Annotated in this window: 39 protein-coding genes, 10 tRNA genes and 3 pseudogenes; 35 read left to right on the top strand and 17 right to left on the bottom strand. The window is 46.0% G+C overall.

All coding sequences use genetic code 11. The features are described 5' to 3' along the window. Positions 1–14 precede the first annotated feature (14 nt). Both NE536_RS18130 and NE536_RS18125 read right to left on the bottom strand, forming a co-directional pair. Positions 15–91: transfer RNA gene (locus NE536_RS18130), tRNA-Met, on the bottom strand. Between the two features lie 41 nt (positions 92–132). Further along, positions 133–209, bottom strand: a tRNA-Met gene (locus NE536_RS18125). Positions 210–466: 257 nt separating this feature from the next. Here NE536_RS18125 and rlmKL point away from each other — a divergent pair. The 5 genes from rlmKL to rmf all read left to right on the top strand — a co-directional run bounded on the left by rlmKL (position 467) and on the right by rmf (position 6,998). Further along, positions 467–2,596 (top strand): bifunctional 23S rRNA (guanine(2069)-N(7))-methyltransferase RlmK/23S rRNA (guanine(2445)-N(2))-methyltransferase RlmL, encoded by a 2,130-nt coding sequence (rlmKL, locus tag NE536_RS18120; protein WP_259541595.1) that lies wholly within the window; start codon positions 467–469, stop codon positions 2,594–2,596. Continuing rightward, a complete protein-coding gene (locus tag NE536_RS18115) occupies positions 2,589–2,843 on the top strand; it encodes a glutaredoxin family protein (RefSeq protein ID WP_261273545.1) in 255 nt (84 codons plus the stop codon). The genes rlmKL and NE536_RS18115 overlap by 8 nt, the downstream gene beginning before the upstream one ends. 1 nt (position 2,844) lies before the next feature. Further along, positions 2,845–4,770, top strand: coding sequence for an ABC transporter ATP-binding protein (locus tag NE536_RS18110; protein WP_006082076.1), 1,926 nt, complete (start codon positions 2,845–2,847; stop codon positions 4,768–4,770). 28 nt (positions 4,771–4,798) lie between these two features. Next, a complete protein-coding gene (locus tag NE536_RS18105; RefSeq protein WP_261273544.1) occupies positions 4,799–6,634 on the top strand; it encodes a DUF3466 family protein in 1,836 nt (611 codons plus the stop codon). A 187-nt stretch (positions 6,635–6,821) separates the two neighbouring features. After that, positions 6,822–6,998 carry a ribosome modulation factor gene (gene rmf / locus NE536_RS18100; protein ID WP_006082074.1) on the top strand — a complete coding sequence of 59 codons (177 nt, stop codon included), beginning with the start codon at positions 6,822–6,824 and terminating at the stop codon, positions 6,996–6,998. 123 nt (positions 6,999–7,121) lie between these two features. On the opposite strand, the gene fabA is transcribed toward rmf, so the two are convergent. Then, complete coding sequence (gene fabA / locus NE536_RS18095; RefSeq protein WP_006082073.1) at positions 7,122–7,637, bottom strand: bifunctional 3-hydroxydecanoyl-ACP dehydratase/trans-2-decenoyl-ACP isomerase; 516 nt, start codon at positions 7,635–7,637, stop codon at positions 7,122–7,124. Positions 7,638–7,711: 74 nt separating this feature from the next. After that, a complete protein-coding gene (locus tag NE536_RS18090) occupies positions 7,712–9,445 on the bottom strand; it encodes an AAA family ATPase (protein ID WP_261273543.1) in 1,734 nt (577 codons plus the stop codon). A gap of 221 nt (positions 9,446–9,666) precedes the next feature. On the opposite strand from NE536_RS18090, the gene NE536_RS18085 reads away from it, so the two are divergent. The 11 genes from NE536_RS18085 to NE536_RS18035 all read left to right on the top strand — a co-directional run bounded on the left by NE536_RS18085 (position 9,667) and on the right by NE536_RS18035 (position 17,317). Further along, positions 9,667–9,757, top strand: a tRNA-Ser gene (locus NE536_RS18085). A 552-nt stretch (positions 9,758–10,309) separates the two neighbouring features. After that, on the top strand, positions 10,310–12,307 hold the full coding sequence (locus NE536_RS18080) for a methyl-accepting chemotaxis protein (protein WP_261273542.1): 1,998 nt from the start codon (positions 10,310–10,312) through the stop codon (positions 12,305–12,307). 190 nt (positions 12,308–12,497) lie between these two features. After that, a tRNA-Ser gene (locus NE536_RS18075) sits at positions 12,498–12,588 on the top strand. Between the two features lie 299 nt (positions 12,589–12,887). Next, positions 12,888–12,978, top strand: a tRNA-Ser gene (locus NE536_RS18070). 388 nt (positions 12,979–13,366) lie between these two features. Further along, a complete protein-coding gene (gene uvrY, locus NE536_RS18065) occupies positions 13,367–14,011 on the top strand; it encodes a UvrY/SirA/GacA family response regulator transcription factor (RefSeq protein ID WP_006082070.1) in 645 nt (214 codons plus the stop codon). A gap of 103 nt (positions 14,012–14,114) precedes the next feature. Next, the gene (gene uvrC / locus NE536_RS18060) at positions 14,115–15,944 is read left to right on the top strand and encodes an excinuclease ABC subunit UvrC (RefSeq protein WP_261273546.1); all 1,830 of its coding nucleotides are present in this window, start codon (positions 14,115–14,117) and stop codon (positions 15,942–15,944) included. 47 nt (positions 15,945–15,991) lie between these two features. Continuing rightward, positions 15,992–16,540 (top strand): CDP-diacylglycerol--glycerol-3-phosphate 3-phosphatidyltransferase, encoded by a 549-nt coding sequence (gene pgsA / locus NE536_RS18055; RefSeq protein ID WP_006082068.1) that lies wholly within the window; start codon positions 15,992–15,994, stop codon positions 16,538–16,540. A gap of 220 nt (positions 16,541–16,760) precedes the next feature. Continuing rightward, positions 16,761–16,836 (top strand) — tRNA-Gly (locus tag NE536_RS18050). Between the two features lie 44 nt (positions 16,837–16,880). Next, positions 16,881–16,954 (top strand) — tRNA-Cys (locus tag NE536_RS18045). Positions 16,955–17,003: 49 nt separating this feature from the next. Beyond that, positions 17,004–17,090 (top strand) — tRNA-Leu (locus NE536_RS18040). A gap of 140 nt (positions 17,091–17,230) precedes the next feature. Continuing rightward, a tRNA-Leu gene (locus NE536_RS18035) sits at positions 17,231–17,317 on the top strand. 541 nt (positions 17,318–17,858) lie between these two features. Here the strand turns inward: NE536_RS18035 and NE536_RS18030 are convergent. Further along, positions 17,859–19,454, bottom strand: a complete 1,596-nt coding sequence (locus NE536_RS18030; protein WP_425347539.1) for a glucan biosynthesis protein G — start codon at positions 19,452–19,454, stop codon at positions 17,859–17,861. 511 nt (positions 19,455–19,965) lie between these two features. Further along, positions 19,966–20,679, bottom strand: a complete 714-nt coding sequence (gene pepE / locus NE536_RS18025; protein WP_012587434.1) for a dipeptidase PepE — start codon at positions 20,677–20,679, stop codon at positions 19,966–19,968. Positions 20,680–20,965: 286 nt separating this feature from the next. Here pepE and htpX point away from each other — a divergent pair, with 286 nt between their 5' ends. Continuing rightward, complete coding sequence (gene htpX, locus NE536_RS18020) at positions 20,966–21,829, top strand: protease HtpX (RefSeq protein ID WP_006082065.1); 864 nt, start codon at positions 20,966–20,968, stop codon at positions 21,827–21,829. 95 nt (positions 21,830–21,924) lie between these two features. Here the strand turns inward: htpX and NE536_RS18015 are convergent, their stop codons facing one another. Beyond that, positions 21,925–22,842 carry a LysR family transcriptional regulator ArgP gene (locus NE536_RS18015; RefSeq protein WP_261273540.1) on the bottom strand — a complete coding sequence of 306 codons (918 nt, stop codon included), beginning with the start codon at positions 22,840–22,842 and terminating at the stop codon, positions 21,925–21,927. A gap of 125 nt (positions 22,843–22,967) precedes the next feature. Here NE536_RS18015 and NE536_RS18010 point away from each other — a divergent pair, with 125 nt between their 5' ends. Then, entirely contained in the window at positions 22,968–23,585 is a 618-nt protein-coding gene (locus NE536_RS18010; protein WP_006082063.1) for a LysE/ArgO family amino acid transporter, read from the top strand. Between the two features lie 245 nt (positions 23,586–23,830). On the opposite strand, the gene bcp is transcribed toward NE536_RS18010, so the two are convergent. After that, complete coding sequence (gene bcp, locus NE536_RS18005) at positions 23,831–24,298, bottom strand: thioredoxin-dependent thiol peroxidase (protein WP_006086208.1); 468 nt, start codon at positions 24,296–24,298, stop codon at positions 23,831–23,833. Positions 24,299–24,301: 3 nt separating this feature from the next. Next, positions 24,302–24,853 carry a glycine cleavage system transcriptional repressor gene (locus tag NE536_RS18000; RefSeq protein WP_006082061.1) on the bottom strand — a complete coding sequence of 184 codons (552 nt, stop codon included), beginning with the start codon at positions 24,851–24,853 and terminating at the stop codon, positions 24,302–24,304. Between the two features lie 172 nt (positions 24,854–25,025). Between NE536_RS18000 and dapA the strand changes: the two genes are divergently transcribed. The 10 genes from dapA (at position 25,026) to nadE (ending at position 39,248) form a co-directional block, all read left to right on the top strand. After that, on the top strand, positions 25,026–25,910 hold the full coding sequence (gene dapA / locus NE536_RS17995) for a 4-hydroxy-tetrahydrodipicolinate synthase (protein WP_261273539.1): 885 nt from the start codon (positions 25,026–25,028) through the stop codon (positions 25,908–25,910). 3 nt (positions 25,911–25,913) lie between these two features. After that, positions 25,914–27,011 (top strand): outer membrane protein assembly factor BamC, encoded by a 1,098-nt coding sequence (gene bamC / locus NE536_RS17990; protein WP_220590492.1) that lies wholly within the window; start codon positions 25,914–25,916, stop codon positions 27,009–27,011. A 385-nt stretch (positions 27,012–27,396) separates the two neighbouring features. Next, the gene (locus tag NE536_RS17985) at positions 27,397–28,479 is read left to right on the top strand and encodes an efflux RND transporter periplasmic adaptor subunit (RefSeq protein ID WP_261273538.1); all 1,083 of its coding nucleotides are present in this window, start codon (positions 27,397–27,399) and stop codon (positions 28,477–28,479) included. Further along, complete coding sequence (locus tag NE536_RS17980) at positions 28,476–31,571, top strand: efflux RND transporter permease subunit (RefSeq protein WP_261273537.1); 3,096 nt, start codon at positions 28,476–28,478, stop codon at positions 31,569–31,571. Before NE536_RS17985 ends, NE536_RS17980 begins: the two co-directional genes overlap by 4 nt. Before the next feature lie 192 nt (positions 31,572–31,763). Next, entirely contained in the window at positions 31,764–33,677 is a 1,914-nt protein-coding gene (gene htpG / locus NE536_RS17975; protein ID WP_107947962.1) for a molecular chaperone HtpG, read from the top strand. Between the two features lie 306 nt (positions 33,678–33,983). Further along, positions 33,984–34,847: a co-chaperone YbbN gene (locus NE536_RS17970; protein WP_261273536.1), complete on the top strand. Its 864-nt coding sequence runs from the start codon at positions 33,984–33,986 to the stop codon at positions 34,845–34,847. A gap of 140 nt (positions 34,848–34,987) precedes the next feature. Further along, entirely contained in the window at positions 34,988–35,632 is a 645-nt protein-coding gene (gene adk, locus NE536_RS17965; RefSeq protein WP_006082054.1) for an adenylate kinase, read from the top strand. Positions 35,633–35,743: 111 nt separating this feature from the next. Then, a complete protein-coding gene (gene hemH, locus NE536_RS17960; protein WP_261273535.1) occupies positions 35,744–36,748 on the top strand; it encodes a ferrochelatase in 1,005 nt (334 codons plus the stop codon). Positions 36,749–36,911: 163 nt separating this feature from the next. Then, entirely contained in the window at positions 36,912–38,216 is a 1,305-nt protein-coding gene (locus NE536_RS17955) for an inosine/guanosine kinase (protein ID WP_261273534.1), read from the top strand. Between the two features lie 201 nt (positions 38,217–38,417). Then, positions 38,418–39,248 (top strand): ammonia-dependent NAD(+) synthetase, encoded by an 831-nt coding sequence (gene nadE, locus NE536_RS17950; protein ID WP_261273533.1) that lies wholly within the window; start codon positions 38,418–38,420, stop codon positions 39,246–39,248. A 261-nt stretch (positions 39,249–39,509) separates the two neighbouring features. On the opposite strand, the gene NE536_RS17945 is transcribed toward nadE, so the two are convergent. Further along, the gene (locus tag NE536_RS17945; RefSeq protein WP_259212572.1) at positions 39,510–39,992 is read right to left on the bottom strand and encodes a DUF6942 family protein; all 483 of its coding nucleotides are present in this window, start codon (positions 39,990–39,992) and stop codon (positions 39,510–39,512) included. A gap of 260 nt (positions 39,993–40,252) precedes the next feature. On the opposite strand from NE536_RS17945, the gene NE536_RS17940 reads away from it, so the two are divergent. Next, on the top strand, positions 40,253–41,731 hold the full coding sequence (locus NE536_RS17940; RefSeq protein WP_261273532.1) for an alpha/beta hydrolase: 1,479 nt from the start codon (positions 40,253–40,255) through the stop codon (positions 41,729–41,731). 237 nt (positions 41,732–41,968) lie between these two features. Here the strand turns inward: NE536_RS17940 and NE536_RS17935 are convergent. Beyond that, positions 41,969–44,148 (bottom strand): annotated as a pseudogene (locus NE536_RS17935) (sensor domain-containing diguanylate cyclase). Between the two features lie 483 nt (positions 44,149–44,631). On the opposite strand from NE536_RS17935, the gene NE536_RS17930 reads away from it, so the two are divergent. Then, positions 44,632–44,708 (top strand) — tRNA-Pro (locus NE536_RS17930). 163 nt (positions 44,709–44,871) lie between these two features. Here NE536_RS17930 and NE536_RS17925 read toward each other — a convergent pair. From NE536_RS17925 to NE536_RS17900, 6 genes and pseudogenes are all read right to left on the bottom strand, one after another. Further along, on the bottom strand, positions 44,872–46,056 hold the full coding sequence (locus NE536_RS17925) for a site-specific integrase (protein WP_261273531.1): 1,185 nt from the start codon (positions 46,054–46,056) through the stop codon (positions 44,872–44,874). A 5-nt stretch (positions 46,057–46,061) separates the two neighbouring features. Next, positions 46,062–46,283 (bottom strand): hypothetical protein, encoded by a 222-nt coding sequence (locus NE536_RS17920; RefSeq protein ID WP_012089465.1) that lies wholly within the window; start codon positions 46,281–46,283, stop codon positions 46,062–46,064. Positions 46,284–46,416: 133 nt separating this feature from the next. Next, on the bottom strand, positions 46,417–46,749 hold the full coding sequence (locus NE536_RS17915; protein ID WP_261273530.1) for a hypothetical protein: 333 nt from the start codon (positions 46,747–46,749) through the stop codon (positions 46,417–46,419). Beyond that, positions 46,746–46,976 (bottom strand): hypothetical protein, encoded by a 231-nt coding sequence (locus NE536_RS17910; RefSeq protein WP_261273529.1) that lies wholly within the window; start codon positions 46,974–46,976, stop codon positions 46,746–46,748. The genes NE536_RS17915 and NE536_RS17910 overlap by 4 nt, the downstream gene beginning before the upstream one ends. Next, a pseudogene (locus NE536_RS17905) lies at positions 46,973–47,251 on the bottom strand (hypothetical protein). Before NE536_RS17905 ends, NE536_RS17910 begins: the two are co-directional and overlap by 4 nt. Further along, the gene (locus tag NE536_RS17900; protein WP_261273528.1) at positions 47,252–47,545 is read right to left on the bottom strand and encodes a hypothetical protein; all 294 of its coding nucleotides are present in this window, start codon (positions 47,543–47,545) and stop codon (positions 47,252–47,254) included. It abuts the pseudogene before it with no gap. Between the two features lie 189 nt (positions 47,546–47,734). Here NE536_RS17900 and NE536_RS17895 point away from each other — a divergent pair. From NE536_RS17895 to NE536_RS17875, 5 genes and pseudogenes are all read left to right on the top strand, one after another. Then, positions 47,735–48,550, top strand: a pseudogene (locus NE536_RS17895) (tyrosine-type recombinase/integrase); the annotation flags it as partial. 48 nt (positions 48,551–48,598) lie between these two features. After that, complete coding sequence (locus NE536_RS17890) at positions 48,599–48,814, top strand: helix-turn-helix transcriptional regulator (protein ID WP_220592831.1); 216 nt, start codon at positions 48,599–48,601, stop codon at positions 48,812–48,814. After that, the gene (locus NE536_RS17885; protein WP_261273527.1) at positions 48,804–49,163 is read left to right on the top strand and encodes a hypothetical protein; all 360 of its coding nucleotides are present in this window, start codon (positions 48,804–48,806) and stop codon (positions 49,161–49,163) included. The genes NE536_RS17890 and NE536_RS17885 overlap by 11 nt, the downstream gene beginning before the upstream one ends. Before the next feature lie 763 nt (positions 49,164–49,926). Further along, positions 49,927–51,126, top strand: a complete 1,200-nt coding sequence (locus NE536_RS17880) for a hypothetical protein (RefSeq protein ID WP_261273526.1) — start codon at positions 49,927–49,929, stop codon at positions 51,124–51,126. Positions 51,127–51,203: 77 nt separating this feature from the next. Beyond that, entirely contained in the window at positions 51,204–52,049 is an 846-nt protein-coding gene (locus NE536_RS17875; RefSeq protein WP_261273525.1) for a hypothetical protein, read from the top strand. Positions 52,050–52,150: the final 101 nt, after the last annotated feature.

The following is a 52,150-nucleotide window of genomic DNA, read 5'->3' as shown; positions in this document are numbered from 1 at the left end:
CACTAGTAAGAAAGTGGTTGCGGGAGCCGGATTTGAACCGACGACCTTCGGGTTATGAGCCCGACGAGCTACCATGCTGCTCCATCCCGCGTCCGATATCTATCTGTTTTACTTTACTATTTTGCTTTAAATTGGTTGCGGGAGCAGGATTTGAACCTACGACCTTCGGGTTATGAGCCCGACGAGCTACCATGCTGCTCCATCCCGCGTCCGTCTTCAAAGCGGGGCAGACTATAACGGCAGTGCCCTTGCAATGCAAGGACGAAGATTGAAAAAGGTGGTGAACGCTTAAATATAAAGCGGGATGGGCGGCATTCATACGATTTACGTATAAGTTGGGGATTTTTCGTCGATTATCTTAGGCCAAGACAGTGACTAAATGGGGCTTTGGCTAATAACTGTTTATCTTTTATGTATCCGAGCAGGTATAATGTCGCTTTGATTTTGACTGCGTACTGATTATCCCATGCTTAATTTTTTTGCCGCCGCCCCTAAGGGCTTTGAATATAGCTTAGCCCAAGAGCTGACAGAATTTGGTGCGACTGAAGTAAAAGAGAGTGTTGCTGGTGTGTATTTCACTGCCTCTTTAGCTTTAGCGTATCGCATCACTTTATGGACACGTTTAGCCAGCCGCATTGTGTTGGTTATCTATAAAGGAAGCTGCGAGTCGGCAGAACAACTCTATAATGCAGCCTATTGTGTCGATTGGCCGGCACACTTTTCCAATAAAAGCACTTTTAGTATCGATTTCCATGGTACGGGTGGTTTTCTTAATAATACCCAGTTTGGCGCCTTGAAGATTAAGGATGCGATTGTCGATCGTTTCCGTGACGATGATATTGAGCGTCCGAATGTATCTCGCGTTGATGCTGAATTTAAAGTCGATGCGCATTTCCGTAATGGCGTGATCACGATTGCGATGAACTTCTCGGGTCCATCGCTTCATCAACGTGGCTATCGTTCGACCACAGGTGAAGCGCCATTGAAGGAAAACTTAGCCGCTAACATGCTCGTACGCAGTGGCTGGCAAGCGGCGCCTTCAACCTTGCTCGATCCTTTCTGTGGTAGCGGTACAGTGCTGATTGAAGCGGCGTTAATGGCAGCCGATATTGCCCCTGGTCTGCAACGTAGCCGTTTTGGTTTTGAACATTGGCGTCGCCATGATAAAGCCGTGTGGCAAGAAATCGTTGAAGAAGCGAAAGCGCGTGCTTCATTAGGCGTGAAACGTTGCGAGATTAAATTCTACGGTTCTGATATCGATTCGCGCTTAGTCGCGTTGGCGAAACGTAATGCCGAAAATGCCGGTGTACTGGAGTTAATCGAGTTTCAAGTTGCGGATGCTTTAACGATAGCGCCGCCTGCGGAAAGCGGCTATTTGATCACTAACCCACCTTATGGTGAGCGTTTAGGCAATGTGTCTGAGTTATTGCAGCTTTACTATCAGCTGGGCGACAAGTTTAAGAAAGAGTTTGGCGGCTGGAAAGTGGCCATGCTGTGTAGTGATATCGAACTGGTGTCATCGCTAAAGCTTAAAGCCGATAAACAAATGAAGATGTTTAACGGCGCGCTTGAATGTGCTTTTAACATCTATACCTTACATGCCAACAGTACTCGCCGTGATACGCCAGTGCTGCCAGATGGCGTCGACATTGCCGATATCGCTCCAGCTTTTGCTAACCGCATTAAGAAGAATGCCAAGTTATTAGAGAAATGGGCGAAGAAAGAAGGCATCGATAGCTATCGTATTTACGATGCCGACATTCCTGAATATAACGTCGCAGTAGATAAGTATTTAGATTACGTGATTATTCAAGAGTATATGGCGCCAGCGACCATACCTGAAGCCGTGACTAAGCGTCGTTTAAGTGATGTGTTATTAGCACTGCCATCGGCCATTGGCATCAATCCTAACAAGATGATCATGAAGACCCGTGAGCGTCAAAAGGGCACGAGTCAATATCAAAAGCTGGATGAGCGCAAGTTAGAGCTTATCACTACCGAATATGGCGCTAAGTTCAAGTTGAACTTAACCGGTTATTTGGATACAGGTTTATTCCTCGATCACAGATTGACACGTCGTTTAGTTGGTCAAAAGTCTAAAGGTCGCCGCGTACTGAACTTGTTCTCTTACACAGGTTCAGCTTCTGTGCATGCAGCGCTTGGCGGTGCTAAGTCGGTAACGACGGTAGATATGTCCAATACCTATATCGCTTGGGCGAAGGACAACTTTGCGCTCAATGGCCTGCAAGGTAAGCAGTATGAGTTTGTTCAATCTGACTGCATGCAGTGGATTAGGGATTGTAATGAACAGTACGATCTGATCTTTATCGATCCGCCGACCTTCTCAAACTCTAAGCGCATGGAAGATTCGTTTGATGTGCAACGGGATCATGTGAATTTACTGGCATCCTTAGTGAAACTGCTCAGCCCAACGGGAGAGCTAGTGTTCTCTAACAATAAACGTAAGTTTAAGATGGACATAGAGACGCTGACAAAGATGAACATTAATGTGACGAACATTGATGACATGACTTTGCCTATGGACTACAAACGTAATCCACATATCCATAATACCTGGCTTATCACCCATGCCTGAGTTGACTCAAGCAGAGCGGGATAACAGGCCTTATCTGCTATATCACACAGATGGCTGCCATCTGTGTGAACTGGCCGCGGCGTTACTGGACGCGGCCGACATTGGCTATCGGGCCATAGATATATGTGACGATGAATACCTCGCGCAGCGTTATGGCGTATCGATCCCTGTGCTTAAAGCCTGGGATGATAGAGAATTACATTGGCCATTTAACGCAACGCAATTACAAGAGTTTACAGGAGCTTAGTTTGAGTCTGGTTCGTATCAATAGTGGCTCTTTAGCCTATGGTTACACTCCGTTGTTACAAAAAGCGGATTTTACTATTCAACGCGGCGAGCGCGTGTGTATTGTTGGCCGTAATGGTGCCGGCAAGTCGAGTTTATTAAAAGTGTTATCCGGCGATGTGCTGCTGGATGAAGGCGAGTTCAATATTGCCGGTAATGTGAGTGTTAGTCGTTTACAGCAAGACCCGCCAAAAGCTGAGCAAGGAACGGTATACGCGTATATCGCGGCAGGATTAAAGGAAGTGGGTGAGGCGCTTGAGCGTTATCATCAACTGTCCCACGATGTCGCCCATGCCGATCCAGAACAAATGGATCGTATGTTAAATGAGATGCAAGGTCTGCAAGAAACCTTAGATCACTATAATGGTTGGCAGCTCGATTCTCGCATTCAACAAAACTGCGAGTTGTTAGGCCTCGACCCTGACAAATCGTTGAGCGAGTTATCCGGTGGTTGGCAGCGTAAAGTGGCGTTAGCCAGAGCACTGGTCAGCGAGCCAGATCTGTTGTTACTTGATGAACCGACCAACCATTTAGACATAGACACGATTGAATGGCTTGAAAAATTTTTACTTGATTATCAAGGTGCTATCGTGTTTATCAGTCACGATAGGGGCTTTATTGCCCGTATGGCGACGCGGATTGTCGATTTAGACCGTGGTGTTGTGACCTCATGGCCGGGCAACTATCAAATGTATCTTGATGGTAAGCAAGAATGGCTGCGCGTTGAAGCTGAGAAAAATGCCTTGTTTGACAAGCGTCTCGCCGATGAAGAAGTGTGGATCCGTCAAGGCGTTAAAGCCAGACGTACCCGTAATGAAGGCAGAGTGCGCGCACTTAAAGCGCTTCGTGATGAGCGCAGTGAACGTTTGAATCGTCAAGGCAACGCTAAGATGGCGGTATCGGATACCGAACGTTCTGGTAAGTTAGTATTTGATGTTCAAGATCTTAACTTCAATCTGCCCGATAAAAATCTGGTGAAAAACTTTAATACCACAGTGATCCGCGGTGACCGCATTGCGCTGATTGGCCCGAACGGCTGTGGTAAATCGACCTTGATCAAACTATTAATCGAGAAGCTGCAACCGCAATCGGGCGAAATTAAAGTCGGCACTAAGCTCGAAATAGCTTATTTTGACCAATATCGCGAAGCCTTAGATCCTGAACAAACGGTTGAAGATAACGTTGGTGAAGGTAAAAAAACTATCACGATTAATGGTCAAGACCGCCACATATTAAGTTATTTGCAAGACTTTTTGTTCTCGCCTATGCGCGCCAGAACACCAGTGAAAGCGCTGTCGGGTGGTGAGAAGAACCGTCTATTACTGGCTAAGCTATTAATTCGCCCTGCAAACTTAATCATACTCGACGAACCGACCAACGATCTTGATATTGAGACTCTAGAATTGTTAGAGTCGCTGCTAACTGAATATCAAGGCACACTTTTGTTGGTGAGCCATGATAGGGCATTTATCGATAATACCGTCACCAGTAGTTGGTGGTATGCGGGTAATGGCCATTGGAGCGAGTATGTTGGTGGTTATCAAGACGCAGTGAATCAGGGGGCAAAGTTTTATTCTGAGGAACCTAGTTCGCAAAAGGCGGTCGAAGCTCCAGCGGTTGAAACGAAAGCCGTTGAAGTTAAGGCTGCGGAACCTGCGAAAGCGGTAAAAAAACTGTCGTATAAGTTACAGCGTGAGTTAGAGTCGTTACCCACTGTGATGGAGCAATTAGAGGCCGATATTCTCGCATTGCAGACCACCATTGGACATTCAGACTTTTATAGTCAGGCGCAGGATAAAGTCAATCAGGTATTGAGCCAGTTGGCGGATAAAGAAAAGCAATTGGAAGTTTGCTTCGAGCGATGGGAAGAGCTTGAGTCACTGAAGTAAACCAATAATAAAAATGGGAATAGAATTAATGAAGTTACAGTTGGATAAAGCCCTTTCCTTGGTTGCCTTAGGTGTCCTTGGTGTATTAAACAGTGCCCATGCTGCACCTGTCTATGAAATCGTTAACCTTGATGATTATGATCTGCCGCTCTCTGACAGCTTCCAAGGTGCCCGTAATGGTTATGCCTTAGGCGTTAATGCTAACGACGAGTTGGTCGGTATCATCAAAGGTAAGAAAAAACTTAGTACATCTGATGTGGAAGGCGGAGTTATTGATGTCGAAGATGGTATAGCCAAAGAGGAAACTATTACCTATTCAATTACTTCGGCGATTATTGCCAATAACTTTGCTTTTATCGCAGCACAAAATGGTGCTTATGGCGCATGGAAGCCAACTTTTGACAGTATCAATGGTACTACACCACCGAGTGATACTTCGATTGTCAACTCAGTCGATACTTTTTACTACGGTATTAATGATGCGGGCGTGAAAGTAGGTAGTATGACTGCGCCTGAAAAGAAAACAGAGAATACAGCCACTGCAGATGTAGCCGATGATTATTGGTATTACCGCGACTACGAGTTCCGCGGTGTTGCGAAATCCGGCAATATTGAAATTCCACTGGAACCGCCTTTTACGAAATATGTAAAAGATGATAAAACGGTTGAGTTAGGCGGATGGTCTGCGGCAACAGCCATTAATAACAATAATTTAGTAGCGGGTTATGCCAGTATTGATATCAGTAAATATGGTAGCGATCGTGTCAATTATTGTTTAGGAACGGATAATACCTTGCCGTTGGATATTTGTGTGCAACGTGAGCAATATCCGAACTCTACGGGGACACGTAATATTCAATATCAGACTCGTGGCTATGTATGGCAAATCGAGAATGATGTAGCCACAGGCACTGAGTTGCCTCTAGGTTTAACGCCTAAAGCTGATAATACCTTGACTTTTACTGCTCAAGCGCTCGGTTTGAATGATAACGGTGTCGTTGTTGGTCGTTCACACGTTTATCGTAATAATGATACAGATAAGCTGCGTCAAGATGCAGCCTATTGGTCTAAGGACTTCGAAGGGAACTATCAATACCATTGGATCCCTATGGGAGATTCAATTTCAAGTTCTATCGCCTATGATATTAATGACAGTGGGATTCTTGTTGGTAGTTATCGTAGTTATATCCAAGGCTATTTACGTGATAAGTTTTTCGTATTTGATACCAATACGCCGGAAGTTGCCTATGTGACTCCGAATGATTTTGGCTCAACGGCAACGGATCTTTCAAGTAAGCCAAAAGATATTAACAATAAAGGCCAAGTTGTTGGTTATATTGAAACGACTTACGACAAAGAAAAGCCCCGTCCTAAGGCTGGTTTCTTGTATGAGAAATCAACAGGTGAATTCAGCAATCTTAATAACCTGTTAACTTGCGAGTCTAAGGGTTATGAAAAGGGCGCGGATGGTAATTGGAGCCGTCATAAGGTTGAATTTACTGATGGCACAGGTAAGTTGTTGACTTATAACAGTGATATTCTCGTTGTTGAAGCGACTAGCATTAATGAAGATGGCACCATAGTGGGTACTGCCTTTATTCGTAAACCTTCGTTTCAGTTAGATTCTAAGGGTAATATTATTGTTGGTGAAAATGGAATGCCGTTATTTGAACTCAGTGGTAATGGTAATCCAGTTACAGCCTATGTTCCGCGTATGGTCGTGTTAAAACCGGCCTCTAGCGGTGAAGCTTGTACTGTAGTTGATGAAAACACTGATAATAGTAATTATGAACGTCAAGGTGCAGCAACCCTAGCTTGGTTATTTGCCTTGCCATTAGTGTGGTTCCGTCGTCGAATTCGTTAAATTTTAAGCTTCAATTCAGACTTAAAAAATCGAGGCAAAATGCCTCGATTTTTTTTAATCATGATCTCAATAGTTTAATAAATAGTCGATAAAATGGACGATTTTTTGATTGATCTTGGCGTCAAAAAGCACTATTCCTATGTGTGAAGCTTTTGCTTCTATTTTATGTAGAACAGAGGACGCTTGCATGAAAAGACAAAAACGAGATCGTTTAGACAGAGCTTTTTCAAAAGGATTCCAAGCTGGGGTTGGTGGACGCTCTAAGGAGCTCTGTCCATATGCAAATCTTGATTCGCGATCGCAGTGGTTAGGTGGTTGGCGTGAAGGTGTAGATGGCCGAGTTAATGGGCTATTTAATAAATAATTGAGTTTTACCTCACTAATTAAATAGCCCAGAATAAGTAAAGTAATGCAGCATATTGCCCTCAGATGAGGGCATTTTTATATCTGCAGTACTTATATCTTCAGTGTTTTGGAGTAAGGCGGATTAGAATGTAGAGGTATCGCTAAAGACACCGACTTTAAGATCGGTTGCACTGTAGATCTGACGGCCATCCACTTCAAGAATTGCATCGGCAATGCCCATTACCAGTTTACGGTGAATAGTACGCTTGATATTGAGCTTGTAAGTGACTTTCTTCGCGCCAGGTAATACTTGGCCCGTAAACTTCACTTCACCGACACCTAGTGCACGCCCTTTACCTTCAGCGCCTTCCCAGCCTAAATAGAAGCCAACGAGCTGCCACATGGCATCTAGGCCTAAACAGCCTGGCATCACAGGATCGGTTATGAAGTGGCAGTCGAAAAACCATAAGTCTGGATTAATATCGAGTTCAGCGACAATTTCACCTTTGCCAAACTCACCGCCATTATCATTGATAGTGACGATTCTATCCATCATCAGCATGTTATCGACAGGTAGACGAGGTGAGTTTGGACCAAATAATTTCCCATGGCCACAGGCGATGAGTTCTTCTTTATTGAAACTGTTTGCTTTATTCATTGTTTTACTACTCCAGCAATAAGAGCCGCCAAGATTAGCGAACACGTGTAAGCTAAACAACTCCGATCAGCTAATTAGCGGCGAAAAAATCCCAATTTTGCGAGCAATCTTGTGATTAGACCGATTTCCTCCTCTCCATTTCCTGCGAGCTTATCTAATCGTTCCTGTACGAGGCCGTATAATGAATCATGAGGGAAATCATTATCTTCATCGGCAACACCCGCGGGCATTTGCATTAATAGCTCTACAGCCTGATCCATATGCTCAATGGCATAGATATGAAACAGTCCTTTGCCTACAGCTGTAATTACTTTGGGATTAAGATTTAGCTGTAGCACGTTCGACTTGGGCATAATAACGCCTTGTTCTCCGGTAAGTCCGCGGCGCTCACACAGATTAAAAAAGCCTTCAATCTTCTCGTTGATACCGCCAATCGCTTGCACATTACCAAATTGATCCAATGCGCCGGTAATCGCCAGTGATTGAATAATGGGCTGCTCGGCAATCGCCGACATCAAACAACAGTACTCTGCGAGTGATGCACTATCGCCATCAATTTCTTGATAGGATTGCTCGAAAACGATATTGGCGTTCAGATGTAAAGGTGCGTCTCGTCCAAAGATACGGTATAAACAGGCTGAAAGGATCATCATGCCTTTGGCATGTATATTCCCGCCAAGTTCAGATTTTCTTTCAATATCGGCTACTTCACCATCACCGTAGTGAACCGATGCCGTGATCCGCGCAGGTTCACCATAGCTATAATCGATAGCATCAATCACAGTTAAGCCATTGATTTGGCCAACCATAGCACCCGAAGTTGGCAGATTTATGAAATTGTCATCGAAGCTTTGGCCTGAATATTCTTCCGAACTGTTATGCCGATAGTTGGCTTGGGTTAACGCGTGCTCAATACTGCTTGCATTGATACTTGGTTTACCACGGTAGGCTTTTGCTTGCACCATGAGTTGGGCAAACTCGAGCATAGACAAACTGAGACGACGTTGATGTTCGGTTAACCGTGCACTATAACGAAAGAGTGGCGCTAAGCTGGATTGTTCAAGCGTGACATCCACGCTTTGGGCAACCGCTTGCAGCCATGTGACGTATTGTGACTCTTTATAACGCACCAAGTCGATTTCGCTGGCGAGTTCAGCTAGTAGTGTAAAGTGACGTTGAAATTGCCAATCCTCTGTTCTGACTTGGCTATAAATCATCCCAGCACCAACGAGGACAATCTTACAGTTCAGTGGAATAGGACTTAGGCTGCTGCTAATTTGATATTCTTTATGGGTAAGGATTTGCATCACTAATTCCCATAAACCTTCACGTTTCCACAGTGACTCGGCGCAAATAAATACATAATGGCATTGGGCAAGGGCGCCAGCTTTATACTGACTCGTTGTCCCAGTTTGCACCATACGGCCAACTAAATCAGCGCGGCGAATATTACCACTAAGGTAGCAATAGTGAGTGGTTTTCTCGGCAATACTTCCTTGATTTTCCAGTGGCTTATCGGACTGCCACTGAAATGTTACCGCCTTATCAATCGGACGTGTCGCCACTAAATACGCAGGGGATAGAGGTGCTAGGCTATCGATACAAGCTTTGATGATTAACTGGCGGTCAATACTCGGGAAATCGGCTAAATATAAGTGTTGATCGACAATAGCTTGGTGGAGTTTAAACGCATCCACAGTGCGCTTTTGCCCTAAGAGTAATGCGCTTAGATTAGCATCCGTTTCAGAAAGGGTTGGCAGGCTAAATTCAGGTGCGAGTGAAGACGTGGGTATCAAGAGTGAATTCATATAAGCATTTACCGTGAAAAGTTACAGTGATTTTACCATACCAAGACGACAAGTCTCTCACTGTATAGGTGTTTTTACGTCTGTTTGCCCGATTATTCGTTAAAACGGGTGATGTATTTGCCGTAAAAAACACCTGAGTGGATATAAGTTGAGCATTTGATTCAAGAATTAAAAATTGAGGTTTACAAGCTAGCGGTATGCTTATATTATTTTCGGCGTTCGGAGGGGTGGCAGAGTGGTTTAATGCACCGGTCTTGAAAACCGGCGTGGGTTTATAGCCCACCCAGGGTTCAAATCCCTGCTCCTCCGCCATATTTAGTCAAAAAGCCGCTAAGCAATTAGCGGCCTTTTGCATTTATATAGTTTGAACCCTTGGGTTCCTGATTTTAAGCGCAGCTCCTGCGCCATATTCACGAGAAAGGCCATCAGTAATGATGGCTTTTTTGTTTGTGTGATTTGAACCAAGGTTCCTCATTCTAAGCGCAGCTCCTGCGCCATATTCACGAGATAGTCTATCAGCAATGGTGGCCTTTTTTGTTTGTATGATTTGAACCAAGGTTCCTCATTCTAAGCGCAGCTCCTGCGCCATATTCAGGAGCTAGGCTATCAGCAATGGTGGCCTTTTTTGTTTGTGCAATTTGAATCCCATGTTTTCATTCAAAGCTGCGTTACTGTGGCTGATTAGCGGCATTTTAGTCCGCTCTTTCTATTTATGGTCTACACTCAAATCCGTGGCCAACTTAATGGTTTTTATGGCCTTTAAAATTTGCACTAGGATGGTGCGACGTATGATTCTCGACAATCTTGGGTCATACGGCCGAGCAATTCTCCCATCTGGGTGACTTATTTTAAGTAGAGAAAGCTATGTGGTTACCAACACGTATTTCGCAGCGCCTCACTATGGGCAGCATAGTGCTGCTTTTACTGACCGGACTTGCTGTTTTTGGTGTGATGTCACTTAGGGGGCAACCTCGAGTAGTGGCGGCGAGTCAAGAGTTAATCGAGCAAACCGGTAGCAGTATCGTGAGGCAACTCGCGCTCAAGCTTGCAAGCATTGAGGGCATTACCTTAAGCCTTGCACATCTCGCAGAAGTGTTACCCCACGAGCAAGCTCTTTACCTTAATTCCTTACCCAATCTAATTGATAATAATGGCGATCTCACTATCGCTGGCGGCGGGATTTGGCCTGAGCCTGATAAATTTGTCGCTGGAAGTACCCGCCATAGTTTTTTCTGGGCCCGTGGTAGCGATAATTTGCTGGCTTATTCCGATGACTATAATGCGCAATCTGGCCCTGGCTATCACAATGATCCTTGGTATACAGGGGCACGCACGAGTTCAGTATCCCAGTGCCTATGGTCTGAAGCCTATCAGGATACCGTGACGAAAGTGGCGATGGTGACATGCAGTGTGCCATATCGTCTGACGGGGACATTTGCCGGGGTCGCAACAATAGATTTGAAACTTGATGATTTAGCAAAATTTCTAACAGAACATGGCAATGTAACTGACGGCTATGCTTTTGCTTTAGATCAAGCGGGTAATATCTTGCATTTTCCTGAAGCGAATAAGTCCGACACTATGCTGCGCTTTACCGATCTCGTCGGGCAGTTACCTTGGCTTACCCCCGTTGAAGCTGCGCTTAAACAAACCTCAATTAATAACGTTATTTCAGTGAGTTTAGATAAGGATGGAAGACTCAATCAGGCGAGCGAGGTAAGCCTTTTTGTGATGCCTGATACCGGATGGGTGATTGGTCTTGTAACGCCAAAGACTCGAGTCACAGGGCTTGCCCGTGAGCTGACCTTTGATATTTTGTTGTTTTTATTGCCCTTGCTCGCCATTTTACTTTATTTGGCTTGGTTGTCGGGGAAAAAACTGTTGGCGCAACTTGAGGAAACCACAGATCAAATTGCTTCCCTTGGGAGCGGTAATTTGGGCGCCAATGTCGAGCTGCAAATTCAGCGGGATGATGAAATTGGCGCTTTGCGTCGAGCTGTAAATACCTATGCGGGTACACTGAGGGCAATGCTAGATTTGATCACCCAAGAGGCGAAGAAAGTTCAGTTTGAGGCAACGCAATTAAGTGGTCTCAGCCATAGGTTAGCCCAACGTGCAGAACAGCAGCGTCTTGAGAGTGCGCAACTCGCCGCGGCGATAACACAAATGTCGTCAAGCGCGATGGAAGTGGCGAATAACACTAACGATTGTGCTGCAACGGCGCAATCCTCTTTAATTGTGGTGCGGGAAGGGCAAACCCGAGTGTCATCCAGCAATGCCTCGATTGAGGCATTAGCGGGGGAGATCGCCAATGCGACCAAGGTGATATCCCAGTTGGCTCAAGATAGCCAGAAAGTGGGCGCCGTATTGGATGTGATCAAGGCGATTTCAGAGCAAACTAATCTGTTAGCGTTAAATGCGGCAATAGAAGCGGCAAGGGCGGGGGAACAGGGTCGCGGCTTTGCGGTTGTTGCCGATGAAGTGCGAACTCTTGCTGGTCGTACTCAAGATTCCGCCAATGAAATCAGTACCATGATTAATGCTTTGCAATCAGCATCTCGGCTTGCGGTACAAGCGATGCAAACGGGCGAGTCCCGCACTGTCCACGCAGTTGCTGAGGCTGAGGGAGCGGCCAGTTCTCTATCGAGTACTGTACAAAGTTTCGATGATATTTCGCAGCGAGCCCAGCAAATTGCTTTAGCTGCTCAGCAACAAAGCCAAGTGACTCAGGAGATCAATGAGTTGGCGGTGAGGATTAATAGCATTAGTGAAGATAACTCACTTGATGCGACCGCACTCGATGCGTTAAGCCTTGAAATGCAGAAACTATCCGACCGTTTAATCAATATTAATCGAGCTTAAGTCTAATATCCTGATAAAAAGTTATGTAGTGGATCGCCTTGTTAGTGGCGCTTTAACTGACCGGAAATTCAAAGCATAAGTCGAATTATGCGATTTTTTAAGCAAATTGGATGTAGATTGACCATGTGGATTGCTATTTTAAATTAAGAGTTTACAGCGGAGTAGGAGATAGCTATTATCTCGCTCGTTCGGAGGGGTGGCAGAGTGGTTTAATGCACCGGTCTTGAAAACCGGCGTGGGTTTATAGCCCACCCAGGGTTCAAATCCCTGCTCCTCCGCCATATTTTACGAGAAAGGCCATCAGTAACGATGGCCTTTTTTGTTTGTGCAATTTGAACCAAGGTTCCTCATTCTAAGTTCAGCTCCTCCGCTATATTCACGAAACAGGCCATCAGTAATGATGGCCTTTTTTGTTCGTGCAATTTGAACCAAGGTTTCTCACTCTCAGCCACAAGTTTTCTGTTTTTACTTTGAAACACGTTTTTTAATCAAAAATTGAATTTGAAATAACCAATTAACACGATTAAGTATAAATTTAAGTTTACAGTGGCAGTAGAGATCGCTATTATCTCGCTCGTTCGGAGGGGTGGCAGAGTGGTTTAATGCACCGGTCTTGAAAACCGGCGTGGGTTTATAGCCCACCCAGGGTTCAAATCCCTGCTCCTCCGCCATATTTAGTTAAAATGCCGCTAAGCAATTAGCGGCATTTTGCATTTACATCGTTTGAACCCTTGGGTTGCTGATTTGAAGCGCAGCTCCTACGCTATATTCACGAAACAGGCCATCAGTAATGATGGCCTTTTTTGTTTGTGCTGTACTACCGATCCAACAAGCATTTAGGCTGATAGCGCTTTGTGTATTGCTTCGTTTTTAAACGCTTTTTATTGGTATGCTATTCTGGAACCCTTTCTTTAAATATCATCTAGTTAACAATGTTGAATTTATGCTTTGCTAAATGGGGTTGTTGGGCTAAATTAGCCTTATGAACTCGTTATCCGTCTGCTGTGTTGCTTTGTTTAACGCGCGGATCGAGCTGTAAATTGTAAAAGGTGGGTTAAGTTGATTTCGATATATTTGGTTGACGATCATGAGCTTGTGAGAACTGGGATCCGCCGCATCTTGGAAGATGAACGTGGGATCAAAGTGGTGGGCGAAGCCCCTGATGGTGAGACTGCGGTGCAGTGGGCTCGCCAGAACGAAGCCGATGTGATCTTAATGGACATGAATATGCCTGGGATGGGCGGACTGGAGGCCACTCGAAAAATTCTGCGTTATCAACCCCATGCTAAAATTATTGTGTTGACTGTGCACACGGAAGATCCATTCCCGAGCAAGGTCATGCAGGCTGGCGCTTCGGGTTATTTGACGAAAGGGGCGACGCCGCCGGAAGTATTGCAGGCGATACGTCAGGTGTCTCGCGGCCAGCGTTATTTATCCCCTGAAATTGCCCAACAGATGGCGCTGAGTCAGTTTAATCCCGCCGATGAAAACCCGTTTAAGTCTCTGTCTGAACGTGAGTTACAAATCATGTTGATGATCACCAACGGCGAGAAGGTAAACGATATTTCTGAGCAGTTGAACTTAAGCCCTAAAACCGTTAACAGCTACCGTTACCGCCTATTTGCCAAACTGGGGATCAGTGGTGATGTCGAGCTAACGCGGTTAGCTATTCGCTATAAGATGTTGGATGCTGGCCATTTTTAATAGTAAGTGAATTTCGTTGGTCGATGGCTTGAGTCGTGTGAGTTCGTGGGTTAAATGTTGCCATGTTGTCTGTGTTAACTCTGCAAAACTGTGGGTGTAAATGATGTCGAATGAATTTAACGCCCAAAGTTTTTTACGTACGGTTTCATCCTCCGCTGGGGTTTATCGCATGTATGACGTCAAGAATGACGTCATTTATGTGGGTAAAGCCAAAGATCTCAAAAAACGGCTTACCTCGTATTTTCGTAAAAACCTCGCTAATGTTAAGACCCAAGCCTTAGTCTCGCATATTCACCATATTGATGTGACGCTGACCCACAGCGAAACCGATGCGCTGTTGCTTGAGAATGATTACATCAAGCAATACATGCCAAAATACAATGTGTTATTGCGTGATGACAAATCTTATCCTTACATACTGTTAAGCCAGCACGAACACCCAAGGCTCGCTTATCATCGTGGTCCGCAGCGGGAAAAAGGCCACTATTTTGGCCCTTATCCTAACGGCGGCGCCGTGCGTGAAAGCCTGCATTTAATGCAGAAGCTGTTTCCAATTCGTCAATGTGACGACCTTTACTACAAGTCTCGCTCACGCCCTTGTTTGCAATATCAACTTTCCCGTTGTAGCGCGCCCTGTGTGGGAAAAGTCAGCAACGCTGATTACGATGAGCAAGTGAAACTCGCCAGCCTGTTTTTAAAGGGCAAAGATCAGCAAGTGATCAGCGCCTTGGTTGACAAAATGGAGCTTGCAGCCGAGCGACAAGCCTATGAGCAAGCTGCACGATTTCGCGATCAGATCATGGCGCTGCGTAAAGTCGCCGAACAACAGGAAGTATCGAATAATAAAGGCGATATGGATGTCATCGGTGTGCATTATTCGTCGGGCATCGCCTGTTTCCATTTGCTGTTTATCCGCGAGGGTAAAATCTTTGGCAGTCGCAGCTATTATCCTTCCGTACCCGCCCAAACCGATATGGACGAAGTGCTGCGCTCTTTCATCCTGCAGTTTTATTTAAATGCGGATATTCAACGCACGATCCCAAAGGAAGTGGTGATTAGCCACAACTTTGAAGAATTACATGAACTTGAAGCGGCGGTTTCTGAGGCATTAGATAAAAAGTTTTCGATTAAGACCAATGTACGCGCCGACAGGGCAAGCTTCTTACGGTTAGCAGTGACCAATGCGACGAATGCCGTAGTTACGCGCTTGTCCCATAAAAATACGGTCGAACAGCGTTTTGTGTTACTCGAAGAAATCCTTGAATTGAGTGGGCCTATCCAGCGGATGGAATGTTTCGATATCAGTCATACCATGGGGGAGAGCACAGTTGCCTCCTGTGTGGTGTTTAATCGAGAAGGGCCGCATAAAGGCGAATATCGTCGTTATAACATCGAGGGTATTACGCCGGGCGATGATTACGCGGCGATGAAGCAAGCGGTCAGCCGACGTTTCGATAAGATTGAAGCAGGCGGTAAAATCCCTGACATTCTGTTTATCGATGGTGGACTCGGGCAGTTGCGTATTGCCCAAAAGATAGTGGATGAAAAGTTTGTTCATTTGGATAAAGCGCCGCAGCTTATTGGGGTGGCGAAAGGTGAGGGCCGTAAACCTGGGCTTGAAACCTTGATCTTAGGGGATACTGAAACCAGCTTTTCCCTCGAAGGGGACTCGCCAGCACTGCACCTTATCCAACATATTCGTGATGAATCCCATCGATTTGCAATCACTGGTCACCGTAACCGTCGCCAGAAAACCCGTAATACTTCAACACTGGAATCGATCCCTGGTATTGGTCCTAAACGTCGTAAAGCTTTGTTACAGCATTTAGGAGGCTTGCAGGAAGTGAAAGGGGCAAGTGTGGCGGAATTAGTCAAAGTACCAGGGATCAGCATAGAAATGGCACAAACCATTCATGATGCATTGCGAGGGTGATAAAATTAAGGCAAGATTGGCGCTGCTTTTGACTAACTGGTTTGATCATGCCGTTTAACTTACCTATAGCATTAACTCTTTTCAGGCTTTTTTTACTGCCCATTTTCGTGGTGCTGTTTTATTTACCCTATGACTGGACCCCTTTTGTTGCCGCATTTACCTTTTGGCTCGCGGCGTTAACGGATGCATTAGATGGTTATGCTGCCCGTAAATTGAAGCAATTAACCCGTTTTGGTGCTTTCCTCGATCCAGTCGCTGACAAGTTGATGGTGATAACAGCCTTAGTGCTGTTAGTCGATCAATACGCCAATATCTGGCTGACTATGCCAGCACTATTTATGATAGGCCGCGAGATTGTCATTTCAGCGTTGAGAGAATGGATGGCTGAAATTGGTAAACGTGGTACTGTCGCCGTGTCTTGGATTGGTAAATATAAGACTGCCGCGCAAATGGTGGCGATTATTGGCCTAATTTGGCAATACAATCCTTTAATGACCAATGCTGCGTTTGTGCTGTTATATATCGCTGCAGTATTAACTTTTTGGTCAATGATGAGTTACATTTTAGCCGCTTGGAAAGATCTGACTGCTGAATAGTGCAATAAAAAATCAAAGAGATTATTTAGTGTGCAAGCAGTAAGTTATCGATAAAACAGCGGTTGACACTGGGTGGTAAATCGGTAGAATGCCACCCCGTAGACAAGAGACGATGTGAAAACAAAATCTTAACGCTACTGAATATTGAAATGTGATATTCTCTCAGTTGATAAGGTTAAATACGATACCTTGTTGATTTGAGTCAATAGTAAAACACAATGCGACATTAGCTCAGTTGGTAGAGCGATACCTTGCCAAGGTATAGGTCATCGGTTCGAACCCGATATGTCGCTCCAATATTCTTGAAGTCTAATTTTGGTTAATCAGAGTTAGCAACTATGGCGCGATGGCAGAATGGCTATGCTGCGGATTGCAAATCCGTCGATCTCGGTTCGACTCCGGGTCGCGCCTCCATAGATTAACGTATTAATGACACGATTCCCGTCGTTAATATAAAGAGTTTGCCCGAGTGGTGGAATCGGTAGACACAAGGGATTTAAAATCCCTCGCTGGTAACAGCGTGCCAGTTCAAGTCTGGCCTCGGGTACCATTTTTTTTGATGATAATGGTAAAGATAAAATCCTAAGCTTCAATAGGTTTTTATTAAAGATTTGATTGTTGTATTAAGCGTTAGCTACATAGAGTTAATAATATTTATGACATGATTCCCGTCATTGATATTCAGAGTTTGCCCGAGTGGTGGAATCGGTAGACACAAGGGATTTAAAATCCCTCGCTGGTAACAGCGTGCCAGTTCAAGTCTGGCCTCGGGTACCAAAAAAGAAAAAGCCTCAACGAAAGTTGAGGTTTTTTTGCATCTGGATTCCCACATTTAGTCAGTATTGTTCGCGAGAGGTTTAAGGCCAAGCTTGACTGACACGCTGGGTGTGCCGTTTCCGATATAAGAGATTATCTCAATGTGTTGAACTAATCTCGCTTGCTTTAGTTAGCAGGACTTCTTGCTGCGGGCTAGTCATGGGGCGGAGTGCTGAAAACCATTGCATCACGTAACAGCGGTACGTTTCAAGCTGATAGCATCAGCTTGAAGCAAGCCAGTAGCTATGCTGATTTAACTCTTCTTGTGCAGAGAAGTCAGAGCGATAAGGCGTGAGATTATTTCGGCTGAAACGCAGGTCGTTAGTTTTTTGCCTTGGTTTAACCTATTTATGCTTGAGATAAACCTAGGAATAGAAAACCTATCGATAAAATCCTAGGCATAAAAAAGCGCCAGTAAAGACTGACGCTTTTATTAACCCTACCTTTGTATTAACGCTATAGGGTCGGTTTATGCTCGCTAAGCAAGGGAACTAATTAAGGTCTATTGCCAATCGTCGCTATTCCAGCGGTATAACCAAGTCGCAGCTAGGGGTTTATCGTCTTTCTTAAGCTGTAATCTCAGTTCGGCTACATTGGTGCTTTCTGGTTCGAAGCTGACAAATACCCGTGCACCATTGATGTCAGGGTGGGCAACAATCCGACTAGACAGGATTTTGCCTTTGCTGATACTGGCATCGATACTAATCTTATCAATATCTTGTGGCTTGATATTACTAAAGTCGACGAGTAACTCTTTACCCTTGCTGAGCACTTGTCCCTTCGAACTGCGGACCACCCGCGCTTTTGACGCGATCGAAGGGCTGTCGTTTGACGCTGTCATACGATAGGAATATTTATAGGGTTGATCTTTTTTCAGGCCGCCTTGCGGCTCCCAATAGGCAACTATGTTGTCGTTGGTTTCAGCACTCGATGGGATTTCAATCAACACCAGCTGGCCCTTGCCCCAATCATTAAGTGGCTCAATCCACGCAGAAGGGCGAAGTTGGTAGTTTGCACTCAGATCTTGATAGTCTTCGAATTTACGGTGGCGCTGGATCAGACCAAAACCTTTAATATCTTCATCGGCAAAGGCGCTGACTTGCAGTTTGTTGGGATTATTTAGGGGGCGCCATAGACGCTCGCCATTACCGCGATCGATTTGCAGACCGTCGGAGTTGTGTACTTCTGGGCGGTAATCGGGTTTATCCGAGTTATCTAATCCACCAAATAGGAACATAGAGGTCAGCGGTGCAAGGCCAACATGTTGAATATCTTTGCGTGGGAACAGGGTTACATCCACTTCGACACGTGATGGTGCGCCAGGATAAATACCAAAACGATATGCCCCCGTGACACTTTGGCTGTCGAGCAGGGCATGCACCACAATCGCCGTTTGGTATTTGGATGGTCGTTCAACCCAAAAACGCTTAAACAATGGATATTCTTCGCCTTTAGGCTGGGCGACATCTATCGCTAAACCGCGATTCGACAGGCCATAGGTTTGCCCTTTAGACAGAACGCGAAAATAGCTTGCGCCTTGAAACATGATGAATTCATCTTTTACTTCATCGTCATTGATGGGGTAATGCAAACGCACGCCAGCATATTGACCCAATTGGGTGATGAGTTTTTCGATGGCGTCACTGGGCACATCGAACGAGGCTTCAGTGAGCTCAATCGGTATCGCTTTGCTGTTTTCGACCACGTCGATGTCGACGAGGTTTTTATAGAGAAAACCAGGAGCAAAAAGCTGTACCGAAAATTTAGTGGGTGTACCGCCCCAAATCGCGGCATTTTCTTGATAATTGATTTTGCCATAGGTGGCAAAATCAAGATCGATCAACTCTTTAGGCGCTTTCTTGGCTTCTTTAAATGGTTTTTGCGACAGTTGTTGCGCGAGTTCGACCACAGTATCGTGGGTAAAATTTTTAGATTTTTTTTCTGGGACAGGCGCAGGTGCTGCGGTTGTCTCTGCCGCTGCGGCATTGACGTTATTTATGCCGACGACGTAGACGATGGCGGTCAAGATGAAAAAAGGTAGTTTTTTGAGTAATGCCGGATAACCGGTAGGGTAATTCATCGTATGATTCATTCGCAAAATGGAAACTCCTTACTAAAATGACGCTGATTCATAGGCACAATATATGCTTCAGTCTATCTAATCCCTAAATATTAATAACTTGTCTGCTACAAAATCCTCAGTTGTGGGATCTGACTCGCTGAGGTGAGCGGTAATTTTACCTGTGTAGCAGGATATTTGTAACATAAATTATGATTAGTGCTATTTAGGTGCTGCTCTGGATACTTTGCTGCATGGTTTAGCCATTAATAACAGAATTGCGAATGTGCTCGGCGGTAGTAATTGCTCAGTGGTAATAAATAGCTTAGTGGTAATAAAGAGTGTGGTGAAAACGCGCTTGGCTAAGTTAACTTAGCACTGATTCAATCGAGTGGCGTTGTTACAGAGCCGTGGCAGCGTAAATGTTAGGATTTGAAAAAAACAGATAAGCGTATTAGGGCTCAAGCTATAGGAAGTAATAACTTAGGCTCACCGTTTTTCCTGTGAGCCTATTTAGATGCGCTATGCGGTTGCTAGCTTGTTGAGTAAGTTAGGCCTTGAGTAAGTGCGACAGATCGCTGCCCACAGGGATAGGGATTTCTTGCTGTTCTCCGCAGAACAAATACGCCGGTTGGTCACCTAAGAGTGAGAGTTTGTCTCCCTGACGCCACAGGGCTGAGCCTTCAACTATGCCGACCACTGGGGTTAATGGGTCGACCTTAGTGAATTCTAATAACCGCTGGGCACGGGTTTCACCGTTGTGGCCCGGTGCTTGGTAATTGGAATAATGCGGATTGAGCTGGAACGGCACTAAGTTTAATGCCTTGAACGATGGCGGCTCGATGATGGGCATATCATTCGTGGTGCGAATGCTCAGTCCCGATACGTTAGAACCCGCACTCCAGCCGATATAAGGTTTGCCAAGGGCAACTTGTTCACCAATTAGCGTAACCAGATCATAGCGATATAGTTGGTGCAACAAATGAAAAGTGTTACCGCCGCCGATTAAAATCCCGTCGGCATCTTTTATCGCTTGTTGAGGATCGGGATGCTGATGAATGCCACTGATATCGAGTTCAAGCTCACTTAATCCTGTCACTACAGACGCTAAATAAGTGTCATAACTCATGCTGACGCCAGCATAGGGGATAAAAATCCATTTTTGCGCGTTGGTGGTAAGCGGTTTAATAAAAGGGATCGCGTGGGCAAGATAAGGTGTATCACCGACACGAGAGCTGCTCAGTAGTAGGGCATTGATTGTCATTTTGTATCCTGAAATCTCGGAGTGTGCAGGCATGTTAACAAAGATTAATCCCGATAAACATAGAGAAATAAAGCAGAATTGCGCTGTAGCGCCGATAGCCGCTAGATTTAAGTTTCGATTAATATAGTGACCCTAGACTCTCGAACCATGAAAGACAGTGCCTTTATACGAGAAAGATAACCTAATTTAAAAACTCTTTTCTTTTACCACTTGAATTTCGATGATTTGGACATATTATGTCTTTGAACAAAGTTAAATGGCACATTCTTGCCCTAAAGGAGCTGAAATGAAGCGTATATTTTTATTGATTGCGACTAACCTAGCTGTGTTGCTAGTAGCCTCAATTGTAATGTCTATTCTAGGCGTGAACACGTCTACTATGGGTGGACTGCTGGTGTTCGCTGCCATTTTTGGATTCGGTGGGGCCTTTATCAGCTTAGCCATTTCAAAATGGATGGCGAAAAAGACCATGGGTTGTGAAGTGATCACCACCCCACGTGACAGTACCGAACGTTGGTTAGTGGAGACGGTTGCCCGTCAAGCTAAGCAAGCGGGGATTAAAATGCCAGAAGTGGCGATTTATCAATCACCCGACATGAACGCGTTCGCTACAGGCCCAAGTAAAGACAACTCGTTAGTGGCTGTGAGTACGGGTCTGTTATATGGCATGAGCCAAGATGAAATCGAAGGCGTATTGGCCCACGAAGTGAGCCACGTTGCTAACGGTGACATGGTGACCTTGACACTGATCCAAGGTGTGGTGAACACCTTCGTGATCTTCGCGGCCCGTGTGGTTGCTGGCATTATTAACAACTTTGTGTCGAGCAATGATGAAGAAGGCGAAGGTTTAGGCATGTTTGCTTACATGGCCGTGGTTTTCGTGCTGGATATGCTATTCGGTATCTTGGCTTCAATCATCGTCGCTTACTTCTCACGTATTCGTGAGTACAAAGCCGATGAAGGCGCGGCCCGTTTAGCGGGTAAAGGCAAGATGATTGCTGCGCTTGAGCGTTTACGCCAAGGTCCAGAAAGCACGGCAATGCCTGCACAAATGTCTGCCTTTGGTATTAACGGCAAACGTTCAATGGCGGAAATGATGATGAGTCATCCTCCATTAGAAAAACGTATTGCAGCGTTAAGAGCAAGCTAATAAAGAGTGAGTTAGGTTTAAGTTTTAAGACTCACTTGAGATTAGATCTATGACTCTCAATATCGGGCTCAAACTTTGGTTTGAGCCCGATTTTTTTATGCCTGCAGCAAATTGTGTTGCGCGGTTGCCGCAAGGGCGCGATAGACCAGTGTCGTTTGCTTCGCCTTAATATTCCAATGCTGCCAAAAGAGTGGCACGCGCATGCGTCGCTCTGGCGTGAGCTCAATCAGTATCCCTTGATCGATTAACGGCTTAGCTTGCAGATGACCGACGAGTCCATAACCTAAGCTTAAGTTAATCGCTTCTAAAAAACTTTCTGAAGAGGGGATTGTATGTTGCCACCATTGCCCTGGCGTCATATTGAAATATTGGGCGAGAAACTTCTCGTGCAGCTTATCTTTGGTGGAGAACACCACTGCTGGCGCCTTTGCTAACTGGGCTTGGCTAATGCCGTAAAATGGCTGAGTGTCGCTCGGCTCACCAAAATAGCGCGCGGCAAATTCGGGCGTGGCCACACACAAATATTCCATCGTCCCTAAAAACTCACTGCTGCAACCCGCCATCGGCACTTCGGTTGTGGTGACGCAGCCGACCGCTTCACCGTTTTTCAATAGATGATGGGTGTAAGACTCGTCATCGACGATCAATTCCAATAACCAAGCGTGGCGACTGAACATGCCTGCCAGCGCAGGTAAAAACCAAGTGGCTAAACTGTCGGCATTCACAGCTATGCGCACTGTGGTTGGATGATTGGGATCGTCGGCGTCCATCTCGGCTCTTAATTCACTCTCAAGTAATTGCACCTGTGAATAGTGGCGCAGCAGACGTTTACCTGTGGGTGTCGCAACCACGGGATTGGAGCGAATAAGTAATGACTGACCGACTTTTTCCTCAAGCTGCCGAATGCGTTGCGATACCGCCGACTGGGTGATGTGTAGCACTTTGGCGGCGCGGTCGAAACCGCCTTCCGAGACGACAACGGCGAGGGCTTTGAGATTGGCGTATTCCAGCATAGTCATCCTTAATCGATGTGCATTTGATGGTTATTAATTTTACTTATGATACATAAAAAACATTAGTTATATTAATTTTGTTGTTTTGACTATGCTAGCGCCTTCTTCGAACATGAGAGGTGGTTATGCAAGCGGCATTTATACAAGGTATGGGAATTGGTGGCAGTTTGATTATTGCTGTGGGCGCGCAAAATGCCTTTGTGCTCAAGCAAGGCATTAAGCGTTCGTACACGTTACCGATTGCCTTGCTCTGCTCTATGATTGATGCGCTGATGATCACTGCGGGTGTGGCGGGGCTGGGGCACATTATTGAATCTTTCCCGACCATTAAGCATGTGGCGAGTTTCGGTGGCGCCGCGTTTCTACTCTGGTACGGTGCAAATGCGCTCAAGGCGTCGTTTGTGGCCAAGGGCATTGAGATGGAGCAGGCAGATAATGCCGATACCTTCAAAAAGGCCGTGTTGACTACGCTTGGGATCAGTCTGCTTAATCCGCATTTGTACCTCGACACAGTGGTGTTGCTCGGCAGTATCAGTACTCAATTTGATGATTTACATCGACCTTGGTTTGGCGCCGGTGCCGTGTTGGCATCGTTTATTTGGTTCTTCGGCTTAAGTTTTGGTGCGCGTTTGTTGGCGCCAATTTTTACTCGCCCAGCAGCATGGCGTTACCTTGACCGTTTTATATGGCTAACCATGTGGAGTATTGCCGCCGCGATTATTTGGCCCTATGTGGCAGGATAAACCGACGCTGAGATGCCATGACATGTGGGCATAGCTGAATGGTTTTGCGGATTTTTTGCTCGGTTAGACAGTATGTTGTGATATGAAAGTGAAAATTTTTCATGAAAAAGGTCCTGATTTCAGGACCTTTTCGTTATCGATTGTCGATTATTTATTCAGCCTACCGACATCAACTGACGACGTTTACACTTTACTGCCGATTAAAGCAGCAGCTTGACGTGTCTTATTAGTCGTCATATCAGCCATTAACCCGCGATTTGCGCGAGTACGACTTCATGGTGATCTTTGGTTTTAAACTTATCGAACACGTGGGCAATAGTGCCATCGGTATTGATAAGGAAGCTTAATCTGTGGATGCCATCATAGGTTTTACCCATGAATTTTTTCTCACCCCAGACCCCAAAAGCATCGGCGACACTGTGGTCTTCATCGCTCAGTAAAGTGAAGTTGAGTGCTTGTTTTTCAGCAAATTTGGCCAGCTTAGCCACAGGATCTGGGCTAATGCCAAATACCGTCACATTATGGCTATCGAGCGCGGCTTTGCTGTCACGTAGACCGCAGGCTTGCACTGTGCAACCCGGGGTTGCTGCTTTAGGGTAAAAGTACACTAAAACAGGACCTTGCTTGAGGCTGTCGGCCAGTGAAACTGACGTGCCATGTTGATCCTGCAGGGTAAATTGAGGCGCTTTTGCCCCAGCCGTTAAGGTATTCATCTATTATCCTCTGTCCTCTAAAATGGCTGTGCCTTCCATACGACGAATAGTGCAATCTAAGGTCATATCTTGGGCGAGTTGATAGATACTCTGTTCGAGCTTTTCTAGTTCAACTTTTTCAGGAATATTAATGGTCAGCGACACGTTTTGCGTCTGCTCACTGTCAGGTAATTCTTCGGAGAAAGAGCGCACTGCAGCCAGATCTAATGACCTGTCGGCAAGGAACTGGGTAATGCGTTTTATCGTGCCACGCTGGTCTTTACCCGTGAAGCGAACTTCGAGGCGAGAAAGGTAATTTTGTGGTGTGTGTTTAGAGGTACGTTTCATCACTGTCATCAGTTCTAACTCGACACAGAGACTGGGGAGCATGCTTTCAATTTTCGTTATTGATGCCCACGAGCCTGACAACATCATGATAAGGGTAAATTCGTTACCAAATAATGCCATACGGCTGTCGACGATATCGCAGTCACAGTCACTGGCAAGACGAGCTAGTTTACTTACGAGTCCAGGACGGTCGAGACCCATCGCTGTTACGACCAGGAAATTGGTCATGAATTTTCCTCACTTTTTCGATATCATAGAGCGAAAACTCAGGGTTGAAGCTGAGTTTTTGTGCGGGATGTAATGCTACCATAACTAATTCAATTTGAGAGCCCCGTTAATGCTTGTCATTAGTGGTTGGCATCAGTACCATAGCGAATCCTGAAATCTTGGGGAAAGTCAGATGATAAACGGAAGCATCGTAGCCTTAATCACGCCAATGAACAGTGATGGCTCAGTAGATTTTGCAAGTCTTGAAAGGTTAGTCGAATTCCATATTGACCAAGGCACAGATGCCATTGTGGCCGTTGGCACAACTGGCGAGTCAGCGACTCTGCCTATGTCTGAGCATGTAACGGTCGTTTCACAAACCGTTAAATTTGCTGCGGGCCGCGTTCCTGTCATTGGTGGCAATGGTGCCAATGCCACATCTGAAGCCGTTGAGCTCACCAAGTCCTTATCTAAGGTGGGTGTTGCCGCTATGCTTGGCGTAACGCCATATTATAATAAGCCAACTCCTAAGGGATTGATTGCGCATTATAAAGCCGTGGCTGCCAGCACAGATATTCCACAAATTCTTTATAATGTCCCTGGCCGTACTGCCGTTGATATGTTGCCAGAAACCGTTGCCGAGTTAGTCAACGTGAGCAACATTATTGGCGTAAAAGAAGCGACCGGTGACTTATCCCGTGTAAAACGTCTGCGCGAACTGTGCGGCGACGATTTCCTCTTGTATAGCGGCGATGATGCCACTGCCAGAGAGTTCTTACTCTTAGGCGGTAATGGTGTGATTTCAGTCGCTAACAACATAGTGCCACAAGCATTTAAAGCTATGTGTGATGCGGCGCTGGCGGGTAATGCTGAGCTTGCGCTGAGTATAGACACACCACTGCGCGATTTATACAGCACACTATTTTGTGAAGCCAATCCTATCCCAGTAAAATGGGCTGCCCATCGCATGGGTTTGATTGAATGTGGCCATATTCGTTTACCTTTGACTGAACTTTCTGAGCAATGTCATGGTCTGTTGATAGAAGCAATGACTCGTGCCCAGATAGAGGTTAAATAATTAATGTTAAAGAAAGTCACCCCACTGATCTTAGTTGCTGCCGTTGCAGCCTGTAGTTCGCCACTTGAACGTCGCCAAGCGAACGGTACTGAAGACTATGTTCAGGCTGAGCAAGCACCTTTGCTTAAGATCCCTGCCGGATTGAAAACACCGCCCTACAATAAAGAATTCGATGTGCCAGCATTAGGCCCTAAAGCCAATGCTTCACTCTATGGTAAAAGTTTAGATATCCGCCCGCCACTGCAAGTGCTGCCTATGGCTGAAGGTACTCACGTGGAAGAGGGCAGCGACAACATTAAAATCGTGGTCGAATCTATCGACAATTCGGTGGACTTAAAACAAGAAATCTTTACTAACTTAGACGGTTTCTTGGCCCAAAAAGGGATTGCCGTTCGTAGTCGTGATGTCGAAAAAGGCAGCATAGAAACCGATTGGATCGAAAGTCGCGAAGTGATCGAATCAAACATGTGGGGCTCAGATAAAGTTTATCTGCTGCGTCAACGCTATCGTTTTGATGTGGAAACACGCCCACATGGTCGTACTGCGAATATCGTTATTCACTTAGTTGAACACGAAGAGTTTTACGACGATAAAGCACAAAACGTGTTATTAAGCGGCGAAGATAAACAAAGATACACGATTGATATGCTGAACAGTGCTATTGCGTACATCAGCGTTAAACGTGACCAAGCGATTCAAGCGAATCGTTTGAAGCAAACCTTAGGTATCAATGTTGATTTAGTCACGCCAGAAGAAGGCAAAGCCTACTGGTCTGCTAAAGCCCCTTACAAACAAGTGTGGGATCGTCTGCGTATCGTGCTGCCGGAAATGGGCTTCGAAATTGCCGATATGGATAGCGCGAAAGGATTGTACTTTATCAAGTTTGACGATAACTCGGGTTTCTGGAGTTCATTGTGGGGCGACGATAAGTTAGCGCTCAAAGAAGGCAGCTACCGTTTACTGCTTGAAGATGGTGATACACCTGAAGACACTAAGATCTTCCTCCGCGATGCTGAAGATCAGCCATTAAGCGATGAAGTCGTTACCAATGTGTATCAGTCACTGTCAAACCTGATGAAAGAAGAACGCAAGCTGCGTTAATTTCAACAGTTGATGCGAAAAGGGCGAATTATCGCCCTTTTTTATTGGCTGCGATTTATGGATCGTGGTTTAGCTGAGATTAGAACAGGTTTTGACGATTATCTAAGCAAACGATGTTTTAGGATTTAATTGTCTCTATGTCAATATTTTTCGAGTGGTTTTAGTGTTAAGTTCTGTTTAATCTATTGTCTATGGTAAGAATCACTAATTAACCTTGTTATCGTACTGCATTCTGGTTGTTCTGCCACTGATATCGCCAAAGACACTTAATTACAGCTATTTTGCGCTATCAGCGTAATTTGTAAGAAAAAGTAAAACGTATTGATGCGATGATGTGAGTGAGTAAACTAGCCGTCATTAATGCGAGTCATCCCTTGGAAGCCCGATGAAAAAAATTATTCTAATAATCGCCCTATTGGCTGCGGCATGGTTTGGATATCAAGCCATGCAACCGCAAGAGATTGCCAAAGCGCAAGTTAATCTTATGCCCAACGTGGTGATTGCCACCGCCGCGATGGCACCTATTCGCGATGAAGTGGAAGCCATCGGCACCAACAAAGCCGCGGAATCAGTGACTATAACCCCTAAAGTCACCGACATAGTGACAGCACTTAAGTTTGATGATGGCGACATAGTCAAAAAGGGCGAGTTATTAGTCCAACTCCAAAATGCTGAGCAGATCGCTAAGGTTAAAGCCGCGCAAGTTAAAGTCAGTGATAATCAACGTGAATTCAACCGTATCAGTTCGTTAGTCACCAGCCGCACTGTGGCAGAGTTAGAACGCGACAGATTACAAACCCTTATCGATACCACCCGCGCAGAGCTTGAGCAGGCGCAAGCATCACTCAATGATCGCAGTATTCTGGCGCCTTTTAATGGCCGTTTAGGTTTACGCCAAATCAGTGTCGGCAGCCTAGTGTCGCCCAGCACTGCGATCACCACCTTGGATGATATCTCTAAGATTAAACTCGATTTTTCAGTGCCTGAGCGTTTTATTCAAGATTTAGCCCCAGGTAAGAAAGTTGAAGCCAAAGCCGTGGCCTTTCCTGATTTTACCTTCAAAGGCGTGGTGACATCGATTGATAGCCGCGTAAACCCAACGACGCGCACTGTGATTGTCCGTGCCGAAATCCCCAATCCTGAGCTGCGTTTATTACCGGGCATGTTGATGAAGGTCAAACTCATCAAACGTAGCCGTGAAGCCTTGATGTTGCCAGAATCTGCCATTATCCCAATCCAAAATGATCACTTTGTTTACAGCGTTAATGCCGACAATGTGATTGAGCGTAAACAAGTCACTATCGGGATTCGTACCCGTGGTTGGGTCGAGATCTTAGACGGTTTAGCTTTGGGTGAAAACGTGGTGATCCGTGGCTTATTAAAAGTCCATCCTGGGGATAAAGTGCAAACAGAGTTCGCGGAAAAGTTTAGTTATCTTGCGGATACGAGCGCGGAGCCAAGTGTATGATCCTGACTGATCTCTCGGTAAAACGTCCCGTATTTGCCTCAGTGATCAGCTTGCTGCTGGTCGCCTTCGGGCTTGTCTCCTTTGATAAATTGCCCCTGCGTGAATACCCAAACATAGATCCGCCCGTGGTGTCTATCGACACTAACTACCGCGGCGCCAGTGCCGCCGTGGTGGAAAGCCGCATTACCCAATTGATTGAAGACAGGATCAGCGGCGTCGAAGGCATTCGGCACGTGAGCTCATCGAGCAGCGATGGCCGTTCATCCGTCACCTTAGAGTTTGATATTAGCCGTAATATTGAAGATGCGGCTAACGATGTGCGCGACCGTATTTCTGGCTTACTCGACAATTTACCCGAGGAAGCCGATCCCCCAGAAGTGCAAAAAGCCAATGGCGGCGATGAAGTGATCATGTGGCTCAATTTGGTGTCGGATCAAATGACGACCCTCGAATTGACCGATTACACTAACCGTTATTTAGCCGACCGCTTTTCTGTGGTCGATGGTGTGGCGCGGATGCGTATCGGTGGCGGTAAAGTGTATGCGATGCGGATATGGCTAGACAGACAAGCCTTGGCATCGCGCAGTTTAACGGTTGCTGATGTAGAGGCTGCGCTTAGAGCCGAGAACGTCGAGTTACCCGCAGGTTCGATTGAATCTAAGGAGCGGCACTTTACGGTGAGGCTCGAGCGGGGTTATCGCACCGCCGAAGATTTCGCGAACTTAGTGATCACCCAAGGGGAAGACGGTTACTTAGTTAAATTGGGTGATGTCGCGCGGGTGGAAATTGGCTCTGAAGAAGAGCGGATTATGTTCCGTGGTAACAAAGAGGCGATGATAGGGCTAGGCGTGTCTAAGCAGTCAACCGCCAATACCTTGGAAGTGGCGCGCGCGGTGAATGCGCTGGTTGATAAAATTAACCCAACCTTGCCAGCGGGCATGTCCATTAAGCGCAGCTACGATAGCTCAGTGTTCATCGAAGCCTCGATTAAAGAAGTGTACCAAACCCTGTTCACTGCGATGGTCTTAGTGATTATCGTGATTTATCTGTTCCTTGGCAGTGTGCGCGCCATGTTGATCCCCGCGATCACTGTGCCTGTATCCTTGCTCGGCACCTTTATTGTGCTGTATGCGCTTGGCTATACCATTAACCTCTTGACCTTGTTGGCGATGATCCTCGCCATCGGCATGGTGGTGGACGATGCGATTGTGATGCTGGAAAACATCCATAGACGTATCGAAGAAGGGGACTCACCGCTCAAAGCCGCTTTTCTCGGTGCGCGTGAAGTGGCCTTTGCGGTCATCGCCACCACCTTAGTCTTGGTAGCGGTGTTTATGCCAATCACTTTCCTTGAAGGCGACTTAGGTAAACTATTCAAAGAGTTTGCTGTGACCATGAGTGCGGCAGTGCTGTTCTCTAGCTTAGTCGCTTTGACGCTCACACCTATGATGTGTTCTAAGTTGCTCAAGCCTAGCTCGCAGGATTCTTGGTTGGTGCGTAAGGTTGACGGCATCATGACCAAAGTGTCAAACCGTTATCAATTATCGTTAAAGTCTGCCATGGCCCACCCGTTATTGATGTCGATTTTGGTGTTGATAGCCTTGGGCTCAAGTGCCTATTTAGCTCAAAAAGTGCCGCAGGAATTTGCACCGCAGGAAGACCGAGGCTCGTTATTCTTGATGGTCAACGGACCGCAAGGCGCGAGTTACGAATACATAGAATCCTACATGAATGAAGTGGAAAACCGCTTGATGCCGCTGGTTGACACGGGTGATATTAAACGTCTGCTCATTCGTGCCCCCCGTGGTTTTGGCCGCGCTGCGGATTTCTCTAATGGTATGGCCATCGTCGTGCTGGAAGATTGGGGCAAACGTCGCCCCGTTAAAGAAGTGATTGCAGACATTAACAAACGGCTTGCCGATCTTGCTGGGGTGCAAGCGTTTCCTGTGATGCGCCAAGCTTTTGGCCGTGGCGTCGGTAAACCCGTGCAGTTTGTGATTGGCGGCCCAAGCTACGAAGAGCTGGCCCGCTGGCGCGATATTATGATGCAAAAGGCGGCACAGAATCCTAAATTACTCGGTTTAGATCACGACTATAAAGAGACTAAGCCGCAGCTTCGCGTCGTCATCGACAGAGACAGAGCGGCGAGCCTTGGGGTATCGATTTCAAATATTGGTCGTACGTTGGAATCCATGTTGGGCTCACGCTTAGTCACGACCTTTATGCGTGACGGTGAAGAATACGATGTGATCATTGAAGGCGAGCGCGGTAATCAAAATACCGCAGCGGATCTGCAAAACATCTATGTACGTTCCGAGCGCACTCAAGAACTTATCCCGCTGTCGAACTTAGTGACGGTGGAAGAGTTTGCCGACGCCAGTTCGCTTAACCGTTACAACCGTATGCGCGCGATCACCATAGAAGCCAGTTTAGAAGATGGTTATAGCCTAGGTGAAGCCCTTGATTATATGAATCAATTGGCGCGTGCTTATTTACCTGCAGAAGCGGTCATCAGCTACAAGGGCCAATCCCTCGATTATCAAGAGTCGGGTAGCTCTATGTACTTCGTGTTCTTGCTCGCGCTGGGGATTGTGTTCCTCGTGCTCGCGGCGCAGTTCGAGAGTTACATTCATCCTATGGTGATCATGCTGACTGTACCGCTGGCGACCGTGGGCGCGTTAATTGGTTTGTGGCTCACGGGGCAGAGTCTTAATATTTACAGTCAGATAGGTATTATTATGCTGGTCGGATTGGCGGCGAAAAACGGCATCTTGATTGTCGAGTTTGCTAACCAATTGCGGGATAAAGGCGTTGACTTTGACAAGGCGATTATCCAAGCCTCAGCGCAGCGTTTACGACCTATTCTCATGACAGGCATCACTACCGCCGCTGGCGCTGTGCCTTTGGTTATGGCCGCAGGCGCGGGCGCTGAAACCCGTTTTGTGATTGGTGTAGTGGTGTTGTCGGGGATTTTACTGGCAACCCTATTCACTATCTTCGTGATCCCCGCCGCTTATGGACTCTTTGCCCGTAACAGCGGATCGCCCGAAGCCATAGCCCAACAGTTAGAAAAAGAATTAGCCGAAGACTAACGCCTCGCGTAGGCTGATGTTGAAAGCACACGAAAGTCCACATATAGGCGCTTGGTATTCATCAAGCGCCTTATTTTTCGCCATTCGAACCTCGTTTTAGCCCTTGCCCTTGAAAAGCAAATTTGGAGCCCCATTTAAGTAAACACTAAGCGTTACTTTTACCAAATTGCGTAACAAATAAAGGAAAATTTCATGTCACAACAAGAAACTCATGGTTTTCAAACAGAAGTCAAACAGCTGTTGCATTTGATGATCCATTCTTTGTATTCCAACAAAGAAATTTTCTTGCGTGAACTGGTCTCCAACGCTGCGGATGCAGCGGACAAGCTGCGTTATCTGGCGTTGACCAATGACGCTTTGTATGAAGGCGACGGTGAACTGCGAGTCCGTATCAGTGCTGATAAAGAAAAAGGCACTGTGACCATCGAAGACAACGGTGTGGGTATGACCCGTGACGGCGTGATTGAGCATTTAGGCACAATTGCTAAGTCGGGCACCGCTGATTTCTTTAAGAATCTATCGGGCGAATCTTCAAAGGATTCACAGTTAATCGGCCAGTTCGGTGTCGGTTTCTATTCAGCCTTTATCGTGGCCAAGAAAGTCACGGTTCGCACTCGCGCTGCCGGTCATAAGGCCGATGAAGCCGTATTGTGGGAATCAGAAGGCGAGGGTAACTTCACCGTTGATACCATCACTAAGGCGAGCCGCGGTACTGAAATCACCCTGCACCTGCGTGATGAAGAAAAAGAATTTGCCGATGATTGGCGCCTGCGCTCGATCATCACTAAATACTCAGATCATATCTCTGTGCCAGTCGAAATGTGGCAAGAGGGTACGCCAGAGCGTGATGGTCCAGATGGCGAAAAAATTCCTGCGACCGAAGGTCAATGGAAAGTCATGAACAAAGCGACTGCTTTGTGGATGCGCAGCAAAGCTGACATCAGTGACGAAGAGTATCAAGAATTTTACAAACACATTTCCCACGATTATACCGACGCGCTACTGTGGAGCCATAATCGGGTAGAAGGTAAGCAAGAATACACTAACCTATTGTATATTCCTGCAAAAGCACCTTGGGATATGTGGAACCGCGACCGTAAGCACGGCCTGAAACTGTTTGTGCAACGTGTGTTCATCATGGATGATGCTGAGCAGTTTATGCCATCTTATCTGCGCTTCGTGCAGGGCTTAATTGACTCAAACGATCTGCCGCTGAACGTATCCCGCGAAATTCTGCAGGATAACCACGTGACCAAAGCGATGCGTACGGGTATCACCAAACGTGTGCTTGGCATGCTGGAAAAACTGGCGAAAGACGATGCGGAAAAATATCAACAGTTCTGGGCTGAATTTGGCCAAGTGTTGAAAGAAGGGCCTGCGGAAGATTTCGCCAACCGCGAACGTATCGCAGGCTTATTACGTTTTGCCTCGACCCACACGGGCAGTGCTGCGCCGACTGTGTCACTCGATGACTACATCAGCCGCATGAAAGAAGGCCAAACTAAGATTTATTATATCGTTGCCGACAGCCATGAAGCCGCCGCTAACAGCCCACATTTAGAGTTGTTACGTAAGAAAGGCATTGAAGTCTTACTGATGTCAGAGCGTATCGACGAGTGGCTAATCAACCACTTAACTGAGTACAAAGAGAAACAACTGCACTCAGTGACCCGTGGTGACTTAGAACTTGGCGAGCTGGAAGATGCCTCTGAAAAAGAAGCGCAAGAAAAGCTTGAGCAAGAATCAGTAGCCTTGGTTGAACGCATTAAAGCGGCATTAGGCTCGACGGTTGCGGATGTGAAAGTCACGTCACGCTTAACCGACACCCCAGCCTGTGTAGTGGCGGGTGAAGGCGAAATGTCGACTCAAATGATCAAGCTGATGCAAGCTGCCGGTCAACCAGTGCCAGAAGTGAAGCCGACATTTGAGATCAACCCAGCGCACCCATTAGTATCGCGCTTAAATGATCTTCAAGATGAAGCCGCCTTCGCGGATTGGTCAAATCTGCTGCTGCAACAGGCGCAATTATCTGAAAAAGGTAGCCTTGCGGATCCATCGGCCTTTATCAAGCTGATGAACCAAATGTTACTGGCTAACATGAAGTAAATGACTATCGGGGCCTTCTTTGAACGGCCCCGATATTGTTTCTAGTGCAGGAAGAGTGGTTTAAGCCTAGAGCAGAGCACTCCACTTCCGTGTTGTATCAATTCAAAAGGTGGTCGACATTCTGACATTGATGCGCCTTGAATTGAAGCACCCTAGGCGCTCTGAAACTCGACTCTTCAAGTTGCTTGGGTATACAAGCTGTTAAGACAACGATTTTAAAATAGCGCGTTAACACTCAGTGCTTGCGCTTCGTTTTAAAAGAATAAGGCCTCCCATGATTGAGGCCTTAAACGTTAAGGGAATACTATGGACAATATCCTCAGCCTGACTAAAGACAATATTCAGCAAGTGGTTGATGCCTCGATGCAGCAGATCGTGGTGTTAGCATTTTGGGCACAGTCGCAGGAACAAAGTGTGGCTATGCTGCACACTTTAGAGCAAATTGCCGCGCAAAATGCGGGTCGATTCGTGCTCGCTAAAGTTGACTGTGAAGCAGAATTAGAAATTGCCAATTACTTTCGCATTCAAAGTCTACCGACCACGTTAGTATTGGATAAAGGTCAGCCTGTCGATGGTTTTGCTGGCCTGCAAGATGCGGCGCAAGTCACAGCCATGCTGGATAAACATTTACCGCCTATGTGGCAGTTACAGTTAGCACAGGCCAAAGCATTGCTCGCCCTTAGTCAAGTGAGCGCAGAGGATCTTGCCACTGCTGCCGTGTTGCTTAAAGACGCGCATGCAGGCTCAAATCAAGCGGGTGAGGTGAGTTTAGTGCTCGCCGATGTGTATCTGATGCAGGGCGAATTAGTGTTAGCGCAAGCCATGCTTGAGAAAGTCGGGCTTGCTGACCAAGATGGTTACTACCAGAGTTTAAAAGCTAAGCTCGCACTTGCCCTAGATGCAGCGGATACCCCTGAAATTCGCGATTTGCAGCAAAAGTTTGAGCAAAATCCAACAGATTTAGTGTTATTACTCGAGCTGAGTAAGGCATTGCATGCCGCCCACCGCGATGATGAAGCATTAAATCTGTTATTCGGTGTGCTCAGTAAAGATTTAGGTGCTGAAAATGGCACAGTAAAACAAGTGTTTATGGAAGTCTTAACGGCACTTGGCCAAGGTAATCCCATAGCCAATCAATACCGCCGTAAGCTCTATACCTTGCTCTATTAATGAAAAAAATGCCTAAGGAACGGCAGTTTATTTGCGGTTTCTGAGGCTAAAGTCGAAGCTAAAACCCTTCTCAATGGCGGCCAGATGTGCGAAGATCGCCGCCCTAAGAAGAATATCAATGCGAAAAGAGGACTCTTGAGATGCGCATTATCCTATTGGGCGCCCCAGGTGCCGGTAAAGGTACCCAGGCCCAGTTCATTATGGAACAGTATGGTATCCCACAAATTTCCACTGGTGATATGTTACGTGCCGCGGTAAAAGCGGGTACTCCACTGGGTTTGGAAGCGAAGAAAGTGATGGATGCTGGTCAACTGGTTTCTGATGATCTGATCATCGGTCTGGTTAAAGAGCGTATCGCACAGGAAGACTGTGTTAAAGGTTTCTTGTTAGACGGTTTCCCACGTACTATCCCACAAGCGGATGCGATGGCGGCAAACGGTATTAGCATTGATCACGTGATTGAAATCGATGTGCCAGACGAAGAAATAGTTAAGCGCATGAGTGGTCGCCGTGTTCACCCAGGTTCTGGCCGTGTTTACCATGTGGTTTTCAATCCACCTAAAGTGGAAGGTAAAGACGACGTAACTGGCGAAGATTTAGCTATTCGTCCAGATGACGAAGAAAGCACAGTGCGTAAACGCCTCGCGATTTACCACGAGCAAACTAAGCCGCTGGTTGAATACTACGGTAAAGTGGCTGCAGCTGGTCAAACTCAATACAACAAGTTTGACGGTACTCAATCGGTTGCGGCCGTGAGTGAGCAGCTTGCCAGCGTGTTGAAATAACCGAAAAAGCATAATTTACGAGAACGAGTTCTCATATTAGAAAAAAGCCTGCCGATGCAGGCTTTTTTTATGGGCATCTGAATGTTAGCCTCCAAGTGAACTTCATTAACCATGAGCCTAACGTTGAATCCTTCCCCTGCTTTTGGTGTGTTATTGGTTAACCTCGGCACGCCTGATGAACCTAGCCCTAAGGCCGTAAAACGATTTCTAAGGCAGTTTTTAAGTGATCCCCGTGTCGTCGATTTATCGCCGTGGATTTGGCAACCGCTGCTGAACGGCATTATCCTCAACACCCGTCCGGCGAAAGTAGCCAAACTCTACCAAAGCGTGTGGACGCCGGAAGGCTCGCCCTTGATGGTGATAAGTGCACGCCAAGCACAAAAGCTGGCGGTGGACTTAAGCGCCACGTTTAACCAGACCATCCCGGTTGAACTGGGCATGAGTTACGGCAATCCCTCCATCGATGCGGGATTTGAACACTTGAAAGCCCAAGGGGCAGAGCGCATTATTGTGCTGCCTTTGTATCCCCAATATTCCTGCTCGACGGTGGCAAGTGTGTTCGATGCCGTTGCCAGTTATCTTAAAACCGTGCGTGATATTCCGCAGGTTCGCTTTAATAAAGACTATTTTGATCATGATGCTTATATAGCGGCGCTGGCGCATTCAGTGACACGTCACTGGAAAACCCATGGGCAGGCCGACAAGTTACTCTTGTCATTTCACGGTATTCCACTGCGTTATGTGAAAGAGGGCGATCCATACCGCGAGCAGTGTTTTGTCACGGCGAAACTGTTAGCGCAAAAACTGGCGCTTAGCGAGTCGCAGTGGCAAGTGTGTTTCCAATCGCGCTTTGGCCGCGAAGAGTGGCTCACGCCCTACGCCGATCAATTATTGGCCGAGTTACCTGCGCAAGGGATCAAAAGTGTCGATGTGATTTGCCCAGCTTTTGCGACTGACTGCCTCGAAACCTTAGAAGAAATCTCCATTGGCGCTAAGGAAACCTTCTTACATGCGGGTGGAAGCGACTATCGGTTTATCCCTTGTTTGAACGACGATGAGTTACACATTGAATTATTACGGCAATTAATCCAAGAACAAGCGGTATCTTGGGTATAGGAGCACTGGCTTCGAACTGATTTTGTGATAGAATCTGCGCCCTTCCGGCTAAGGGGTGGTTTTTTTGTCTCGCTAGCCTAGACTCAATATTTTTAGGATGCTGCTTGGCTTGACCGCCTCGGCAGACGCCAATTAGCATGGATGCCAGGAAAAGAGAGCCACTATGAAGTTTCCCGGTCAGCGTAAATCAAAACATTATTTTCCGGTTAAAACCCGAGATCCGCTGCTTGAACAGCTGACTCAACAGCCTCAGCCGTTTGCGACCTATATCAGCGGTATTGATCAAACCTTAGTGGATATCGAAGCGAAAGTGGAAGACGAATTGCTGAGCCGTTATGGCTTGCCCAAAGGCAATTCTACCTTGATCAATGATGAACAGGCCCACAGACTCTACACTGAGTTAAAAATTCATGGTTTGATTAGCGATGAATTTGCTGGTGGCACTATTGGCAACACAGTGCATAATTATTCTATTCTGGCCGATGACCGTTCAGTGCTGTTTGGGGTAATGAGCCAGAATATCGAAGTGGGCAGTTACGCCTACCGCTATTTATGTAATACCTCTTCTAAAGTTGATCTTAACTTTCTACAACCTGTAGATGGCCCTATCGGTCGCTGTTTTACCCTTATTTCTGAGTGCGGCGAGCGAACATTTGCGATCAGCAAAGGCGCGATGGATAAACTCACACCTGAATTTATCGATAAAGATGTAATACAGGGCAGTTCAGCCTTAGTGTTGACCGCATACTTAATGCGCGCCAGCGATGGCGACCGTATTACCGATGCGGCCATGTGCGCTATCGAATATGCAAAAGCTGCCGAAGTGCCCGTGGTATTAACCTTAGGCACGCGTTTCTTGATTGAAGAAGACCCGCAATGGTGGCAAAACTTCATCAAAGAACATGTCACCATTTTGGCGATGAATGAAGATGAAGGTGAAGCCTTAACCGGTTCACGGGATCCTCTGCTTGCCAGTGAAAAAGCCTTGGAATGGTGTGACATGGTATTAACCACGGCGGGGCCTATCGGGCTTTATACTGCGGGTTATACCGAGGACTCAGAAAAACGCGAAACGACGCACACCTTGTTGCCGGGCGCGATCCCTGAATTTAATCGTTATGAATTTTCCCGTCCAAAGCTTAAAAGTGACTGTGAAACACCAATCAAAGTGTTTGCCCACATTTCACCTTATATGGGCGGTCCAGAAAAAATCGGTAACACTAATGGCGCTGGCGATGGCGCCTTATCGGCGTTATTGCACGATCTGGCGGCCAATACTTTCCACAAGACTAACGTGCCGGGTTCGAGTAAACATAAGCGCGATGGCCTGTGTTATTCCTCGTTTTCGCAAGTGTGTAAGTACGCTAACCGCGTTGCCTATGAAGTCTTAGCCCAGCATAGCCCGCGTTTATCCCGTGGTTTACCTGAGCGTGAAGACAGCTTAGAAGAATCCTACTGGGAAAGATAAGCCAGTACCTGTATTGGTATTAAGCTGACTGATTTACGCTAGGGCAATAACGGCAAACCGTTGTTGCCCTTATTTTTATGACGTTTATCAACAATCAATCTGCTAAGCGCTAATTTTAACTACAGGCAGTTGCGAATAAATGTTAACGTTAGTCGGGTTCAGGTCGTCCAAATACAGCGATTATTTAAGGTGGAATTTTCGGTGAAAGCGCAAATCTTAAGAGAAATGAAAGTACTCACGGCCATAGAGCCAGAGTTCGAAGTGCAACGTCGGGTCGCGTTTATTAAAACCAAACTAAAAGAAGCGCGTAGCAAGGCATTGGTATTAGGGATCAGCGGTGGGGTGGATTCTTCTACTGCTGGGCGTTTGTGTCAGTTAGCGGTGGACAGTCTAAACCAAGAAAATAGCCAAGGCGGTTACCAGTTTATCGCTGTGCGCTTACCCTATCAGATCCAAAAAGATGAGCATGAGGCGCAATTAGCCTGTCAGTTTATTCAACCTTCTAAATTGGTCACAGTGAATGTGCATCAAGGGGTTGATGGTGTGCACAGCGCTACCGTTGCTGCGTTAGCCGAAGCCGGATTGCCTTTACCCGATGTGGCGAAAGTGGATTTTGTGAAGGGTAACGTTAAAGCTCGTATGCGCATGATAGCGCAATACGAACTCGCCGGACTCGTGGGTGGGCTTGTGGTGGGGACAGATCACAGCGCCGAAAATATCACAGGTTTTTATACCAAGTGGGGCGATGGTGCCTGCGATTTAGCGCCGTTATTTGGTCTTAATAAGCGCCAAGTTCGTCAACTTGCCGCGTATCTTGGTGCGCCAGAGTCTTTAGTGCATAAAGCGCCGACTGCGGATCTAGAAGACAATAAACCGCTACTCGAAGATGAAGTCGCACTCGGGCTAACCTATGCGCAAATCGATGATTTCCTTGAGGGTAAAGATGTCGGTAAGGCTGTTGAAGATAAGTTGATTGGTATTTATAAGGCGACGCAGCATAAACGTCAGCCTATCCCAACCATCTACGAATAACGCTGAATCGTCCTCGAATAAGCACTCGTTTGAACTCAGTTCGCGAGTGCTTTTTTATGTCTTTTTTACCTAGTTGCTGAGCTAGTGGCAGCCTTTACAGCTGTTGGCGTCGCTGTAACGAGGAGACTGGCAGCGATTATTCATTAAAGCTGGCTATCCTGCAGGGGCATCTCACTGGGGGATGTTGCAGAGGAATGTTGCTGAGACCTGTGACAGTGGCATCTGGTCGCAACATTTAGCCACGGCATCTTGTTGTAGGGATTATGGCACGGCTAAGTGTTGGCGTGTTAGTGCGATCAGCTGATTTGGGTACTGGCGATAATCCAAATAGGGCGTGAGTAAACAATGCTGCCCCTGCGAAGATGGAAGCGTCATCGCGGTTATGGATTTGTTTTGGGCGGTTAAATGCTGCGCACGGATATCGCTTGCAGACATGGTGAGTCCTAAACACTTTGCAGCCACTTGCCCCGCGATGAGATGGATCTTCGCGTTTGCCATCAACTCAGTGCCGCCTATGCAGAGAAGTTCATTTTGCTTGAGTAACACTTGGTCACGATAGCCACGCCAATCCTCTCCGACCGCGCTGATTTTTGCCATAATAGTGAAGATCTTACGCCAATGATTGCCATTTAACGCTATGAGAGTAGCTACAGCGTCTGGCTGAGTGTAATGCCAATTGTCAGGTATCAGCGGCGCAGTAGGAAGATAGTAGGCGAAGCTAGCGTGTGGATTACCGATTATCATCGAGAGCGTATAAGTTTCGTTGGAATAAGACTGCTTTGGATCCTAACCCGATTAAGGCCTATGCGGCTAATAAAATTGCGCGGTGGCTATCTTGCGAGTGACTGAATTTAGGAGACAACTATTTAGTTGCTTAAGCTGAGGTGACAAAATTACGCAGCTTATGGCAGTGGATATTATTGTGGTAAAAAGTTTGAAGGATGTTTTTTTCTAACCGTATAATTGGCTTGCTCATTTTATCTTATTGTTATGTAGGAACAGCCATGAAGGCCATCATCATAGGTTCGACAAAACACCTATTCTTAGCCGCAGTGTATGCGAGTATTGGCATAGCGTTGGCGTTACTCGCAACGGGGATTTATTTTCTCAATGCGCGTCCAGAATTGTCGCTTTGGCATACGGTCGAGTTAGAAAATGAGTTCCATTACAATACTAAACTCGCTAATTTTAATGAGTACTTAGCGCTAGAAGAGCGCTTATTCGCCGAAGTTGAGCGCAAAGTCGTCCAAAAAATTCCTGCCAATGAATTTTCTCCCGTGAACCGCTATGTCAAAAATAGCTTATCCGATCCTGCACATTGGCCCCAAAATTGGAATCGCAGTTATGAATGGCCCAAAGCCGATGCCGAGTTTGGGGTATTGCTGCTCCATGGCATGTCAGACTCGCCCTATGCCTTATCCAATGTGGCAGCGCATTTTAAAGGTAAAGCCCATGTGCTGGGTTTAAGACTACCAGGACATGGCACCATTCCGAGTGGCTTGACTGAGGTTTATTGGCAAGATCTCGCCGCCGCAGTGAACTTAGCCACAGCGCATATGCGGCAATCTCTGAAGGGTAAACCGCTATTTGTTGTAGGCTTTTCGACCGGTGCCGCCGTAGCGCTTAACCATGAGTTAGAACGTATTAGCCAAGATAAAAAACCAGATTATGCTGGGATGATTTTTATCTCTCCCGCCATAGGGCTAGCGCCATTAGCGGCGGCCGCGCGCTGGCAGAGTTGGATAGGCCGATTGCTAGAACTGGATAAACTGCAGTGGAACAGCATTCAAGTGGAGTACGATCCGTTTAAATACACTTCTTTTGCGGTCAATGCGGGGGATGTGGTGTATCAATTAGCGCTACGTAACCAAGGTTTATTGGCTGGATTAACTTTGCCGCAAAGGGCACAAGTTCCGTCGATACTCACTTTTCAATCGGTAGTGGATGCAACCGTTTCAACCTCGGCTGTGGTGAATCATCTTTATCAGACATTGCCTCAAAATGGCCACGAACTCGTGCTGTTCGACATGAACCGACTCGATGTGAATGCCAAAATGGTATCCAATGATCCGCTGGCGGGCTTGTTGGCGAGTATCAATAGTCCTGCGCTGCATTATCGCGGCACTGTGGTGGAAAATATCAGTCATGAAACCACGCAAGCTCAAGCGCGCAGCTTTGGTTTAGCTGCGCAGGGTAAAGTGGTCACAGAAGGCAATGAACAAGTGCGAGCATTAGATCTGTATTGGCCCGCTGGCGTGTATTCCTTGTCCCATGTTGCGCTACCCTTTGGTGTGGATGATGGCCTCTATGGCGCGATCATTCAGCCTGATTCACATCGGATCCAAATCGGTGCGACGGCTTCACGGGGAGAGCGCGGTTTGTATAGTGTGTCGGCATCGGAAATGTTGCGCCAGAAATGGAATCCCTTCTTCCCGTATCTACTTGAGCGCATAGATGAGTATCGACTCGCCCATATGCACTAGGATTTTGTGATTGATTAACCGCTCAGGTGTCATAACGCCTGAGCTTTCATTGATGATCACGCTATGTAAATGTGCGCTCAGAATCAAGCAGGGCCGTGCAACTTAGCCCGCTAGCATTCAGTACAATCCTGCGCAATCAAATAGTGATTGAACGCCACTCAGTTAATCTGACCTAAACTAAACCTTCTATCTTTGAACGACAATCTCTTCAACAGCTTTATCTTAAACAAGCGCCAGTTAAACAATTAGGCTGCAAACAACCCGATCACGTCCCTGTTCCTTTGCCAGATACAAGTTATTGTCGGCCTGTTTAAGCCAGTACTCTAAGGAGTCGCTATAGGTGGCATTGGCAATCACAGCGCCGATACTCGCCGTGACATTAAAGCTTCGATGATCCTGCGGATTGATGATCACAGTGCCTGCGAGTTGCCGTTTAAACTCATTGAGGTGTGCTTCGACTTTCAAGGCATTACACATAGGTAAAATCAGCAAAAATTCTTCGCCGCCGTAGCGGGAGATCAAATCAATATCTCGCTTGAAGAGCGAGGTTAAGAGTTCAGCAACCACTTTTAAACACTCGTCGCCGCCCAAATGGCCATAAGTATCATTGATTTGCTTAAAATGGTCTAAATCCAATATGGCAAGCGTCATGGCATCTTGACCCCGTTCGCACATCTGTTGGATAAGTGGAAATTGATGCTCGGTATAGCGGCGATTATAGAGATTCGTCAGCGGATCGCGCTCGGCTAAATCCTTCAATTTCACATTAGCGGCCTCTAAATCTTGGGTGCGCTGCTGTACTTTTTGTTCAAGTTCTTGTTGGTGTTCGAGTAAGGTTTGCTGGTTTGAGGCCAAACTTTCATACAAGCTATAGATTTCTTTAGGGGTGCTTTTATCGAGTAGATCATGCTTAAATTGCTCGTCGCTGGCTTTTTCTTGCTTAGCGGGACCGAAATGCTGCGCTAAAAGCGACAGAGGTTCGGTCAGTAACTTACTGATGGCTTTAGTAATAAAAAAGGCACCGACTAAGGAGCAAAACAATAAAATCACCGTGTTGATATATTGGCGCTCAGCCAGTTTTAGAAGCGGCACAAAAGGTTCTAAAACATAGAGTTGCCACCCATTGTTTAACTTATGCTGGGCATAGATGTACTCAGGAGTATTTGAATCTAGGTTATGCAGGTTCATCAGTTGAAGCCGGGCGCGATATATCTCGCTGCCTTTGCTGAATGACAAGGGGGTGAACGGTGCGAGTCCTAACCCTTCGGAGGCATAAATCAGATTATTGTTCTCATCTGTCAGTAAAATAGATTGCTGCTCATGGTGCAGGTTTTGTTTATCTATGCTGGAAAAATAGCGTAAATCTAAGCTGCCTTCGACTATCCCTCTGGCTTGATTGGGAGCATGTGGACTAAAAATGGGGGCACTGATGGCAACGATCACGTCATTACCAAAACCTCTACCGATAAATGCGGGTGATACAAAGGTTTTATGGTTATAAAACGCTTGGATAAAGTATTCCCTATCCATCACAGAAGGGATTTCTGCTAGGCGATCTAAGTTCACAATATTGGCCATTGGACTGGCAGCGAGCAAATTGCCTTGTTCATTCGCAATCAGCATAGTTTTAAAGCCTTGATTGCTATCGTGTATGCTCGATAGCAATGCCTGCCACTCATTGATGCCAGCGTTCGACAGACTCAAAAACTTGGCCGTGCTAGCGATGACTTGCGTGTTGTAAGCGAGGTAGTTGTCGGTTGCATGGCTCAAATGAGTTGCCGTATCGTCCAGATTGCGATTAATCATCACTTGTTGTTTATCAATGAAAAAGTGATTAAAGGCTAAGGATGAAACTAATAAACTTACAGTAATAATTAAGGTAAACAAATAACTGAGCTGCGAGCTAAAAGTACGGCGATTAAGATTGGTCAGCTTGCCTTTAAAATGCCATAGGCTTGGAATAGCAACCACACAGAGTTCACCAATTGCAGCGTAAATCATGCCATTAACGGCTTGTTTGATCGCGGTAAAAGGAATGTGGCTGGCGGGCATTTTAGCAATGACTGCCACATAAATGGCTAACAGCGGGATCCCCAATAATACCCAATAACTCACACTGGCATAGAGTATTTGAATATCTCGGCGCCTTGCAAAACCAAGCCATAATGCTTCGAGTAAAAACAGTAAATACACGTGGGGCTCGACCACACGATCATGAGCCCCGTTGCGGTAAATAGGGCGGTGATCAACGCATACCAAGGTCCTAAGAGTATTGCCACTATCACCACGGCCACGTTGCCGAGAATCAATTGCACATTAGCGAATAGAGGGATGGGAAAAAGATTCAGAACTAAGCCGAATACCCCCAGAATAATGGCCAGTCTGAGATGGGTGGTTTGGAAGGCGGGTAAATACAAAGAAAAGTCCCTTTAGAAAATGGCTTGTGTTAACTGTCTGTGATTATGGCACAAATAAACCCAACGCCTCTATCCCAGTCATTCAATTACCTCCCCAAACAAAGCTATAACGTAAATAGATTGTTGAAGCTGATGATAGAAATGGATTGTCGAAACAAATAGTGCCACTAGATGATTTCGCTGAAGATAGGTCAATTCTCGTCAGCCGCAGGCTGACGAATGCTATAACCAATGGATGGGGCCATTTCAGAACCGTTATCGATGAAAATTGTGTCATTCAGAACATAAACTAAGCAGTTGTTCAAAGAGATCTCATGAAGCCCTTGCGCAGTTGCAAGGCAATTGCTACAGTTCTGGCTCGCTTAAGATAAACCCCATAAACAGTATCTTAAGTGCTGAGTGATTGAAGAAATTAGCTTGAAATAGCCACTAAGTTATAACGGACTAAATCAACGCTGATAATACAATTCACTTAAAAAATTTCGGTATGTAGCGCAGCCCGGTAGCGCACTGTCATGGGGTGTCAGGGGTCGGAGGTTCGAATCCTCTCATACCGACCAAATTAAAAATAAAAAAGCCTGTAAACTTAATAGTTTGCAGGCTTTTTTATTTTAATCCGATTTTAATATTCATTTTTAAGCGGTCAAACTATGGTCGAACTCAGGTCAAACAGGCTTTCAATAACCGAGGCCATTCAGGCCCGTTTGCCTTAGTTTTTCTAGGCTAATTTGCCATGTTAATCTCTGCATGTGGCACCTCAGTCCATTCCAAATGATCACGAACATAGACCTTGGTAGACTTCGCATCGGTATGCGCCATGCGGCCTTGAGGATCAATCCCCATATCCGAAAACAATCTTGCAGATAGGGCGCGGATTTCATGAAAAGTTGGCCGCTGATTAACTTCAAGGTGACTAAATAATCCAATGTCATCCCTTACCGTAGAAAATGCTCTGCTAAGGTAGTTTGGATCAAGCTGATAACGATGGTTTGTTTCAGCACTTTGCCTAGTATTTCGCTCAGGAACCCGATGAACAACATACGGGCATAAAATCCCATCACGGCTTCTATCTATAATCCCTTTAATCTCCTGACCAATAGGGATAGCGACATGGCTAGCTTCCTTTTCCTCAACTTTTTGCCTATGGATAAACAGCGTTCCATAAATCCCATCAACCGGAGTCTCAAACCAAATACATCCGCATTGCCCATCCTTAGGCTTTTTAATACTGTACTTAATTCGAGAAATTTCTAACCTTGCCTGTGATGCTTGAAGCGCTAACTCCATTGCTGTTTGTAACCAAAGTGGCGCCACAGCGTGGATAAGTTTGAAAGCATCCAAACTTAAGCGTTGGCGTTCTTTGCCTTTGGTTTTTCGCTTTTTCATCTTTTTGGCGGCAGGGTTATCAACCATCAGCGATTGATCAATGGCGTAATTAATCAACTTTTCAATGAAACCCAGCTTGCGATTATGCACATTCGCACTCGCGTTAGGATGGTACTGGTTAAGAAATCCATTAATATGCTCAAGGCCAATATCCTGGCTTGGTATAGCCTTGAAGTACTCCTTCACTCTCGACGCATCGTTTAGCATAGTGCTAGCGAATTGCTTACTGGGTGACTCCTCTTTGAAAATGATCTCCATCAAACGGTCAACATGATCAGCAAAAGGAAGTTGCTGCTCAGATTCAATACCGCCTGAAGCCTTTATCAGATCATCTACAATCAACCCAGAACTTGGGCGCATGATCCGGTTATATTCATTTGCTATCTGTATTACTTGGATTTTATCTTTACCCAGTGATTTCCTAATACCGTTAATCAGGGTAAAGCGGTAAACGCCAGAGTCGATTTCATATCTTAGATATGAAGGAAGATTCTTATTTACCGGCTTTTTTGGGCGCACCATGATACTTACACCGATTCCGCGACCAGATGCATAACCGCATTACTGACAACCTGCGGAACGCCAAAATACTGATCCTCATACACATAGACAGTGCCACTAATGACGGCACCACGAATTTTACCTTTTAATATCCACGTAGAAATGGTTCTATTTTGCGGCATTGATCCTTTAGTGAACTCGCGGCTAGCCCATTCGCGTGCCTTCATTAACTTTGCTGTGTTTTTCATAATAGCCTCTCTTATTTGCTATGACGTTTGTATGTTTACTTGGCCTTAGGCAATTCCATCGCAGGAAAATAAATGCCTTCAGCGTTGATTTTTGTGGTGCAATTACCTTCTAACTCCTCTCTTTGCTGTCAGGTCATTTACCTTCCGTTGCCGCTTCCTTATCTTTCGGTGCGAAGAACAGCGCAACGGGGCCATCTTCGGTGTCGTGAATACTCAGCAAGAATGAGCCGGCCTTGTCGCAAACGGGTTGCCAATCGCTGATATCGTTGTCGCCCTCGTCAAAGTAGCGCTCGATCTGATTTTCAGAGGCATCGAGTTCAAACCAAATCGCTACAAACTCGCCGCCTTGGCGTGCTGCTAATGCTTCACACTCTGCGCGGGTCACACCTTCATCCCACTCGGGCAAATCGGGATGGGTCCAATAACCTTCTACACGTTCAACTGTTGCTGCTTGTATCGACTTCATGCTGCTTCTCCTTTTATCCTGAGTTTTGATTCTGCGTTGAGTGCGAATACTTCGGCGTCGGCTTGGCCGAAGTCGCTGCACTTGATGGCGTTAAAAGACTTACAAATGCCCCAACCGTGGTAATTGTTGGGGGTGTACTTCACTTCGATTTGTTGCTGATCGCACATCAAGGTGAAATAGGGTTTAGATAGCGTGACCACGCCCGCTTTGGTACTGAACGTATTCATGCCGCCTCCTTGTTTTGGTTGCCGCTTGTTTGGCTGACTGGCGGGTGGCAGGGCAGACGCATTGGGTGATATCGGTACTAATACACTATGGTGCGGCTAATGCCCTTGGCGAGGTTGGTTAAGCCGTTGCCCAATGCTTGCCAGTACAGGCAATCTAGCGCGCCCAGTGCCAGCGCGATTTTGATGCTGTCGCCCGTTGTGGCCTTGAGTAACAGGCTTACCTTATGGCTGCGGTAATGATTTAGCAGATGGCGAAACGCCGCTGATTGAGTCATTTAGGCCACCTGCTTTGGTTGCAAAGGGCCTGATTGCAAATGAGTTAATTGCAGCTTGGCCCAGTCGATGGCTTTAATGGCCTCGACCGTGGCGGCGATTCGCTCTAGCTTCTTTTGCCCGCGCATAAAGTTCGACAGTTCAATACCGTGGCGAGCCGCCGCACGTTCGGCGGGTAGGGCGCTGGTGTAATGCAGCGTTAACGCAGCAATTACCTCGGGCGAACTAATGTGGGTGAGCGATAGCAATAACGCAACGCGCTCTTGTGATTCAAAGCCTGGGAGTAAGTGGTTCATGCTGCACCGCCTGTGGTACTGATCACCCTGAACTCGATAACCCACACCCACGGGTTAGCATCAAGGTTGTGATAGATTTGCTCCCAAGTGTGCAGGAATGCCGCCCGTGGCTTCTCATACCAGCCCGTCGATTTCGCCGCGGCAGAGCATGAATGATCAAACCCCTCTTTTATGGCATCGTCTTCTGAGATCTCATTTGACAGTTATTTAATCAAACCCATGTTGGCGCAGGGATATTCTGCCAATTACATCAAGGCCGCGGTGAAAGTGTTAAAGCGGGCGTTATCGGTTGCGGCCGATTTACGGGTGTTAGACACCAATAGCTTGGCGGGGTATCGGGTGCAAATGAGTTTGAAGATGCCGCCTTTGGTGGGCACGCAATTAAGCGAGTCGGACGTGGGCCCGTTATTCAGCGCATTGCGAAATGCAGCAAGACCGGTGGCGATGTTGTTTGTGCTAATGCTGATGTTCGGTACCCGCATAGGTGAAACCCGTTTAGCCAGATGGGACCACTTTGCTGGTGATTATTGGGTTATTCCCGCCGAGAATGCCAAGAACCGCCAAGAGCACCGCTTACCCATGACGCCGACGGCCAAGAAGCTCATTACCCATTACGCCCAGTGGCAATACACCCATGTGGGCAAGCGGGCGTTTTTGTTCCCAGGTGAAGTAGGGCCGGTGAGCATTCGTACTGCGCAGTATTGGAGTGAAACCATTCGGTTTAAGGCGTTTACCTCCCATGCATTAAGAAAACTGTGCCGCACCATTATTGCCGACATGGGCGTAGATACCATGGTGGGTGAGCGGATTTTGAATCACACCTTGCCATTGCTGCTACGTACTTACGTCAACAGCACCTTAGATAAGGGCATGCTGATGGCGTTGGATGCCTACCATGCGCACTTAATCACGCTGGGATTTGATGATGTGGCGCCCGAGATTATGCGCCAATCGACCACTGAGCCGAGTGAGCCGGACGAGCCAATGTTAGTGGGGTGGTTATGACGATGACAATTAGAACAACTAGGTTATGGACTTCACGCAGGAGGATTTATGGCTAATCGCGCCGCGGATGTATTGAAAATAGGGCGCCGTTTACGGGGCATGACCCAAGACGAAGTGGCTGAGATTTACGGCATTAGCCGCAACACTTACCAACGTTGGGAAAATGGCCGTACTACTGCGCCCTATGACGATGTGACATCGATATGCCTTGATGTGTTTAAGCTTTCGATTGAGAAGATAAATGAGGTGGCCAATGGGCTTTAGTGATGAACCCGAGCAGAGGATGAACATTAAGGCGTTGCGGTTAGGGTTATATCGCTGGGGCCGTTATTGGGTGTACCAAGAATTGGGCAAGGGGTTTGCGAACCGCAGCGCCTGCGACCGTTTAGGTGAAGCCTTGGGCGGCGGCAACTTAAAGCACGAACTCAACGTGCCTGCCCACGTCGCCCATTTTGACCACCTCGTTGAGCAGTTATCCATAAACTGCAAACGTGCCATCCGCGCCCATTACCTGTGCAAAGAGCAGTGGGCCTTAATGGGATTTGACAGTAAAAAATCTTACATCTTCTGGCTAAGAAAAGCCGAAATGGCACTGCTAGATAGGATGAATTAGAAAGAACGCCCTCTTGCGAGGGCTGGCGGGTTAGACGGTTGTCCACCAAGACTGCTAACCCGTTGTCCGGATTTTATCAAAGGTTCGGACAGATACCTATGCAAAATAATTTGCGATTAAATGATGATGAAAATACGAGATCAATAAAGTTGATATGGGCGCGCTATATTTCATTTCAATCAAGCGTTTAAGTTTTAGGTACTTGGAAATATTAGTTTTGGCCTAATTTCATGACACAAGATGCAAATACGAGTTCTATTTTACTGCGGAGCAAGAGGGGTTTAATTTATTTTATCAAGAGGTTATTCGATACAGTTTTAAATAAGAGGATGTAAAAACGCGTATATTCGGTTTGTTGTTTGTTAGGCGTGTATTGAGTAGAGAGCTGATTTTTATAAAGTAATACTGTTAGTTAATCGTACGCATTGTGTAGATCTTATGGGCTAAATACTCATACGCTTCTTGCCCCCATTCTTTGCAGTTATCAGGCAAGTATGACAGCTTAAATGATGCGTAATATCAGTCTAAAGTTAGGGCGTCACTCACTTTACTTCCCAATTTTCGTAGCTATATTTAGCTTGCTAGGAGCAAGCAATACCCAAAGGAATGGATAGACATTGAAGTCTAATACCTATCTTCTCTTCGGATCCAAGCGCCCGTAACCCTTTATAATGAATTAACTTTTTATTCACCAATACGTATGGTGAACGTTTTTTCATGTATGAAGAGTTGATACTATTTCACTACTTATATGGATATTATCATGTCTTCAGGTACAGCTATATTAGAAAGAAGCGAAGCTACGTCAGTTAATCAAGCAATGGATACGCTAACTGCACAGTGGTACAACGCTGTTGTCACAGGTTTAGGTTTATCGCCAGATCAATTTCAACTTTACCAGGGACCAAATTCAGCAATGAATACCTCTCAGGATATGTGGAATTTGTTCAACGCAGTGCCACCTGCATCGATTAACAATTACTATAATCCAAGCCAAGTGAATAACTTTGCCTCTGATTATGGGTTGATTTTGAGTGCTCTGGTGCCAAGTTCAAACTCGAGCTTCCAAAATTGTATGGGTGACTATTACAGTAAATGGACCAGCTATTTTAGTGATCACGATCCTAAAACTTGGGATGCTCAAGGGGTTTCCGATTTGTTTAGCTCATGGGCAATGAGAAATGCTCCTGGTCAAGCTGGTTGTGTAACAGGATTGACAAACATCTATATCAATCCAATTAATATTGCTGTTAATAAGTTTGCCTCGGCCAAAGAGCAATATGCTTGGAATAAAACTGTTGATGCAATGAAGTCTGCATTAGCTGGGGGGGCAAGCAAATCTTTCAGTATGGACAGCCAAACCGCAAGTAGTGACGTTGAGCATACTTGGGCAAATGGTCGTACGTCATTTTTCTTTGATATCTTTTCGTTTGGTGGCGGTGGCGGTTATGACCAACTTACCACCAAAACGAGCAGTGCTGGCTTAAAAATAGATGCTCAGTTTGACAAAGTGACCACCTTTACTGCTGGACCGCTGGCAGCCAATGATCCAAACAACCCTGTGTTATCAGATTACTCGGCATGGTATGAAAGTGCTGCTTTAGCGAAAGCCTATACGACTAAAGATAATACCGTTTGGGACAAACAAAGTTCGACTACTTGGGACAAAGCCTTTGGTAGCAATGGTTTTTTACTGCGCACGACATCGTCTATTGTGGTCGCTGATGGCATTACTATTAAGATGATCTCAAATGCCTCTTATAGCTCTAGCGAACGCACTGAAATTCTGGCGGCAGCGAAAGCAGGAATTTGGCCATTTTTCAGCGCTTCAGGTGGTGGCGGTAGCACCACTGATATTAAGTTTAATGATGATGGTAGCTTTACTGCTACAACTACAATTGCCTTGGGGAATCCTCAGATTTTAGGGATTTTACAATCACCAATCGCAAATAGTTTCTCTTAAAATTAGCAACAATAAGTAAAGGCTTCGCTTTTAAAGCGAAGCCTTTTTAATTAGCGCTGAATCAGGAGGCTGGGCTGGTGAGAAAGTTGCTAATGCGGTTGTTAATGTGTTTTTTGATTAGCTTTCCTTGTGTTTCATCTTCCGATAGTACCTTAGTGTCGAGTGATATTGCTCAATTTGCTATTAACTTTTGGCATCAACAATTATCTCAATATATTGATGTTAATGCTGATCAGGTAAAGCTTGCACAAGGTAATATGGCGCTTGGTAGTAATTCTAATCAATTGTGGAATATTTATAATGCCGACTCGAGTAGTACTGCTGGTATTTACTACGATCCGAGTCAGTTCAATAATTTTGCTTCCGACTATGGCATGATACTCTATCACTTACCTGTAGTGCCTGTACCAAATCCAGATTGCAATATCAATCAGGCAATCATAGACTTTAAAACAGCTAACGGTCAGTATCCTTGGAATAAAACCATTAATGATATCAATGCCGCATTGAATAATAGTAATGCCATGTCTTTAAATGCCAGTAAGACAATGCCAAATTTAAGTAATTCATCATCCCCTTATGTGATTACACTTAAAGCCAGTTATCAACGTTTTGTAACTTATTATGCTCAACCCTATTATCAACAACGTCCTGAATTAACTGGCTATTATCCTTGGTACTATCAATGTGCATTGTTTACAGCATATAACGATAAGACAAGCCCCTATTGGCAATCAACCTTTGGTGAAAAAGGCTATATGCAACAGGTCACCGTTGCACTGGTAGTAGTTGAAAATGGATCTTATTGTTTAACGATTACCTTTGATAATAAACCGTCTGAGAATTGTAGCTATAGCACGAGCCCCAGCATTATTGCCGTGGTGACCTCCCCAATTAATGAGTTATCAGGTTTATGGCATTAGAGAATATCCCTGCTTATTAATTTTAATCACCATTTACGGATTGTTAACGCCAGTGAAACTAGGTTTTTTATGAAGGTGTAAGCATCTTGCGTTGTAGTGGC

The organism is Shewanella septentrionalis (assembly GCF_025370265.1).
GTDB classification, from domain to species: domain Bacteria; phylum Pseudomonadota; class Gammaproteobacteria; order Enterobacterales; family Shewanellaceae; genus Shewanella; species Shewanella hafniensis.
The sequence above is the reverse complement of the archived record's forward strand: the minus strand, read 5'-3'. Positions and strand labels throughout refer to the sequence as shown.

Coding starts and splice junctions, on each gene's coding strand:
- rlmKL (WP_259541595.1), top strand. CDS start 467: ATGCTTAATTTTTTTGCCGCCGCCCCTAAGGGCTTTGAATATAGCTTA.
- NE536_RS18115 (WP_261273545.1), top strand. CDS start 2,589: ATGCCTGAGTTGACTCAAGCAGAGCGGGATAACAGGCCTTATCTGCTA.
- NE536_RS18105 (WP_261273544.1), top strand. CDS start 4,799: ATGAAGTTACAGTTGGATAAAGCCCTTTCCTTGGTTGCCTTAGGTGTC.
- rmf (WP_006082074.1), top strand. CDS start 6,822: ATGAAAAGACAAAAACGAGATCGTTTAGACAGAGCTTTTTCAAAAGGA.
- fabA (WP_006082073.1), bottom strand. CDS start 7,637: ATGAATAAAGCAAACAGTTTCAATAAAGAAGAACTCATCGCCTGTGGC.
- NE536_RS18090 (WP_261273543.1), bottom strand. CDS start 9,445: ATGAATTCACTCTTGATACCCACGTCTTCACTCGCACCTGAATTTAGC.
- NE536_RS18080 (WP_261273542.1), top strand. CDS start 10,310: ATGTGGTTACCAACACGTATTTCGCAGCGCCTCACTATGGGCAGCATA.
- uvrC (WP_261273546.1), top strand. CDS start 14,115: ATGTCGAATGAATTTAACGCCCAAAGTTTTTTACGTACGGTTTCATCC.
- pgsA (WP_006082068.1), top strand. CDS start 15,992: ATGCCGTTTAACTTACCTATAGCATTAACTCTTTTCAGGCTTTTTTTA.
- pepE (WP_012587434.1), bottom strand. CDS start 20,679: ATGACAATCAATGCCCTACTACTGAGCAGCTCTCGTGTCGGTGATACA.
- htpX (WP_006082065.1), top strand. CDS start 20,966: ATGAAGCGTATATTTTTATTGATTGCGACTAACCTAGCTGTGTTGCTA.
- NE536_RS18015 (WP_261273540.1), bottom strand. CDS start 22,842: ATGCTGGAATACGCCAATCTCAAAGCCCTCGCCGTTGTCGTCTCGGAA.
- NE536_RS18010 (WP_006082063.1), top strand. CDS start 22,968: ATGCAAGCGGCATTTATACAAGGTATGGGAATTGGTGGCAGTTTGATT.
- bcp (WP_006086208.1), bottom strand. CDS start 24,298: ATGAATACCTTAACGGCTGGGGCAAAAGCGCCTCAATTTACCCTGCAG.
- NE536_RS18000 (WP_006082061.1), bottom strand. CDS start 24,853: ATGACCAATTTCCTGGTCGTAACAGCGATGGGTCTCGACCGTCCTGGA.
- dapA (WP_261273539.1), top strand. CDS start 25,026: ATGATAAACGGAAGCATCGTAGCCTTAATCACGCCAATGAACAGTGAT.
- bamC (WP_220590492.1), top strand. CDS start 25,914: ATGTTAAAGAAAGTCACCCCACTGATCTTAGTTGCTGCCGTTGCAGCC.
- NE536_RS17985 (WP_261273538.1), top strand. CDS start 27,397: ATGAAAAAAATTATTCTAATAATCGCCCTATTGGCTGCGGCATGGTTT.
- NE536_RS17980 (WP_261273537.1), top strand. CDS start 28,476: ATGATCCTGACTGATCTCTCGGTAAAACGTCCCGTATTTGCCTCAGTG.
- htpG (WP_107947962.1), top strand. CDS start 31,764: ATGTCACAACAAGAAACTCATGGTTTTCAAACAGAAGTCAAACAGCTG.
- NE536_RS17970 (WP_261273536.1), top strand. CDS start 33,984: ATGGACAATATCCTCAGCCTGACTAAAGACAATATTCAGCAAGTGGTT.
- adk (WP_006082054.1), top strand. CDS start 34,988: ATGCGCATTATCCTATTGGGCGCCCCAGGTGCCGGTAAAGGTACCCAG.
- hemH (WP_261273535.1), top strand. CDS start 35,744: ATGAGCCTAACGTTGAATCCTTCCCCTGCTTTTGGTGTGTTATTGGTT.
- NE536_RS17955 (WP_261273534.1), top strand. CDS start 36,912: ATGAAGTTTCCCGGTCAGCGTAAATCAAAACATTATTTTCCGGTTAAA.
- NE536_RS17945 (WP_259212572.1), bottom strand. CDS start 39,992: ATGATAATCGGTAATCCACACGCTAGCTTCGCCTACTATCTTCCTACT.
- NE536_RS17940 (WP_261273532.1), top strand. CDS start 40,253: ATGAAGGCCATCATCATAGGTTCGACAAAACACCTATTCTTAGCCGCA.
- NE536_RS17925 (WP_261273531.1), bottom strand. CDS start 46,056: ATGGTGCGCCCAAAAAAGCCGGTAAATAAGAATCTTCCTTCATATCTA.
- NE536_RS17920 (WP_012089465.1), bottom strand. CDS start 46,283: ATGAAAAACACAGCAAAGTTAATGAAGGCACGCGAATGGGCTAGCCGC.
- NE536_RS17915 (WP_261273530.1), bottom strand. CDS start 46,749: ATGAAGTCGATACAAGCAGCAACAGTTGAACGTGTAGAAGGTTATTGG.
- NE536_RS17910 (WP_261273529.1), bottom strand. CDS start 46,976: ATGAATACGTTCAGTACCAAAGCGGGCGTGGTCACGCTATCTAAACCC.
- NE536_RS17900 (WP_261273528.1), bottom strand. CDS start 47,545: ATGAACCACTTACTCCCAGGCTTTGAATCACAAGAGCGCGTTGCGTTA.
- NE536_RS17890 (WP_220592831.1), top strand. CDS start 48,599: ATGGCTAATCGCGCCGCGGATGTATTGAAAATAGGGCGCCGTTTACGG.
- NE536_RS17885 (WP_261273527.1), top strand. CDS start 48,804: ATGGGCTTTAGTGATGAACCCGAGCAGAGGATGAACATTAAGGCGTTG.
- NE536_RS17880 (WP_261273526.1), top strand. CDS start 49,927: ATGTCTTCAGGTACAGCTATATTAGAAAGAAGCGAAGCTACGTCAGTT.